General features: G+C 49.8%; 60 protein-coding genes and 1 riboswitch (2 of these 61 cut by a window edge). Of the genes, 56 read left to right on the forward strand and 4 right to left on the reverse strand.

All coding sequences use genetic code 11. From position 1 onward, the window contains the following. The 10 genes from KCG48_RS02655 to KCG48_RS02700 form a co-directional block, all read left to right on the forward strand. On the forward strand, nt 1-573 hold the final stretch of the coding sequence (locus KCG48_RS02655; RefSeq protein ID WP_211799744.1) for a sensor histidine kinase. 789 nt of this gene lie to the left of the window's left edge; only the last 573 of its 1362 coding nucleotides appear in the window; its start codon lies beyond the left edge, outside the window; it ends in the stop codon at nt 571-573. A gap of 143 nt (nt 574-716) precedes the next feature. Next, nucleotides 717-1403, forward strand: coding sequence for a polyphosphate polymerase domain-containing protein (locus KCG48_RS02660; RefSeq protein WP_211799745.1), 687 nt, complete (start codon nt 717-719; stop codon nt 1401-1403). Nucleotides 1404-1433: 30 nt separating this feature from the next. Next, the gene (locus KCG48_RS02665; protein ID WP_230976966.1) at nt 1434-2108 is read left to right on the forward strand and encodes a DUF4956 domain-containing protein; all 675 of its coding nucleotides are present in this window, start codon (nt 1434-1436) and stop codon (nt 2106-2108) included. Between the two features lie 25 nt (nt 2109-2133). Continuing rightward, a complete protein-coding gene (locus KCG48_RS02670) occupies nt 2134-4047 on the forward strand; it encodes a carbohydrate-binding domain-containing protein (RefSeq protein ID WP_211799746.1) in 1914 nt (637 codons plus the stop codon). 214 nt (nt 4048-4261) lie between these two features. Further along, a complete protein-coding gene (locus KCG48_RS02675) occupies nt 4262-4933 on the forward strand; it encodes a SatD family protein (protein ID WP_211799747.1) in 672 nt (223 codons plus the stop codon). After that, entirely contained in the window at nt 4930-6255 is a 1326-nt protein-coding gene (locus KCG48_RS02680; protein WP_211799748.1) for a metallophosphoesterase, read from the forward strand. The genes KCG48_RS02675 and KCG48_RS02680 overlap by 4 nt, the downstream gene beginning before the upstream one ends. Nucleotides 6256-6304: 49 nt before the next feature. Next, on the forward strand, nt 6305-7531 hold the full coding sequence (locus tag KCG48_RS02685) for an NAD(P)-dependent malic enzyme (RefSeq protein ID WP_211799749.1): 1227 nt from the start codon (nt 6305-6307) through the stop codon (nt 7529-7531). Between the two features lie 169 nt (nt 7532-7700). Next, nucleotides 7701-7883, forward strand: a riboswitch (Lysine riboswitch). Nucleotides 7884-8037: 154 nt separating this feature from the next. Further along, complete coding sequence (locus KCG48_RS02690; protein ID WP_211799750.1) at nt 8038-8865, forward strand: transporter substrate-binding domain-containing protein; 828 nt, start codon at nt 8038-8040, stop codon at nt 8863-8865. A gap of 69 nt (nt 8866-8934) precedes the next feature. After that, complete coding sequence (locus tag KCG48_RS02695; RefSeq protein ID WP_211799751.1) at nt 8935-9714, forward strand: amino acid ABC transporter permease; 780 nt, start codon at nt 8935-8937, stop codon at nt 9712-9714. Beyond that, nucleotides 9714-10454 carry an amino acid ABC transporter ATP-binding protein gene (locus KCG48_RS02700; protein ID WP_211799752.1) on the forward strand — a complete coding sequence of 247 codons (741 nt, stop codon included), beginning with the start codon at nt 9714-9716 and terminating at the stop codon, nt 10452-10454. Before KCG48_RS02695 ends, KCG48_RS02700 begins: the two co-directional genes overlap by 1 nt. A gap of 62 nt (nt 10455-10516) precedes the next feature. Here KCG48_RS02700 and KCG48_RS02705 read toward each other — a convergent pair whose 3' ends face one another. Together KCG48_RS02705 and KCG48_RS02710 are read right to left on the reverse strand one after the other, a co-directional pair. Further along, nucleotides 10517-10918, reverse strand: coding sequence for a type II toxin-antitoxin system HicB family antitoxin (locus KCG48_RS02705; RefSeq protein ID WP_230976967.1), 402 nt, complete (start codon nt 10916-10918; stop codon nt 10517-10519). Between the two features lie 33 nt (nt 10919-10951). After that, on the reverse strand, nt 10952-11137 hold the full coding sequence (locus KCG48_RS02710; RefSeq protein ID WP_211799753.1) for a type II toxin-antitoxin system HicA family toxin: 186 nt from the start codon (nt 11135-11137) through the stop codon (nt 10952-10954). Nucleotides 11138-11437: 300 nt separating this feature from the next. Here KCG48_RS02710 and KCG48_RS02715 point away from each other — a divergent pair, with 300 nt between their 5' ends. Both KCG48_RS02715 and KCG48_RS02720 read left to right on the forward strand, forming a co-directional pair. After that, nucleotides 11438-12274, forward strand: coding sequence for a PRD domain-containing protein (locus KCG48_RS02715; RefSeq protein ID WP_211799754.1), 837 nt, complete (start codon nt 11438-11440; stop codon nt 12272-12274). Between the two features lie 134 nt (nt 12275-12408). After that, the gene (locus KCG48_RS02720; protein WP_211799755.1) at nt 12409-14397 is read left to right on the forward strand and encodes a PTS transporter subunit IIABC; all 1989 of its coding nucleotides are present in this window, start codon (nt 12409-12411) and stop codon (nt 14395-14397) included. Between the two features lie 60 nt (nt 14398-14457). On the opposite strand, the gene KCG48_RS02725 is transcribed toward KCG48_RS02720, so the two are convergent. Then, the gene (locus tag KCG48_RS02725) at nt 14458-15408 is read right to left on the reverse strand and encodes an NADP-dependent oxidoreductase (RefSeq protein WP_211799756.1); all 951 of its coding nucleotides are present in this window, start codon (nt 15406-15408) and stop codon (nt 14458-14460) included. 165 nt (nt 15409-15573) lie between these two features. On the opposite strand from KCG48_RS02725, the gene KCG48_RS02730 reads away from it, so the two are divergent. The 6 genes from KCG48_RS02730 (at nt 15574) to KCG48_RS02755 (ending at nt 20983) form a co-directional block, all read left to right on the forward strand. Further along, nucleotides 15574-16227, forward strand: a complete 654-nt coding sequence (locus KCG48_RS02730) for a DarT1-associated NADAR antitoxin family protein (RefSeq protein ID WP_211799757.1) — start codon at nt 15574-15576, stop codon at nt 16225-16227. A gap of 171 nt (nt 16228-16398) precedes the next feature. Next, nucleotides 16399-17376: a magnesium/cobalt transporter CorA gene (gene corA / locus KCG48_RS02735; protein ID WP_211799758.1), complete on the forward strand. Its 978-nt coding sequence runs from the start codon at nt 16399-16401 to the stop codon at nt 17374-17376. 78 nt (nt 17377-17454) lie between these two features. Then, on the forward strand, nt 17455-19725 hold the full coding sequence (locus KCG48_RS02740; protein ID WP_211799759.1) for a heavy metal translocating P-type ATPase: 2271 nt from the start codon (nt 17455-17457) through the stop codon (nt 19723-19725). 59 nt (nt 19726-19784) lie between these two features. Beyond that, nucleotides 19785-20009, forward strand: a complete 225-nt coding sequence (locus tag KCG48_RS14970) for a heavy-metal-associated domain-containing protein (protein ID WP_211799760.1) — start codon at nt 19785-19787, stop codon at nt 20007-20009. A 14-nt stretch (nt 20010-20023) separates the two neighbouring features. Further along, entirely contained in the window at nt 20024-20287 is a 264-nt protein-coding gene (locus tag KCG48_RS02750; protein WP_211799761.1) for a metal-sensing transcriptional repressor, read from the forward strand. Between the two features lie 273 nt (nt 20288-20560). Further along, a complete protein-coding gene (locus KCG48_RS02755; protein WP_211799762.1) occupies nt 20561-20983 on the forward strand; it encodes a hypothetical protein in 423 nt (140 codons plus the stop codon). 44 nt (nt 20984-21027) lie between these two features. On the opposite strand, the gene KCG48_RS02760 is transcribed toward KCG48_RS02755, so the two are convergent. Next, nucleotides 21028-22260, reverse strand: a complete 1233-nt coding sequence (locus tag KCG48_RS02760) for an aminopeptidase (RefSeq protein ID WP_211799763.1) — start codon at nt 22258-22260, stop codon at nt 21028-21030. Between the two features lie 226 nt (nt 22261-22486). Between KCG48_RS02760 and KCG48_RS02765 the strand changes: the two genes are divergently transcribed. From KCG48_RS02765 to KCG48_RS02950, 38 genes are all read left to right on the forward strand, one after another. Beyond that, complete coding sequence (locus tag KCG48_RS02765) at nt 22487-23041, forward strand: HDIG domain-containing metalloprotein (protein WP_408004688.1); 555 nt, start codon at nt 22487-22489, stop codon at nt 23039-23041. A gap of 448 nt (nt 23042-23489) precedes the next feature. Continuing rightward, the gene (locus tag KCG48_RS02770) at nt 23490-23660 is read left to right on the forward strand and encodes a Flp family type IVb pilin (protein WP_211799764.1); all 171 of its coding nucleotides are present in this window, start codon (nt 23490-23492) and stop codon (nt 23658-23660) included. A 157-nt stretch (nt 23661-23817) separates the two neighbouring features. After that, nucleotides 23818-24387: an A24 family peptidase gene (locus KCG48_RS02775; RefSeq protein WP_211799765.1), complete on the forward strand. Its 570-nt coding sequence runs from the start codon at nt 23818-23820 to the stop codon at nt 24385-24387. 19 nt (nt 24388-24406) lie between these two features. Beyond that, nucleotides 24407-24832 (forward strand): TadE/TadG family type IV pilus assembly protein, encoded by a 426-nt coding sequence (locus tag KCG48_RS02780; RefSeq protein ID WP_211799766.1) that lies wholly within the window; start codon nt 24407-24409, stop codon nt 24830-24832. 10 nt (nt 24833-24842) lie between these two features. Further along, nucleotides 24843-25946, forward strand: coding sequence for a pilus assembly protein TadG-related protein (locus tag KCG48_RS02785; RefSeq protein ID WP_211799767.1), 1104 nt, complete (start codon nt 24843-24845; stop codon nt 25944-25946). Nucleotides 25947-25965: 19 nt separating this feature from the next. Further along, entirely contained in the window at nt 25966-26685 is a 720-nt protein-coding gene (cpaB, locus tag KCG48_RS02790) for a Flp pilus assembly protein CpaB (RefSeq protein WP_211799768.1), read from the forward strand. Nucleotides 26686-26688: 3 nt separating this feature from the next. Next, entirely contained in the window at nt 26689-27855 is a 1167-nt protein-coding gene (locus KCG48_RS02795; RefSeq protein ID WP_211799769.1) for an AAA family ATPase, read from the forward strand. Nucleotides 27856-27870: 15 nt separating this feature from the next. Beyond that, nucleotides 27871-29253, forward strand: a complete 1383-nt coding sequence (locus KCG48_RS02800; RefSeq protein ID WP_331000365.1) for a CpaF family protein — start codon at nt 27871-27873, stop codon at nt 29251-29253. Then, nucleotides 29250-30224, forward strand: a complete 975-nt coding sequence (locus tag KCG48_RS02805) for a type II secretion system F family protein (protein WP_211799770.1) — start codon at nt 29250-29252, stop codon at nt 30222-30224. Before KCG48_RS02800 ends, KCG48_RS02805 begins: the two co-directional genes overlap by 4 nt. Before the next feature lie 12 nt (nt 30225-30236). Beyond that, the gene (locus KCG48_RS02810; protein ID WP_211799771.1) at nt 30237-31151 is read left to right on the forward strand and encodes a type II secretion system F family protein; all 915 of its coding nucleotides are present in this window, start codon (nt 30237-30239) and stop codon (nt 31149-31151) included. A gap of 455 nt (nt 31152-31606) precedes the next feature. Continuing rightward, nucleotides 31607-31768, forward strand: a complete 162-nt coding sequence (locus KCG48_RS02815; protein ID WP_211799772.1) for a Flp family type IVb pilin — start codon at nt 31607-31609, stop codon at nt 31766-31768. A 65-nt stretch (nt 31769-31833) separates the two neighbouring features. After that, nucleotides 31834-32007: a Flp family type IVb pilin gene (locus KCG48_RS02820; protein WP_211799773.1), complete on the forward strand. Its 174-nt coding sequence runs from the start codon at nt 31834-31836 to the stop codon at nt 32005-32007. Then, the gene (locus KCG48_RS02825; protein ID WP_211799774.1) at nt 32004-32567 is read left to right on the forward strand and encodes an A24 family peptidase; all 564 of its coding nucleotides are present in this window, start codon (nt 32004-32006) and stop codon (nt 32565-32567) included. Before KCG48_RS02820 ends, KCG48_RS02825 begins: the two co-directional genes overlap by 4 nt. 23 nt (nt 32568-32590) lie before the next feature. Continuing rightward, nucleotides 32591-33016, forward strand: a complete 426-nt coding sequence (locus KCG48_RS02830) for a TadE family protein (protein WP_211799775.1) — start codon at nt 32591-32593, stop codon at nt 33014-33016. A 13-nt stretch (nt 33017-33029) separates the two neighbouring features. Then, entirely contained in the window at nt 33030-34193 is a 1164-nt protein-coding gene (locus KCG48_RS02835) for a pilus assembly protein TadG-related protein (RefSeq protein WP_211799776.1), read from the forward strand. Nucleotides 34194-34217: 24 nt separating this feature from the next. Next, on the forward strand, nt 34218-34943 hold the full coding sequence (cpaB, locus tag KCG48_RS02840; RefSeq protein ID WP_211799777.1) for a Flp pilus assembly protein CpaB: 726 nt from the start codon (nt 34218-34220) through the stop codon (nt 34941-34943). A 5-nt stretch (nt 34944-34948) separates the two neighbouring features. Then, complete coding sequence (locus KCG48_RS02845; RefSeq protein ID WP_211799778.1) at nt 34949-36127, forward strand: AAA family ATPase; 1179 nt, start codon at nt 34949-34951, stop codon at nt 36125-36127. Between the two features lie 15 nt (nt 36128-36142). Beyond that, nucleotides 36143-37528 carry a CpaF family protein gene (locus tag KCG48_RS02850; protein WP_211799779.1) on the forward strand — a complete coding sequence of 462 codons (1386 nt, stop codon included), beginning with the start codon at nt 36143-36145 and terminating at the stop codon, nt 37526-37528. Between the two features lie 3 nt (nt 37529-37531). After that, nucleotides 37532-38500, forward strand: coding sequence for a type II secretion system F family protein (locus KCG48_RS02855; protein WP_211799780.1), 969 nt, complete (start codon nt 37532-37534; stop codon nt 38498-38500). Nucleotides 38501-38512: 12 nt separating this feature from the next. Further along, nucleotides 38513-39433, forward strand: a complete 921-nt coding sequence (locus KCG48_RS02860; protein WP_211799781.1) for a type II secretion system F family protein — start codon at nt 38513-38515, stop codon at nt 39431-39433. A 102-nt stretch (nt 39434-39535) separates the two neighbouring features. Next, complete coding sequence (locus tag KCG48_RS02865; protein ID WP_269142392.1) at nt 39536-42040, forward strand: vWA domain-containing protein; 2505 nt, start codon at nt 39536-39538, stop codon at nt 42038-42040. 1 nt (nt 42041) lies between these two features. Continuing rightward, nucleotides 42042-42398, forward strand: a complete 357-nt coding sequence (locus KCG48_RS02870; RefSeq protein ID WP_211799783.1) for a DUF192 domain-containing protein — start codon at nt 42042-42044, stop codon at nt 42396-42398. A 3-nt stretch (nt 42399-42401) separates the two neighbouring features. After that, nucleotides 42402-42884, forward strand: coding sequence for a flavodoxin family protein (locus KCG48_RS02875; protein ID WP_211799784.1), 483 nt, complete (start codon nt 42402-42404; stop codon nt 42882-42884). Nucleotides 42885-42937: 53 nt separating this feature from the next. Further along, complete coding sequence (locus KCG48_RS02880) at nt 42938-44224, forward strand: O-antigen ligase family protein (protein ID WP_211799785.1); 1287 nt, start codon at nt 42938-42940, stop codon at nt 44222-44224. 137 nt (nt 44225-44361) lie between these two features. Then, nucleotides 44362-46011, forward strand: a complete 1650-nt coding sequence (gene hcp / locus KCG48_RS02885) for a hydroxylamine reductase (protein ID WP_230976969.1) — start codon at nt 44362-44364, stop codon at nt 46009-46011. A gap of 142 nt (nt 46012-46153) precedes the next feature. Next, nucleotides 46154-46429 (forward strand): DUF1905 domain-containing protein, encoded by a 276-nt coding sequence (locus tag KCG48_RS02890; protein ID WP_211799786.1) that lies wholly within the window; start codon nt 46154-46156, stop codon nt 46427-46429. Then, nucleotides 46422-47315, forward strand: a complete 894-nt coding sequence (locus tag KCG48_RS02895; RefSeq protein WP_211799787.1) for an aminoglycoside phosphotransferase family protein — start codon at nt 46422-46424, stop codon at nt 47313-47315. The genes KCG48_RS02890 and KCG48_RS02895 overlap by 8 nt, the downstream gene beginning before the upstream one ends. Before the next feature lie 48 nt (nt 47316-47363). Then, complete coding sequence (locus KCG48_RS02900; RefSeq protein WP_211799788.1) at nt 47364-49397, forward strand: penicillin-binding transpeptidase domain-containing protein; 2034 nt, start codon at nt 47364-47366, stop codon at nt 49395-49397. Nucleotides 49398-50227: 830 nt separating this feature from the next. Next, the gene (locus KCG48_RS02905) at nt 50228-51472 is read left to right on the forward strand and encodes a glycosyltransferase family 2 protein (RefSeq protein ID WP_211799789.1); all 1245 of its coding nucleotides are present in this window, start codon (nt 50228-50230) and stop codon (nt 51470-51472) included. A 136-nt stretch (nt 51473-51608) separates the two neighbouring features. Further along, nucleotides 51609-51953, forward strand: coding sequence for a PadR family transcriptional regulator (locus KCG48_RS02910; protein WP_211799790.1), 345 nt, complete (start codon nt 51609-51611; stop codon nt 51951-51953). Continuing rightward, on the forward strand, nt 51950-52990 hold the full coding sequence (locus KCG48_RS02915) for an HAAS signaling domain-containing protein (RefSeq protein WP_211799791.1): 1041 nt from the start codon (nt 51950-51952) through the stop codon (nt 52988-52990). Before KCG48_RS02910 ends, KCG48_RS02915 begins: the two co-directional genes overlap by 4 nt. A 138-nt stretch (nt 52991-53128) precedes the next feature. Further along, nucleotides 53129-53632, forward strand: coding sequence for a DUF4870 domain-containing protein (locus KCG48_RS14695; RefSeq protein WP_230976970.1), 504 nt, complete (start codon nt 53129-53131; stop codon nt 53630-53632). Between the two features lie 74 nt (nt 53633-53706). After that, on the forward strand, nt 53707-54456 hold the full coding sequence (locus KCG48_RS02925) for a CAP domain-containing protein (RefSeq protein WP_211799792.1): 750 nt from the start codon (nt 53707-53709) through the stop codon (nt 54454-54456). 12 nt (nt 54457-54468) lie between these two features. Next, nucleotides 54469-55344: a metallophosphoesterase gene (locus KCG48_RS02930; RefSeq protein ID WP_211799793.1), complete on the forward strand. Its 876-nt coding sequence runs from the start codon at nt 54469-54471 to the stop codon at nt 55342-55344. Nucleotides 55345-55437: 93 nt separating this feature from the next. Continuing rightward, on the forward strand, nt 55438-56136 hold the full coding sequence (locus KCG48_RS02935) for a hotdog family protein (protein ID WP_211799794.1): 699 nt from the start codon (nt 55438-55440) through the stop codon (nt 56134-56136). A gap of 104 nt (nt 56137-56240) precedes the next feature. Beyond that, complete coding sequence (locus KCG48_RS02940; protein WP_211799795.1) at nt 56241-56996, forward strand: MerR family transcriptional regulator; 756 nt, start codon at nt 56241-56243, stop codon at nt 56994-56996. A gap of 99 nt (nt 56997-57095) precedes the next feature. Next, the gene (locus tag KCG48_RS02945; protein ID WP_211799796.1) at nt 57096-57479 is read left to right on the forward strand and encodes a YbaN family protein; all 384 of its coding nucleotides are present in this window, start codon (nt 57096-57098) and stop codon (nt 57477-57479) included. Between the two features lie 168 nt (nt 57480-57647). Beyond that, nucleotides 57648-57671, forward strand: the 5' portion of a protein-coding gene (locus tag KCG48_RS02950; protein WP_211799797.1) for an O-antigen ligase family protein. Its footprint extends 1293 nt past the window's final position; the window shows 24 of its 1317 coding nt (coding positions 1-24); it begins with the start codon at nt 57648-57650; its stop codon lies off the right edge, out of view.

Here is a 57671-nt window from a genome sequence, read left to right on the forward strand (position 1 = left end):
GGATTAGAGTATGGGCTCCTGGATCAGGAGAAGGCCTTGGGCACCATGAAGAAGGAAGCGGACCATCTCCATCTCCTGGTGGAGGATATTCTTTTCCTCTCCCGCCTGGAATCCCGTAGCCCCGACATGGTGAGAACCACCAATGATTTGCGGGAAACCCTTTCCTACACCGTGGAGCGATGCTCACCGCTTCTCCACAGCCGGGGCATCGGCATCACCTATGACTTTGATCCGGATCCCGTGCTATTTGCCTACGATGAAAAATCCATGGAACGGGCCTTTCAGAATCTCGTCGCCAACGCCCTGCGCTATGCCCGGACCCAGGTGCAGGTTTCCTGCAAAATCCTGGAGAACCGGATCATGATCCAAGTGGCGGATGATGGAGAAGGCATCAAAAAAGAGGATCTTCCCCGGATCTTTGACCGGTTCTACAAGGGAGAAAAGGGCGGTCATGGCATTGGCCTTTCCATTGTCAAATCCGTGGTTTCCGCTTACGGAGGCCGCGTAGAGGTAAAATCGGGTCCTTTGGGAACGGTTTTCACCCTGTTCTTTCCCTTGGACCCCACCCCCTGATTTCACGCCATAAGCCTGCAAAGCATGACGCTTTGCAGGCTTTTTTGCGTGACTTTTGCACCAAAGCTGACGCCGTTTTTCGGGGAATCGCCTGAAGGGCATGGCGTACACTGAAGATGGACAATGAAAAGCAGGAGGAAAGAATGATGGAGAACACCTCATACCGCAATGAATTGAAATATCCCATATCCCGGACCACTCGGGAAGTGCTTTCCCGAAGACTGGGCCAGATTCTCGTCCGGGATCCCCATGTTCAGGGACAGAGCTACCGGATCAAGAGACTCTATTTTGATACCTTGGATGACGAGGCTCTGGCGGACAATCTCCTGGGAACAAACTGCCGGGAAAAATACCGAATTCGGATGTATAACGATGATGATCGTTTCATCCGACTGGAGAAAAAGGTGAAGCGCATGAACAAGGGGTTTAAACGATCAGCGCCCCTTTGCCGGGAAGAGGTGGTAAAGATCCTCGCCAGGGACTACGGGTTTCTCCGGGACAAGGAAGATCCTCTCCTTCAGCGGTTCTATGCGGATCTGACCCTGAAGCTCCTTCGGCCGAAAATCATCATTGTCTATGACCGGGAACCCTTTCTCTATGCCCCGGGCAATGTGCGGGTGACCCTGGATTTTGGGATCCGAAGCAGCCGGGAAGTGTGGAGGTTCTTCGAAGAGGACCTGGGCTATCTTTCGGGAGAGTCTCCGGGGAGTCTTTTGGAGGTAAAGTACGATGACTTTCTTCCCGATCTTATCCGGGATCTGGTCCAGGGGGGAGAGGCCATGCAGACGGCCCATTCCAAGTATGCCCGGGGGCGCCTGGCCCTGGGGTGATCAAAAAATGAATCCTAAGGAGCGATAGAAATGATAACCTTTGACGATATTCTGAAATCCAGCTATGTGGAGAAATTCTCATCCTTTTCCTTCCTCGATGCCTTCATTGCCCTCCTGGCCGCCTTCCTTCTGGGCCTATTCATCCATGCCATCTACAAGCGGACCTTTTCCGGGGTCATGTACTCCAAGGCCTTTAACACCTCTTTAGTGCTCCTCACCATGCTCACTACCTTCATCATCCTGGCAGTGACCTCCAATGTGGTGCTGTCCTTAGGGATGGTGGGGGCTCTCTCCATCGTCCGCTTCCGCACGGCCATCAAGGATCCATTGGATCTGGTGTTTCTTTTCTGGGCCATCGGCTGCGGTATTGTATTGGGAGCGGGAATGCTTCCCCTGGCTCTTGTGGGATCCCTCCTCATCGGGCTGGTGCTCCTGGGCTTTGTCCGCCAAAGGGACGGAGATCTTCCCTATGTTCTCATCCTCAGCCTGGATGGAGAAACGGCGGAGGTGCAGTCCCTGAGCTATCTCAAGAAGCACTTTGCCAAGCTGCAGGTCAAGTCCAAAACCGTCACCAGCGGTCATCTGGAGCTCATCTACGAGCTTCGTCTAAAAGACAATGATACCTCCTTCATCAATGAACTCCAGGGGATCAGCGGCGTAGTCAACGCCACCCTGGTCAGCTATAACGGCGAATACGCCGCCTAAGAAACCAAGAAAGGATCGATGAAACATGTTAAAAAATCGAAAGCAGATAAAAAAATTAGTGGCCGTGGGCCTGTTGGCTGCGCTCCTGGGGGGCTGCACCCCAGCGACTTCCCCCCAGGGCACGGGAGAAACCCCGGTGGAAACTCCAGGGGAAAGCCTCGTGGAAAGCCCGGGAGAAGCTGCTTTGGAGGCTTCGGCTTACCTGGTGGAATATACGGGAAAAGATCTGGAGGATCAGTATGACCCGGAAGAGGGAGTTCTCGTGACCTTCTCGGCGGATCAGGTCACCGCCCAAGGGGAAGGCATCACAGTGGAGGGCGCCACGGTGAATATCACCCAGGGCGGACTCTATGTCCTCACGGGCAGCTCTGCCACAGGTCATGTGGTGGTGGCCGCAGGAGAGGAGGACGATGTGGTGCTTCTTCTGCAAAACCTTACGCTGGAGAACACGGAAGGGGTGCCGGTGAATATTCAGAGCGCCGATAAAGTGATTCTCCATGTGCTGGACGGGACCTCAAACACCCTTAGCGATGGGGGAAGTACCGAAACGGCAGCGGAGGATAGCGACGCTCCCAATGCCGCCGTCTATTCCAAGGCAGACCTCACCATTAACGGCACAGGAAAACTCGTGGTGGAAGGCAGCAGTAGCCATGGGGTGTTCAGCAAGGATGATCTGAAGATCATCGGCACCGATCTTCAGGTCACCGCGGTCCATGACGGGATCAAGGGCAAGGATCTCGTAGGAATCAAGGAAGCAAAGCTCACGGTGAACGCTGGGGATGATGCCCTGGTCTCTTCCAATGAGGAAGACAGCACCAAGGGGTTTGTGGTGGTGGAGTCCGGCGTGCTGAATCTCACCGCCGGCGCGGACGGGATTCAGGCGGAAACGGGGTTGATCATCAAAAATGGGGAAATGACCATCACCTCGGGGGGAGGCAGCGCCAATGCCAGCACCCAGGCCGGATGGGGAGCCTGGGGAACCCCAGAGGCAACGGGGGAAACCTCCGACAGTGCTAAGGGACTGAAAGCCAAGGTACTTCTCCAGGTGGATGGAGGTACGCTGCATATCGACTCCTCCGATGATTCCCTCCACTCCAACGGGGATCTGGTGATCAACGGGGGTACGGTGACCATCGCCTCCGGCGATGACGGCATCCATGCGGACAAGAACCTCACGGTGAACGGCGGCGACATCACCATTGAAAAATCCTATGAAGGACTGGAGGGGGGAGTCGTGACGGTGAATGGCGGAAACCTCCACGTGGGGGCCTCCGATGACGGGGTCAACACTTCCGGCGGAAACGATGGGTCATCCCTGGGCGGTCGGCCCGGACAGAATATGTTCGCCTCCGACGGCAGCTCCTTTACCATGACGGACGGCTACCTCTATGTGGAAGCCGATGGGGATGGGGTGGACTCCAATGGTTCCATCGCCATGAGCGGCGGGACGCTCCTCGTCAGCGGTCCCACCAGCAACGGCAATGGCGCTCTGGATTACAATGGAGACTTCACCCTCACCGGCGGCACGCTGCTGGCCCTGGGAAGCTCCGGCATGGCCCAGTCTGCAGGAAGCAGCTCCACCCAAAACACGGTGATGGTGAATACGGAGGCTCTGAGCCCTGGCACGGTGGTAACCCTGATGAACTCCTCCGGGGAGGAGCTGGTGACCTTCACCTCGCCCAAGACGTTTTCTTCCCTGGTGTACTCCTCCAGTCTTTTAAAGCAGGGGGAAACCTATACCTTAAGTACGGGCGGGACTCCAGCGGGAACCCTTCAAGATCTTCTCTACCCCCAGGGAACCACTTCTCCTGGGACAGAGCTTCTCACCTTCACCCAGGATGAGGTTCTGGTCACCCAAGGGGAGGGCGGGATGACCGGCCCAGGAGGCGCCATGCCTGGCCCGGGCGGAGGCATGCCCAATCCGGGAAAACGAAACTAATGGACGCTCCATGACCCTTAAGCATCGGAAAGTGATTTAGGCAAAGCCCCTGATCGCTTCCCGGTGTTTTTTTCGTCCGAGAAATGCTAGGGGTAGAGCATGAGGAGATTTCACCGAGCCCTTTTTGGCCTGTGGACGAAAGGGGTCTGCCTTGTGGGGGGAGAAAAGCGTGGTATAATAAAATGAATGCGTTGAGAAAACGGAGGAAACAGCCGTGTATTTTGCAATGATGGGAGAAGTTATTTTACGAAAAGGGGATAGTCTCCAGGGAGAAAAAAGTCGCCAATTGAGCCACACCCTGGAGAAGATCAATACTCGCTACGCGGAAGAGCTGGCGGTAAACTTTAGCCCTTGGGGGGAAACCCGCTTTCAGGGGGTGTTTTTCCGCGCGGAAAAACTGCTGGAAGCTTTAGATCAGCTGCGGATATTCCTGGAACCCTGGACTTTCCGGTTTGGCATCGGCATTGGCGCCATGGACCTTCGATCCCATGCCGGGACCGAGATGAGGGCTGACGGACCAGCCCTCTGGAACGCCGAGGAAGCCCTCCGCGTATTGGAAAGCCGCAACGATTATGGGGTGTCCAAGGTCCTGATCAAAGCCGATGAGCATGAGGAGATTCTGCGAGCCCTCAATGAAAATGCTCGGCTTTGTGATTTCATCGAGAGCCGATGGCGGGGAACCCAGAAAACCACGGTGGATCAGGCCATCCTCCACCACGGTCATGATCTTTCGGTGAAGCAGACGGAGCTGGCGGAGCTTCTGGGCATCAGCAGCCAGGCCCTCAATCAGCGGATCAAGAGCAGCGGTTTCTACACCTATCTACGGGCGAAGAAAGAAATGGCCCGCCTCCTGGACGAAGTCTGGGGGGAAGGAGAAAGCCGATGAAGCGCCCAGTGATACTCGGATTCCTTCTCACGGGCCTCTTACTTCTGGGCTGCACCCCCTCGCCGGCGGTGCTGTTTCCAGCCCCAAAGCCTGAAGGCAGCCTTTCCATCCAGGTCGTATCGGATCTCCACTATTTGGCGGAAAGTCTCCGGGATGACGGCGGAAGCTTTCTTCGCTATGCCACGGGCGGGGATGGGAAGAATCTCCTGGAGATCTCTCTTCTTCTGGAAACCCTAACCCAGCGGGTGGAACGGGAAGTACCCCAGGTCCTCGTCATCAGCGGGGATCTCACCAACAACGGCGAAAAAGCCAGCCATGAGGAGCTCACCCAGTACCTCCAGCGCATGGAAAAGGCCGGGACCCAGGTGCTGGTCATTCCGGGAAATCATGATCTTTTGAATCCCCATGCCCGGGGATTTCAGGGAGAGAAGCAGTATCTTCCGGAGACCGTGACCCCGGAAGAGTTTGCGAAGATCTATGGGGCCTTTGGCTATGACGAGGCCGCTTCCCGGGATGAGGCTTCCTTAAGCTATGTGACGAAGGTTTCCGAGGGCCTGTGGTTCCTGATGCTGGACGACAACCGCTATGACCGGAACCTTTCTCTGGGTTATCCCGAGACCGGGGGCGTCCTGTCTTTAGCCACCATCAAATGGATGACGAAGGTCCTGGAGGAAGCCCAGGCAAAAGGGGTTCAGGTGATCACCGTATCCCACCACAATGGCCTCAGCCACAGTCCCGTGGCTAAGGAAGGGTACGTGCTGGACAATGACGAGGAGTTCCTCAACCGCATCCGGCAGTATGGTGTGCGACTGAATCTCACGGGGCATGTCCATGTCCAGGATATTCAGAAGAACCTGGAGAAGGGAACGTTCTACGAAATTGCCACGGGAGCTTTTTCTGTGTATCCTCACCTTTCCGGATACCTGGAGGTAAAAGAAAATGGGGAAATGGCCTACGAGGCAAAACCGTTGGATCTCACTGGGGTGAAGATCCGGAAAGGGTGGCGAAGGGTCTCCCTGGCCGAATCCTCCAAGGAACATTTTCAGCGGGCCTCGGTGTCGAGGATCCTGGCTAGGCTTACGGAGAGCGGATCCTTCTCCAAAGGGGAACTGCAGTCCATGGAGGAAGTGCTCGGGGCGCTGAATCTGGCATATTTTTCCGGAGGGACCCATCCCATCCCTGCGGATCTCCTTTCATCGGCTGGATATCAGCTGATTCTGGAGAAGGGCGACGAGAAGACGAAAGGGTATGCCCAGCGGATCCTGTCCACGGATGGGGAGGATGATGTCCGTCTGACACTGCCCCCTTTAAGCAAACCATGAAACTAAGATAAAGTACTGAACCAAAGAGGAACTTGAACAGGAGGAGAAGATGAAGAACTACAAAGAAGAAGCACTGAGCATGCACAGAAAATATCAGGGGAAACTGGCGGTGGTGTCCAAGGTGCCCCTGGAAACCAGCGAAGATCTCACCCTAGCGTACACGCCGGGAGTGGCGGAGCCCTGTCTGAAGATCAAGGAAAATCCTGACGATATCTATGAGTACACCTCCAAGGGAAATATGGTGGCCGTGGTCACCAATGGCACGGCGGTTCTGGGGCTGGGGGATATTGGCGCTGCGGCCGGACTCCCCGTCATGGAGGGCAAAGCCCTTCTTTTCAAGCGCTTTGCCGGAGTGGATGCCTTCCCCATTTGCCTGGAGACCAAGGATCCGGACAAAATTGTGGAGACAGTAAAGCTCATGGAAGGCAGCTTTGGCGGCATCAATTTGGAGGACATCCGTTCGCCGGAATGTGTGGAGATCGAGGAAAAGCTGAAGAAAATCTGCTCCATCCCCGTCTTCCATGATGATCAGCACGGCACGGCCATTGTGGTCACAGCGGGCATTCTCAATGCCCTGACCCTGGTGGGGAAAAAGGCGGCGGACATCACGGCGGTGGTTTCCGGTACCGGTGCGGCAGGAAGCTCCATCATCAAGATGATTACGAATCTGGGCATTGGCAGAATCTATGCCTTCAATGTCCACGGCATCCTGAGCCGGGAAAACAGCAGCGAATATAACCGGGTGGAGAAACAGGTGGCATTGCTGACCAACCCCATGAATGAAACGCTAACGCTTCGGGAAGCCATGGCCAAAGCGGACCTCTTCATCGGGGTCAGTGCGGCGGGGGTTCTGGATGAAGCCATGGTGGCGTCCATGAAGAAGGATGCCATTGTCTTTGCCATGGCCAATCCTGTGCCGGAGATCGACTATCCCGTGGCCAAAGCTGGCGGAGCCCGGGTGGTGGGAACCGGTCGCTCGGATTACCCGAACCAGGTGAACAATGTCCTGGCCTTTCCGGGGATCTTCCGCGGCGCTCTGGATGTCCGGGCCAGCGATATCAATGAGGAGATGAAGCTGGCTGCAGCCAGAGCCATCGCCGGACTCATCCCCCGGGAGGAGCTCACGGAGGAGAATATCCTACCCAAGGCCCTGGATAAGCGCATCGCCCCGGAAGTGGCCTATGCCGTGGCCCAGGCAGCCATCGAAACGGGGGTGGCCCGCAAAGCCATCACCCCGGAGGAAGTTCGGGAACACGCCCGACGGGTACTGGAGTAATAAAAATCCGCTGACAATCTGCCAACGGGAAGGGGACTGAAAAGATTTTCAATTTCAACAGATCCCAGGATTTCCCGTGAAACTCATAATTTCTCCACAATGGCATTGACAGAAAGGAGAACATGGGGTAGGATAGGTTCAACAATTTAATAGTGACCTCATCTTTCACAGGTGAGGTAGAGGCGCGGTGGCTAACAGTCTTTGGAGGAGCTTGAGGAAGTAGAGATCCCAGAGAGAAGGAGACATCGCCGAAATGTGAACCGGCCTCACCGGTGCATGTTGGGTCTGCAGCAAACAGCTGCAGGACTGTCCTTTTGACCAGCCCAGGTCAACAGGTTGCGCTATCTTATCAAGGGAAAGAAGGGGGATTATGGGAGTATTTTAGCGCTGCCTGAGTTCAACTCAGGCAGTTTTTATTTAGAAAAAGTTAACCCAAGTAGCGTTGAATTGTGGGGCAATATCGCGTATACGTAGAATATGCACCACTCAAAGAAGGAGTGTATGAAATGAGAAAGAAGATTGCATTATTACTGGTTGCTGTGCTGGGAGCCATGACGGTTCTGGGCGGTTGCGGCACTAAAATTGGCGAAAACAGCGAAAATGTGTTCAAGGTCGGTATGGAAGCGGGTTATGCTCCCTTTAACTGGACCCAGAGCGATGATTCCAACGGAGCCGTCCTCATCGAGGGTACCCAGGAATATGCCGGTGGCTATGACGTGGAGATCGCCAAGAAGATTGCCGAATCCATGGGCAAGGAACTGGTCATTGTCAAGACCATCTGGGACGGTCTGCAGCCTGCACTGGAATCCGGCACCATCGATGCTATCATCGCAGGCATGTCCCCCACCGCAGAACGGAAGGAGTCCATTGACTTCTCCGACAACTACTACAAGTCCGATCTGGTCCTGGTGGTGAAGAAGGGTGGAGCCTATGAAAATGCCAAGACGCTGGCGGATTTTTCCGGAGCCAAGGTCACAGCACAGCTGAACACCTTCCACTACGGCGTCATCGATCAGATTCCCGGAGTGAACAAGCTCACCGCCATGGATGACTTTGCCGCCATGCGTGTGGCCCTGCAATCCGGTGTCATCGATGCCTATGTCTCCGAGCGTCCGGAAGCCATCAGTGCTTCTGCCGCCAACGACAACTTCACCTTCGCGGAACTCACCGATGGTTTTGAAACTTCCGATGATGACACCGCCATTGCGGTAGGCATCAAGAAGGGCAACAAGGACCTGCTGGAAGCGGTGAACAAGGCCCTTTCCGGAATCACGGAAGAGGAGCGTCAGAACATTATGAACCAGGCGATCAAGAATCAGCCGGCAGCCAACTAACACATCCACAGAACCGGAAATCCTCCATTTTTGGAGGATCCGGTTTTTTGACGGAAAGAGGAGGATCCTATGAATTTTCAACTTATCCTAAAAATCGCGGCGGACAACTGGCCGATGTTTCTTCGGGGGATGCTGGTGACCCTCCAGGTCTCCATCCTCAGCACCATTTTGGGTACCCTGGTGGGACTTCTCATCGGGATTATCCGAACCATTCCCCTGCCCGAGAAAAAAGGACTGAAACGGCTGCTCCTCCGGGGGATCAGCGGGATCCTTTCCGTCTACATCGAAGTATTCCGGGGAACCCCGATGATTGTCCAGGCCATGATCATCTACTACGGGGTGGCGAACAACTATGGCATCGCCATGGACAAGACCTTTGCCGCCATTCTCATTGTGACCATCAACACCGGTGCCTATATGTCGGAGATTGTCCGAGGGGGAATTCTCTCCGTGGACAAGGGGCAGTATGAGGCCGCCCAGTCCATCGGCATGACCCATTTCCAGACCATGATCAACGTGGTTCTGCCCCAGGTGATGCGGAATATTCTTCCGGCCACCGGCAACGAGTTTGTCATTAACATCAAGGACACGTCGGTGCTCAATGTGATCTCTGTATCGGAGCTGTTCTTCGCCACGAAATCCGTGGCCGGCGTAAACTTTAAGTACATGGAAACCTACACCGTGGCTGCCCTGATCTACCTTGTTCTGACCTTCTCCGTCACCCGCATCCTGCGCTTCCTCGAGCGCAAGATGGAAGGCCCGGAGAACTACAATCTCACCGGGAACCAGATGCAGGTGCTGCCTGCAGATCGCCTGGCCAAGAAAAATGCCAAAGGAGGAACGCTGTAATGGAAAATGTCATTGAAGTCCGCCATTTGAAGAAATCCTTTGGTGACCGGGTGATCCTGAAGGATCTGAATTTCCAGGTGAATAAGGGGGAAGTGGTTTGTGTCATCGGAGCCTCGGGTTCCGGAAAGTCCACACTTCTTCGCTGCATCAACCTGCTGGAGACGCCCACAGACGGCGAAATCTGCTACAAAGGGGAGAACATCCTCGACGAGAAGCACAACATCGCCCAGTACCGGACGAAGCTCGGCATGGTGTTCCAGCAGTTTAACCTCTTTGAGAACCACAATGTTCTGTCCAACTGCGTGGTGGGCCAGATCAAAGTTCTGAAGCGCACCCGGGCCCAGGCCGAGGAAGTGGCACTGAAGTATCTGAAGATCGTGGGCATGGATCAGTATATCCATGCAAAACCCCGCCAGCTGTCCGGCGGACAGAAGCAGCGTGTGGCCATCGCCAGGGCTCTTTCCATGGAACCCGATGTCCTTCTCTTTGACGAACCCACCTCTGCCCTGGATCCAGAAATGGTGGGTGAGGTGCTGAAGGTCATGAAGGACTTGGCCGAAGCCGGCCTCACCATGATGGTGGTTACCCATGAAATGGCCTTTGCCCGGGAGGTATCTGACCGGGTGGTCTTCATGGATGACGGCTACATTGTGGAGGAAGGATCCCCGGAAGAGATTTTCAACGCGCCCAAGGAGGAACGCACCCAGGCTTTCCTCAAGCGTTATCTCCAGGTTTTGTAAAAAAAACATACGGAGCAGCTCTAAAAATAGAGCTGCTCCGTTTCCTTGTCCAAACAAATGCTTTATTCCCCCAGACCCAGCTGCTTTTTCAGCGCGGACTGCAAGGTGTGCGAAAAGTTGATCCTGTTCATCTCCGCAAGATCATTGAGCCATTTGGGAATGGTGAGGGTCTTTTTCACCGACCGGTTCGCTTCCTGATCCCGGACCAGGGGCATCCACGCATCCACGAGGACGAGGGCTTCCTGCTGTCCAATAGATAGATCACAAACTCTTGAAGGTGGAGGAATTTCTTCTTTATCCCGTTCCAGAAGATAAAGATAGCCTTCTAGTGCTTCCTTCGCATTATAGAGGGCTTCCTCTTCTGTGTCACCAAATGTGAAGCAACCTTCAAGATTGGGGTACGACACTAAGATTTGATTCTCTTCGTACTTTAATACAGCTGGATAAATGTACCTATCTTTCATGATAAATTCTCCTTTCTTGAGAAGGGAGCAGGTCTATAATAGACCTGCATGTTTTAAAATTGCTTTATACGTGCCTATGGCGAGATCTTTCCGTGGATGAGGAACCGTAACTGGCTGAAAGCCACTTTTACGATAATAATAATGGCTTCCTCTAACATGTGAAAGCGTCCAACCATTTTGCTCAAGCAACTTTATCACTTCCCTTGAGCTTTTCGTCATATCTCACCATCCTATAGGTTATTGGCGTAATGACCTTGACAATGATTATTGCTAAAGCTCATATTCATAGTACACGTATAATTTACACGTGTCAAGATGATTCTATGAAAAAGAATACAGTCTTACTTAGAGGATTAATGCTAACTGGTATTTAAATGTTTATTTCTTGTAATTATGCAAATGGGAGCTCAAGTGACCTAAACTTGACATAAATTGTCATTGAAAACGTTAGGATTTTTCGTTGACAAGGAAAGATCCTACGGCTAAAATCAGAGAAGTAAATCATGAGGGGGTGAGTCCATGGCCCAGTATCGGGTGAAGAAGTCTTTTAACAGCAACGCCGTGCTGGTGACCCGGGACGGAAAAGAATACATCCTCATGGGGAAAGGCCTGGGCTTTGGCAAGGTCAAGGGAGAAGTGATTCCGGAGTCGCAGTTCATTGAGAATGTCTTTATCCATGTGGATGACTCCAATAAATCTTCCTATGAGCATCTTCTCACCAGCGTGGATGAGCAGATTATCCAGGTGGTGGAGGAGATCATCGCTTTGGCGGAAGCAGAGCTCCAGGAAAAGCTCCATGTGGATCTTCATTTTGGCCTCATGGATCACGTGAACTTTGCGCTGAAGCGGATTCGGGAAGGCATTGCCATTGTGAATCCATTCCTTCTGGAAACCCGCATGCTGTATCCCAAGGAGTATGCTCTGGCGGAAAAAGCCGTGGCCCTCTTGTCCGACAGGCTGGGCGTTACCATTCCGGAGAGCGAAGTGGGCTTTATCACGTTCCATCTCCATGGCGGAAGGCTCTCCCATCGGGAGACCTCGTCTCTTCAGACGGTGAAAACCATCGCGAAAATTGTTCCCTACATCGAGGACAAGCTCAGCCTCAAGCTGGAGGAGAACAACTTTGACAGTATTCGCCTCATCGCCCACCTGCGGGGACTCATCGAGCGCTGCAGCCGAAAGGAAACGGTGGAGAACCTGCTCCTGGACCGTATGCGCACGGATTTTCCCTTTGAATATAAAATTTCCGAAAATATAGGCTTGATTTTAGAAAAAAACCTTGGTATAGTAGTTCCTGAAAACGAGATCGGCTACTTAGCCCTTCACTTATACAAACTGAACCATATTCGGTCATAAAGCGTGTAACTGATTCGATCAGGCATGAGTTTATACAGAAGGATTTCTTCCCTGAGGGGAAGGAACTCTGCTGTATGAATTCATGCCTTTTATTTTTCCCGTCGCTCTGTGCATCCATGAAGGAGGAAATTATTATGCGTTCATCCAAACCCGGATTTTTCGCCACCCTGCAAAAAGTCGGAAAATCCCTCATGCTTCCCGTCTCCGTCCTGCCTGCCGCCGGTCTCATGGTGGCCTTCTCCCGAATCCTGGAACAGTCTGTGGGGGCGGAGGCCCTTGCCCAGAATCCGGTCCTAGATGTCTTCGTCCGGGTGCTCTTCAGCGGCGGACTCATCGTCTTTGAAAATCTGCCTCTGATCTTCGCCATCGGCGTGGCCATCGGTTTCACCGGAGGAGAGGCTGTATCGGGCCTCGCCGCCACCGTAGGCTATGTGGTGCTCATCAAGGTCCTGGCCATCATGAGCGAGGTCCAGCTTCTTCAGGATCCCATCAACATGGGCGTCTTTAGCGGTATTCTCATCGGTATCGTTTCTGCCAAGATCTATACCCGATATTCCAAGACCCGACTCCACCCGGTTCTGGGCTTCTTCGAAGGCAAGCGTCTCGTGCCCATCCTCATGGTGCTGGTCTCCATCCTCCTGGGTGTGGTTCTGGGCTTCGTCTGGCCGCCCATTCAGAACGGCATCAATGCCCTGGGACAGATGGCCATCAATGCCAAAATCGGCAATGTCCGTCTCGGCGGTGCCATCTATGCCTTTGGTAACCGGGCGCTGATCCCCACAGGTCTTCATCATGTGTTCAAGACCCCCTTTACCACCCAGTTTGGTTCCTTCACCGCTCCGGACGGACAGGTCTATGTGGGCGAGATTGCCCGCTTCTTTGCCGGAGATCCCACCGCAGGGGCCATTACCGCAGCGGAGTATCCCCTGAAGATTTTTGGACTGCCTGCCGCAGCCCTGGCCATCTACCTGAAGGCGAAGCCGGGAAAGAAGAAGGCCATCGGAGGCGTCATGCTCACCGCAGCCCTCACTTCCATCATCACCGGAATTACGGAACCCATCGAGTTTGCCTTTATGTTTGTGGCCCCCATCCTCTATGTGGTCCATGTGGTCCTGGCCTTTGCCGGCGGACTCCTCATGAATCTGGCGGGGGTTCGTCTCACCGAAACCTTCACCTCCTCCCTCATCGACTATGCCGTGAGCATTTCCACGGGCAATGCGGGTAATCCTATCATGCTCTTGCCCATTGGCCTTATCATCGGCGCAGCGTACTTCCTGGCCTTCTACTATCTCATCGGGAAGCTTAACCTGGCCACACCGGGACGCGAAACCCAGGAAGAAGAGCAGGTCCAGATTCCCACCACCCAGAAGGCCAGAGAAGTGCTCATGGCCCTGGGCGGAAGCAAGAACATCCTGGCTCTTGACGCCTGCATCACCCGGCTTCGTCTGGAAGTGCAGGACAAGAAGCTGGTGAACAAAGAGCGGCTGAAGGCCCTGGGTTCCCCCGGAATCATGGAAGCAGGCGCCACGGGCGTGCAGGTTATCTTCGGAACGGAAGCTGAACGGCTGAAGGACGAGATTAAGGTGCTCATGACGTATCCCGACGCCATGGATGCCCCGGTCCTGGAAACCAAAGGGGAAGAAACCTCTGTGAAGGAAGCGAGAATCGCCGCCTCCACCGTCTTCTACACCCCCATCGCCGGAGAGCTGCTGACCTTAGAGCAAGTACCCGATCCGCTCTTTGCGGAAAAGATGATCGGTGAAGGTTTCGCCGTGGAGCCCACGGAGGGCCTGGTGGTTTCTCCCGTGGAAGGCACCATCGCCCACATCTTCGAGACCAACCATGCCTTTGCTCTCATCACCCCCACAAATCTGGAAGTGCTGGTCCACATCGGCATCGATACGGTGAAGATGGGTGGAAGAGGATTCCAGCGTCTGGCGGAAATCGGCGCCGAAGTCAAACCCGGTACCCCCATTATCCAGATGGATCTGGACATGGTGAAGAAGGAAGCGAAATCCGCCGCCACCGCCGTGGTAGTGACCAATATGGACGTGGTCCAGAAGATGGAGCTTCTGGCCAAAGGGACGCTGAAGATGAGTACTCCCGTGTTGAAAGTGAACTAAGAAAGCCATAAAAATGGAGGATCCTTTTGGGGATCCTCCATTTTTATACCTATGATTTTTTCAGTCCAGCAGAATGCAGACCTTGCCCTGGAGCCGATGCTCCTCATGGAGAGTGTGGATGAGCGGGATATCCTCCAGACGATATACGGCGCTGATCACCGGGCGAAGCTTTTTTTCCTCCAGGAGATTCTTGATGAGGGCCAGGCGCTCACCGCCCCGTTTGGCGTTTTCCGCAATGATTTCCAATCCCCGGGGATGATTCTCCGGAAGATCCGGGATCCCCGTGGTGCTGACAAACTTCCCCTCGTCCCGGAGCAGTCCCAGAAGGCGGGGGAGGGCGTCTTTGGTGAGGGGAGCCAGGTTGTAGATGAGATCCACCGGGCTTTCCACGGCGCTGACCAGATCCTCCTCATCATAGACTATGGTTTGGGATACGGGAAAATCCCCTAAACGGGGTTTTCCCCGCAAAGAGGTGGTGGCCAGGACCTCGGCCCCCTGGGCGAGAGCCAGTTGTACGGCATAAAGACCTACTCCCCCAGAAGCCCCATGGATCAGTACCCGCTGGCCGGACTGCAAGGAGCCCAGATCCAGGATTCCCTGATACGCGGTGAGTGCAGTTAAGGGGATGGTCCCCACATCTTCCAGGGGAAGGTTTCGGGGGGCTATACAGGCATCCTTGGCCTTTAAGGTTACATATTGGGCATAAGAGCCGTGACGTTTAATGTCCAGGGAGGCAAAGATGGCATCACCGACGCGAAACTGCGTGACACCGGAACCCACAGCCGCCACATATCCGGCTAAATCAAGCCCCAAAATCCGATAATCCTCCAGAGTGACCAGACGGCCGAATTTTCCAGCTCGAGCCAAGGCATCGGCAGGGTTAAAGCTGGTACTCACTGTCTGAACCAGAATTTCCTCCGGATCCGGTTGCGGAAGGGGCACTTTTTCCAGCGTAAAGACCTCCGGACCGCCAAAGCTTCGGATGACTTGGGCATACATGGTATCCTTCATGGGGATCGCTTCCTTTCACCACCAGTGGGTGTTATGTAGCCTCATTCTATCATCTGACGGCACCATCCTCACCCCTTGGAAGCAATGTTTACAGAACCTTCGCAGATTGTAAATATCTGCCCATTTTTCATTGCTATAATGAAAAGTACAGTGAGGTGAAGGCACATGGCAAAACGACTCTATTTTTTGGCAAAGTCCTCCTATCAGGGGCTGATTCTGGAAAAATCCATCGAATTTGAGTATTTCCGGGGTCAGAATCTTCAGCAGAAGCGAAAATCCATCGATTCCATGCATCATGCCATTTTGGCAGCGGAAAGCGGGGGACGGATCCTGGAAGTGTCCACGAAATCCTCCTCTTCTTTGGGACAGGCCCTATCGGCCTTCCATTTGACCTACACCGATGGGGGAGGAAATGCCCATCCGGTCTTCAATATTTTCCAGAGCTCCAAGGTTTTTGAAGAAGGGGGTCCCTACCGGGACATTCTGGCGCTGTCTCCCGTGGAAGCCAAGCGGGATGAGCGGATTCAAAGTTCCGGAAGGCTCCTGGGATTTAATTTTGAAGATCAGCCCTTTGGTCTGGTGCCCCGGAGCTACTTCTTTGACTGGATCTATCTCCAGGCCATGGTGCAGCATAGGGAGTTCCATGAAGAACTGTTGAAATATGATATTTTTACAGACATTGAGTATAACATGAACACCATGTTTGCCTGCCAGGCCCGCGCAGCGGCCTATTTTGTAGCCCTGAAGCGGCAGGGGATCCTGGAAGACGTCCTGACGGATCCGGAGAAGTTCCGATCCATGTATACCCTGACATTTTAATCATCTTTACCAAGCGTCCGAATAAACCCGGACGCTTTTTCCATGGGGTAGATCCTCTGCCTGTGGACAGGGTTTCCTGGACGCGATAAGATAAGCATGAAAGAGGTGATTCCCTTGGATGAGACAAGAATGGAGGAGTTTTCTGCCCCTCCCTTAAACTGGGCAGACAATATGAGTATTGCATTTTATGATGAGCAGAATCTTCTGGAGAAGAAGGTGACCCTGGAAGAACTGCCTGCCTTGAAGGCGAGGCTGGACAAAGAACCGGGAAGCCACCTGTGGCTGAACCTGGACGATGATTTTGAAGATCAGGCGGTGGAAGTCATCTGCCAGCTTTTTGGCGTGCATCCCCTGGTCCAGGAGGACATCGTGGTGAAGAATCAGCGGCCCAAGGTGGAAGACTACGAACACTACATCTTCACCGTGGCCAAAATGCTATATTATCGGGAGCAGGAGCTCATTCAGGAACAGGTGAGCTTCATCGTGGGAAAGAACTTCCTCATCACCTTTGGCGAACAGCGGGGAGATGTTTTTGATCCGGTCCGCGCCAGGCTCCGCAAAACCATAAGCCTGGCCCGGCGGGAGGGCTCGGACTATCTTTTCTACAGCCTCATGGATTCCATTGTGGAAGGGTACTTCCGCGTGCTGGAGCAGATGGGAGAGCGCATTGATCTCTTGGAGGACCGGGTCATGAAGAGCACCTCCAACGAAGAGCACAAGGAGATCCGAAATACCAAGAAAGACCTTCTCTATATCCACAAGCATTCCTGGCCCCTGCGGGAAGTGACGGCCTGGCTAAGCAAGGAGGAAGGGGGGATCATCGGCTCCACCGCCCAGCTCTATTTCCGGGACATCAACAGTCAGCTGGTCCAGGTCATCGATACCACCGAGACTTATCGGGAGGTTCTTTCCGGACTCATCGACATTAATCTCTCCAACATCAGCTATCGGCTCAATGAGGTCATGAAGGTCCTCACCATCATTTCCACCATTTTCATCCCGCTGACCTTCATCGCCGGGGTGTACGGCATGAACTTCAAGTACATGCCGGAGCTCTACAAAGAATGGGGATATCCGGTGGTGTGGGTGATTATGCTGGCCATTGCTGCAGGCATGGTGTATTTTTTCAAGAAAAAGAAATGGTTCTGATCCCTTGACAACCCCACCCCCTGAGGGGTATTATGATCTTGTAAAGACACCCCCCAGGGGGTGGGGTAGGAGGTACTTATGGAACAGAAATACGATATCACGGGCATGACCTGTTCGGCTTGCACCGCGGCGGTGGAAAAATCCGTCCGGAAGCTGGAAGGCATTGGAAATGTCAGTGTCAACTTATTAACCAACTCCATGACTGTGGCTTATGACGGGGAAGTCCTGGAGCCATCGGCGGTCATTGGCGCGGTGAAAAGCGCCGGTTATGGGGCATCCCTTCATGTGAAGGCTGGAAGCAAGGTGCAGGTGGAACAAGCCAATCCCATGGAGGAAGAACTGAAAGAAATGAAGTTCCGCCTCGTGGTTTCCTTTATCTTCCTGATTCCGCTTCTCTATGTGGCCATGAGCCATATGTTTGGCTATGCGCTGCCATCCTGGCTCTCCGGCATGGAAAACGCCATGAGCTATGCTTTCCTGCAGATGCTCCTGTCCATGCCCATCGCCTATGTGAACCGCAAATACTTCATCGTGGGCTTCAAGACCCTGTGGAAGCGGTCCCCCAACATGGACTCCCTCATTGCCATTGGTTCATCAGCCGCCTTCCTTTATGGCATCTTCGCCATCTTCAAGATTGGGTACGGTTTAGGTCATATGGATATGGACATGGTACACCGTTTTTCCGGGGACCTTTACTTTGAGGCCGGAGGAACCATTTTGGCCCTCATTACTCTCGGCAAGTTCCTGGAAACCCGGTCCAAGGGAAAAACCTCGGAAGCCATCAGCAAGCTCATGGACCTGGCCCCGAAAACCGCTTTGGTTCTCCGCAATGGGGAAGAGCAGGAAATCGCTTTGGATGATGTGGTCATCGGGGATACGGTCATCGTGAAACCCGGTCAGAGCATTCCGGTGGACGGGGTGATCTTGGAGGGAGCTTCCTCCGTGGATCAGAGTGCCCTCACGGGAGAAAGCATTCCCGTGGAGAAAACCGTGGGTGACAAGGTCATTGGCGCCACCATCAACAAGAACGGCTACTTCAAGTTCCGGGCAGACAAGGTGGGAGATGATACGACCTTGGCCCAGATCATTCAGCTGGTGCAGGATGCCAGTGCCACCAAGGCGCCCATTGCGAAGTTGGCCGATAAGATCAGCGGAGTCTTTGTTCCTGTGGTCATCCTTATTGCTCTTATCGCCGCAGGCACCTGGCTGGCCCTGGGTTACTCCTTTGAGTTTGCCCTCTCCATGGGTATCACCGTACTGGTGATTTCCTGCCCCTGCGCGTTAGGTCTGGCCACCCCGGTGGCCATCATGGTGGGCACGGGAAAAGGAGCCCAGAACGGCATCCTGGTGAAGTCTGCGGAGGCCCTGGAAACCCTACACTCCATCCATACGGTGGTGCTGGACAAGACTGGAACCATTACGGAAGGAAAACCCGTGGTGACGGATATTCTCACCGATGGCACCCTTAGTGAAGATGCGCTTCTCCAGATCGGGGCATCCATTGAAAAGCCTTCGGAACATCCCTTGGCGGAAGCCATTGTGGAGAAAGCAAAAACGGCTGGTCTTCCCTTAAAGGAAATCACCAACTTCAACTCGGTCTCCGGTATGGGCATCGCCGCCTTTGTGGACGGAGAAGGATATATGGCGGGAAACCTGGCCCTCATGGAAGAGGAAGAAGTGGATCTGGGAATCTTCCAGGAAGAAGCCGATCGGCTGGCCAATGAAGGAAAAACCCCCATGTATTTTGCCAATCAGGAAAAGGTATTGGGAATCATCGCCGTGGCCGATGTGGTGAAGAAAAACAGTCAAAAGGCCATCGACCTCTTTAAGAGTATGGGCATTGACGTCGTTATGCTCACGGGGGACAACAAACGTACAGCCGAAGCCATTCGTCGGGAACTGAACATCGACCGTGTGGTGGCGGAAGTATTGCCCCAGGATAAGGAACAGGAGATCCGGCAGATTCAGGAATCCGGCAAGAAAGTCGCCATGATCGGCGACGGCATCAATGATGCCCCGGCACTGACCCGGGCAGATGTGGGCATCGCCATTGGCGCAGGCACAGACATCGCCATCGAGTCGGCGGACATCGTCCTCATCAAGAATGATCTCTTGGATGCGGTCACCGCGATCCAGTTATCCCGAGCCACCATCCGGAACATCAAGGAGAACCTCTTCTGGGCCTTCTTCTATAATATTCTGGGGATTCCTGTGGCCGCCGGCGTATTCTATCTGGCCTTCAGCCTGAAACTGAATCCCATGATCGCCGCCGCTGCCATGAGTCTGAGCTCGGTGTTCGTGGTATCCAATGCTCTGCGGCTGAAGTTTTTCAAGCCGATTCACGCGTAATCATTACGGTCCTTTTAGGATCAATGAGAATATATACTAAAATCGAAGGAGAGAATGAAATGAAAAAAGTACTGGAAATAGAAGGAATGCACTGCATGGGCTGTGTGGGAAGAGCCACCCGCGCGCTGGAAGGTCTGGGGGTAAAAGCCAAGGTTGACCTGGCCAAAAAGAATGCGGTGGTGGAAATGGACAGCGACATTGCCGATGAAGTCTTTAAGAAAGCCTTGGAGAACGCGAATCTGGAACTGGTATCCGTCTCCGAGAAAAAGAGCATTTTTGGCTAAAAGGAGGAATTGGCTTGCAGGCAGATAAGGAAAAGGTGGCCAAGCTTCTTCGGACAGCCCGGGGACAGCTGGATGGCATCTTGAAAATGGTGGAAGAGGATCGGTACTGTATCGACATTTCCAACCAGCTCATGGCTACCCAGGCCATTCTGAAAAAAGTAAACAGTGAGATCCTCCATGAGCATATTCAGCACTGTGTGCATGATGCGTTCAATTCCGAGGATCAGGGACAGAAAATCAGCGAAATCATGATGATCATGGATAAGCTGACCAAGTAAAAACAAGCAAGAAGAAGAGGCGGATTTCTTATTCGGAAATCCGCCTCTTCTTCTGCACAACAAGGGAAGTTGCTCGTTGGTGATATCATAAAGATTTATATCTATCGATATTTTATACTTAAATACGTACAATTTCCGAACATATATTTATATATTGTTCACAATTTGCAGTACACGATGGCAGAAAATTATGATAAAGTTATTCTACAAGCCCACGTTAGAAGACAAGGTCCAAGTCCGGCGGGTGAGGCGGACTAGCGGAGGTAACCGGTTATGATTCACGTGTTTTTTCCGAAACCAGGGAAAATCAATATCACCGAGTTTATTGTGGGGAAGCGGCGTATCCTGATTCAGTTTTCCATCACAGAAGCCGGACCCAGCAGTGAGGTATCGGTGGGAGACACCATCTACATCGTGGACGATGGTAAAGCTTCCCGGCAGGCTGACCGATGTCAGGTTACTCGGGTCTTTCAGACTGGGCGCATAACCCGTCGGCAGATTCAAAAAATCTTGGCGGACTACAAGGACACCCACGTGGTGCTGGAAGACGCCATTTTGTCCTTTCCGTTTTCAAAGTATCTCATTCTGATCGAGATCGACCAACCCGTTCTCCTTCGGGACTACTTCAACTGGAAGCTCCCGCAGTCTCGGAAGTCGAACTTCATGTCTGTGACCACTCTAGAGGACTTTCGCTAACATTTTTGTATGAAAAAACGCCCCGAAATGGGGCGTTTTGTTGTTTAAATTACCCAGTTTCCTTTCTGGAAGAGTACCACTTCGGATCCGTCTTTACGATAGCCGGTGATTTCCAGTTCTGGACCGCCCACCATGAAGTCCACATGGATGAGGCTGAAGTTGGCACCCTTGGCGGCAAGCTCTTCCTGGGTCATGGCATTGCCATCCTTGATGGCGTAGCCGTAGGCACGTCCCAGGGCAAAGTGGCAGGAGGCGTTCTCATCAAAGAGGGTGTTGTTGAAGAGAATGCCGGTGTTGGAGATGGGGGAGTCATCCTGCACCAGGGCGATTTCCCCGAGACGGACGGCACCTTCATCATTCAGGAGGAGATTCTCCAGGGTCTCATAGCCCTTCTCCGCGTAGAAGTTCACGACCTTTCCCTCTTCAAAGGTGAAGCCGAAGTTCTCCACCAGATTTCCGTTCACGCTGAGGGGTTTGGTGGAACGGAGCGTTCCCTTGACCTTGTAGGCGTGGGGGGTTGTGAACACTTCTTCCGTGGGGATGTTTGCCATATAGGGAACCCCTTTGTTGCTGTCATTGGATCCGCCGATCCAGAGATGGTCTTCTGCCAGGTACACTTCCAGATCCGTTCCGGGACCTTTGAGATGCATCTTTTCGAAGTTTTCCCCATTGAGGTAATCCTGGTACTTCTTGAGGTTTCGATCATGCTCTTCCCAGGCCTTTACGGGATCTTCCGCATCCAGACGGCTGGCTTTAATGATATACTGCCAAAGCTTCTCCACGGCCACCTCGTCGGTGTCGTCTTTGAAAATGGACTTGGCCCAGCCCACAGAGGGCACGGCCACGATGACCCATTTGGTGATGCCGGTCATTCGGTACTTCATAACGGGAGCCATGGCCAGGCTGGCGGTTTTCTGGCTGGTCTTCACTCTCTCCGGATTCACATTCTTCAGCAGTTCCGGATCGGGAGAGATGACGAAGCAGTGATGGTAGTTGTCTTCATAGATTTCCTTCAGCTGGTTCACCTTCCAGGTGGGGTACTCTTCAAAGATATAGTCTTGGCCGTAGTTGAATCGTGTAAGTCCAAACTCATCATCATTGACCATGAGTTCCACATGCTTGGCGCCTGCCGCATAGGCTTCCTGGGCGATGAGTCGGGAAAGGGGAAGTCCCTCGGTGGAGGTGGTGATGACGAGTCCTTCCTTCTCCTCCAGGTTGATACCCACTTGCACCGCCAGTTTGGCGTATTTTTCCAGATAGGGTTTTAAATCGATCATAGAATCCTCCTTGGATCATAATAGTAAAATTCTATCATAAAAACCCTTTCTTTTGAATGACTGGAGCAAAATGACCTTGTCGCGAAGGGCCGGCAGGACAGAAGGAGACCCAGAGAGGACGAACATGGGGATCAACACTAAAAAGTCGCTCATTTTCATCAGAGCATTGTCAAGGCGGGGATCCGAGCATATAATAGATGAAAATGTGAAGATGGAGGTTCCCAAGATGAAACGTGAAGAAGCATTAGCTTTGCTCCTGGAGTACAATTCCAATGATTCCCTCATCCGCCATGCCTATGCTGTGGAAGCGGTGATGCGCCATTTTGCCCGAAGCTTTGGCGAAGATGAGGAGTATTGGGGAAATATCGGTCTGCTCCATGACCTGGATTACGAGAAATATCCGGATCAGCACTGCAGCATGACCAAGGTGATCCTGGAGGAGAGACGGTTCGACGAGAAGATGATCCGAGCAATCCTTTCCCATGGCTACGGTCTATGCACAGACATCAAACCCGAACTTCCTTTGGAAAAGGTGCTCTATACCATTGATGAACTGACGGGACTCATCATGGCCACCGTCTATATGCGGCCGGATAAAAGTATTCGGGAACTGGAGATGAAATCCGTGCTGAAGAAGTTCAAAACTCCCAAGTTCGCAGCAGGGGTAAACCGGGAGGTAATCCTCTCTGGATGCACCATGCTGGATCGTTCAGTGGAGGAGATTATCCAGGAATGCATCAACGGTATGCGTGAACGCGCGGATATTCTCGGTATTACATAGGAATAAAGAACGCAAGGAAAGCATAAATATAGAGCTTTCCTTTTATTTTGCCCAAAATTTCGTATAAAATACGCATATTCGGGGTAAAGTCGAAAAGTTTTCAGAATTTAAGTAATTATTGACAATTTTCCGGATTGAAAGGGCAGTAACTTCAGGTAGTTCTCGAAATCCTGTCGAATGGAGGGGGGATGTGTTGAAGGAGAGAGAAATGCAGAGGGGGTGGTTTAGCCTTTGTTTAAAAATCAAATATTTTGACGGGGAAAACATCAGGAAATATTCGAGCAATAATGTCGAAAATTCGCACAATATTTATAATTATAGTGTTCACTATAATTTTCGAAGAATTTTTACGTTGACTTCTAAAATATTGAAACTTAAAATAAAAGTAGAAAGAAATATATGAATTTAATTAATATATTTCTCAATATTATTATTTAGGGGGTTCATCATGGAAATGTTAAAAAGATTCTGGAATGACGAAGAAGGCCAGGGAATGGTTGAGTACGGACTGATTATCGCGCTCATCGCTGTGGTGGTTGTCGTAGCATTAGGACCTTTGGGCGAGCAGATCGCAACACTCTTCACCGGAGTGAAGGATGACCTGGTGCAGACCCCATAATTTTAACGGACACTAAAATGCCCCCTGTGCAGGGGGCGTTTTGATTCTTAGAATTAATGATAGTGAAGTTAAATTACTTACATTGACTATAGTGGATAATAACTATTGATTATGAGAATCTAGATTTCACCTAAATGTTGATGTGGAGTGTGACGTTATGACCCTGCAGAATCTCATCTTAATTTTACTCTTGGCCGCAGCGGTCTTCTGGGACCTGAAGCTTCGAAAGATCCCCAACAAAATCACAGTACCTGCAGCTTTACTGGGGTTTCTTCTCTTTCTCTTCGCTGAAGGAGGAAAAGGTGCAAGTCAAAGTGCTCTGGGATTCCTTCTGGGGCTGGTTATTTTTCTCATTCTCTATGGATTTGGCGGCATGGGTGCTGGAGATGTGAAGCTCATGGCGGCAGTGGGGGCTTTAAAGGGGCCAGAGTTTGTTCTTCGTGCAGCATTAGCCACAGCCCTGGCTGGAGGGCTCATGGCCCTGGTGGTGCAGATCTGGAAAGGGCGATTTCGTCAGACGATGATCAATTTACTGGGTATTCTTCTTCTCCCGCTGCTGAAAGGGATATATCGTCTCACGGCCTGGCCGAAAGCTTTGGAAGCACAAAAGTGGTTTGTCACAAAGAAGCTGGAAGCGGGAAACGAGTATCTTCCCTACGCTGTGGCCATTGCCCTGGGGACGGTTGCCGTCCTTCTAGGAGTATTTTCCGGACTTTTTCCCCAATAGAACAACCGAGGTGGTTGGAATGGATGTTATCCGAAAACTGAAAAAGAGTGAGAGAGGGCAAGCCGTCATTGAATTTGTTTTGGTGTTGCCTATTTTGCTTATGCTGATTTTGGGTGTTCTGGAGTTCGGATGGCTCTACAGCGCCAAGATCGTAGCCACCTCAGCCGTTCGGGAGGGGGCCAGGACCCGGGCGGTGCTGGGATTCACCGCTGATCCGGTGAAAGCTGCACAGTTTGATCTTCAGGGCGCTCAGGCGGCGAAAAATGCCGCTGCGCGAACCTTGTCACCTGAAGACATCGTCGTGACCTTCGTTCCCGTGGTGGACATCGCCCAGGGAGTTTACGATATTCGGGCGGAAATGGTCTGTACCGTGGAGCCTTTAGTGGGCCTCTTTTTGCGGGAGGATCAGATTATCACTGCCGTAGCCACATTCCGCATGGAGTAGGAGGGAGAAGATGAAGAGATTCCGATCACGTTTTTACCGCAGGGAAGATGGATCCGTCACGTTAGTGGCCGCCATCCTCATCTCCACGGTGTTTGCAGGCGTGGCTGCCCTCATTATCGACGCCGGCTCCCTCTTTGTGGAGCGCAGAGCCCTGGTTACGGCAGCGGATGCCGCTGCTCTGGCAGGAGCCATGGTGCTGGAGGATAGCCGAGGGCTGAATACAGCGGGGGCCATTGCGGCCGCCAAGGACATGGTGGTAAAAAACGGCGTAGCCCTGGAAGATGCCACCGTGACGGTGACGAACCGGGCGGTGGTCATCAAGGGAACAGCAGACATCCGGCAGGTCATTGATGTGGATGTCCGGGCGGAAAAATCGCTGTTTTTTGCCCGGCTCTTTCAGCAGTCGTCCTCCATGGTCACGGCCCATGCGGCGGGAACCTGGGGGTACACCCAGAAAGTGGCTGGCGGAGATATTTTACCTCTCTTTGTCTTTGAGAATATCTTTTTAGGGTCCTCCAATGCCTCCATCCTGGATGGAAAGCTTATGCTGCATTCGGAGTACCTCAATGGAAACTGGGGCTACAATGACATCTTCGATGTCAGTCAGATGAAGGAAGCCATCATGGGCGACTCGGTGGATATGGCCATGGAGGTGAACCTCACCATTGGAAATATCACAGGTAAGAAGATAGGTTTTTCGTCTGAGTTTAATACGCGATTTGAAAATGCCGCCGCCTTGGTTTCCCCGGCGGAGCGGAAAACCTATATGACGGGACTGGTGCCCATCATCGACGAGGAGCATGTGCAGCAGAAGGGGAGCACTTTGGTTCTTCCCATCAAGTACTTCGGCATCTATGAGATTCTGGACTACATGGTGGAGGAAAACGTCGGAACCCCCAAAGCTTTCAATCCGGATTACCTAAGCCAGCGGGAAGACCAGGGGAAAGCGGGCATCAACTATCAGCAGACCTATGGCATGACCTTTGAAAAAGGCTCGGTCATCGGTCGCTTTGTGGGGGAACCGGTGCCCTATATTGCCGTGGCCTCCGCGGGAGATCAGGCAGAACCGGACACGAATAAGCCCATCGCCACTTACCATAAGCTGGTGGATTAATGTAGAGGAAGGGAACAACATGAAAATTAAGAAACGGGTCATCATCTTAGCCCTATTTTTCGCCGTGGTCACGGCGGGGCTCTTCTACAGTTATCTGACGCAGCTGGAAGAGCCGGAAACCGTGGCTTTTCAAAAAACCGAGGTGCTGGTGGCTGCCGCCACCATTCCGGAAAATACCCTCATCACGCAGGATCTGGTGATGCTGAAATCCGTCCCTCTGGAGTCCGTTCATGGAGAAGCGCTGAAAAGCATGGAGGCGGCTGTGGGTTACCTAGCCAAGAGCGATATCGTCGCCGGAGAGCAGGTGCTCTCCAGCCGCGTGGCCTCTGATCTGACGTCCTCTTCGCTCTCCTACCGCATTCCTGACGGAATGCGCGCCACAGCTCTGTCCTCCACGGAAGTGTCTGCCGTGGCGGGGTTCATCGCCGTGGGCGACCGGGTGGATATACTCGTCACCTATACGGATATAGAGGGAAGTGGATTAACTACGCTTACCCAGTTCCAGAATCTCGAAGTATTAGCCAAAGGGGCCAGTACATCGGGAGAGACCGGAGCACAAACGGACACAGGGGTTTCGTCTACGCTCACCCTTCTCGTAACGCCAGCCCAGGCGGAAGTGCTCGCCTATGCCATGCAAAGCGGAAATCTGCATCTGACGCTAAGGAATCCGTCAGATACGGAAAAGGTCCTGGTGGACAAGTTCAACCGAAGTGTTTTTGATTCCTGGAAGACGAGGTAGCCCATGGAACGTATCAGTGTGATGATCCTGGCGGGAAATCCCGAAGAAAAATCAGAGCTGGAGAGTATGCTCTCCAATATTGAATACATCAACGTCGCCCGGGAACCGAAGAATCTGCAGATCGCCCTTTCCATCATCGAGGCGGAAGGGGTCAATGTCATCCTGGTCAGCGAAGACTTTGATGGGGATGGCTATGCCATCTGTGAAGGGCTGGCCCATGAATATCCGGAAAAAGGCGTCATTATCCTCACCCGGGAACTCCATGAGGATACGGTGCATCGGGCCATGTTCTCGGGAGCCCGGGATGTGGTGGTCCTTCCCGTGGAGCCGGGGAAGCTTCTGGATTCCATCTACAAGGTGAATACCTTCGCTGTGCGTCAGGGAAAAGGGAAAAAAGAGGCGAAGACCTCCTCAGTCAATGCCAAACTCGGGCGAGTGTTCACGTTCTTCAGCACCAAAGGCGGAGTGGGAAAATCCTTTATGGCCTTGAACTTTGCCGCTGCGCTCCAGGAAGAGACGAAAAAACGAGTGGTCCTGGTGGACTTTGATCTGGAATTTGGAACCTTAGCACTCTCCATGAATCTCCAACCCCGATTTTCCATCAATGATGTGGTGAATGACATCCGGAATATCGACGCGGAATTCATTGAGAGTTACCTGACTCCCCACCAGAGCGGAATCCGTCTTCTGTCTTCGACTTTGGATCCTCGCAACGAGAACTACATCAATGCAGAGCATATCCAGTTGATTATTAAGACCCTTCAGGGATCCTATGATTTTATCGTGGTGGACATGCCGGCTAGGTTCAGTGATACTGTGTCTCCCGGAATCCAGTATGCAGATAAGCTCTTCCTGGTGGCAACTCCGGAGATCACGGCCATCCGCAATGTGAAGGCCTCCATGGGAGTTTTGGAGAGTCTAAACTATCCCAAGTCCAAGATCCAGGTGGTGCTGAACCGTCAGCACCGGCGAAATGACATTAAGGTCAAGGACATCGAGAAGACCCTGGATCAGACCATAAATCTGGTGGTGGAGGAAGATCACCTGAAAGTGCCCTATTCCCTTAATCAGGGAGTACCCTACGTGTTGAAGTACACCCGCAGCGGCATCAGCCGCTCGCTGCGCAAGTATATCCAGAAAAATATCACCGTTTCACCGAAGAAGTCGTAAGAAGGAGGGTGTCACATGAGTTTTGGAAGTTTTGCCATGAAAGAAATCCCGGGAAGAGAGCAGGAAGAGGCTTTAAACCGGGAACTGAAAATGAAGAAAAAACGAGGGCAGGATGAAGTGGTCATCGAAGTGCTCAACAAGGTCATCGAGGAAATGGCGCTCTCCGGGATTTCCGCGGAAGAGGGAAGAAAGAAGGATGTGGCTGTCCTGGTGGGGAATCAGGTCAATGAGGTGGTGAATCTCTCCAAGAAGCACATCGCCTATGGCGAACGGCAGGCTGTGGTCCAGGCAGTGCTGGATGAAATCTTCGGATTTGGCCCCATCACGCCGCTCTTGGAGGATGATACCGTATCGGAAGTCATGGTCAACGGACCGGACAAAGTCTATGTGGAGCGGAAGGGAAAGCTCACCCGGACGGAAGTAACTTTCCGGGATGATCAGCACTGCATGCACATCATCGACAAAATCATCGCCCCCATCGGCCGTCGGGTGGATGAAAGCTCCCCCATGGTGGATGCGCGCCTTCCCGATGGTTCCCGTGTGAACATCATCATTCCGCCCCTGGCGCTGAAAGGTCCCACCATCACCATCCGTAAGTTTGCGGCAGATCCTTTCACCCTGGAAGACCTGGTGTCCTTTGGTACCTTGACCATGGATATGGCGAGGTTCTTAAAGGCCAGCGTCAAAGGGAGAATCAACATCATCGTGTCCGGCGGAACCGGTTCCGGTAAAACCACCTTCCTGAACATTATGTCCAGCTTTATTCCGGAGGATGAGCGCATTGTGACCATCGAGGATGCAGCGGAGCTTCAGCTTCAGCAGGATCATGTCATCACCCTGGAAACCCGCCCGGCCAATGTGGAGGGAAAGGGGAAGGTTGCCATTCGTGATCTGGTGGTCAACTCTCTGCGTATGCGTCCAGACCGTATCGTGGTAGGTGAGGTGCGTAGCGCTGAGGCGCTGGATATGCTCCAGGCCATGAATACCGGCCATGACGGTTCCCTGACGACGGTCCATGCCAACACTCCCCGGGACAGTCTGTCCCGTTTGGAGACCATGGTCATGATGTCGGGGATGGAGCTTCCATCCCGGGCCATTCGAGAGCAGATCGCTTCGGCGGTGCAGCTCATCGTTCAGGTTTCCCGTTTCTCCGATGGTTCCCGTAAGGTGCTCAAGATCACGGAAGTATTAGGGATGGAAGGGGACACCATTACACTCCAGGATATTTTCGAATTCCGTCAGGATGGGTTTGATGAGATGGGAAGAGTCCGCGGCAAGCATGTGGCCACGGGAATTGTGCCGGGCTACATCGACAAGCTGAAGACCCATGGGGAGATTTTACCGCCGTCTCTCTTTAAGCTGCCTCCCCAGGTGGCGGATCTGGGGTTTAGACGATGAAGCCCTTAATCCTGCTGGGAATTTTTGCAGGCTCCTTCTTCCTTTTCCTGTCCCTCTACATGGTCGTCTTTTCCCGATCCCTTCACTTGAAAGAACGGTTAGCTTCGCTGAAAACCTTGCCTGGTGCGGAGCGAGAAGAGGATGAGGAGATTTTGCCGGAGGAAAAGGTGAGTGTTGGGGAAAAGTCACTGGGGGAGCGTTTTCGAAGTGCCACGGGGCTGGAGAAGTATTTGGCCAAACGGCGAAAGCAGCTGATCCAGGCTTCGATTCTCATGAAGGCTGAAGAGTTCCTGCTCTTCACCATCCTGGCTTCGGTGTTTCTTTTCTTTCTTCTCTATGCGCTAACTAAAAATGTCCTGCTGGGAATACCGGGCCTGTTTCTGGGCTTCCGGCTTCCGGATCTTTTTATCCTTTCGGTGAAGAAGAAGAAAAACCAGAAGGTGAATGAACAGCTTCCTGACGCCCTCAATGCCATTGCCAACAGTCTGCGTTCTGGCCTTAGCTTTACCCAGTCCATGGCCATTGCCGTGAAGGAAATGGAACAGCCCATTGCGGAGGAATTTTCCCGGGTCATTAAGGATAATGCCCTAGGGAAACCCTTGGATGAAGCGCTCATGGATCTGTCCCTTCGGAATGATGACGAAGATATGGATATGCTGGTGACGGCGGTGATGATTCAGCGCCAGGTGGGAGGCAATCTTGCGGAGGTGCTGGATGTCATCACGGGGACCATCCGGGAGCGTATGCGCATCAAGGGTGAGGTTCGTACCCTGACTTCCCAGGGAAAGATGTCCGCCCTGGTGGTGGGGCTTCTTCCAGTGGGGATCGCCTTCATGATCTACTCCATGAATCCGGAGTATATGACGGTGCTTTTCACGGAGTCCATGGGTAAGCTCATGATCGGCCTTGCGGTCACCATGGAGCTCATTGGTGCCTATCTCTTGTCAAAAATCATCAAAATTCAAGTCTAGGAGGATCTTTCCATGGCGTATCTGTTAACCGCAGCATTTTTTCTCAGTGCTTTTTTGGCCGTCATGGCGGGATATGAGATTTTCCTTAAAGATGCGGATCATCTCCAGGGGAGGCTCCTGCAGCTGGGACAGAGCCAGCAGGAGGAAGAGCTGGACGAGATGAAGAAGCCCTTTGCGGAGCGTGTGCTCACGCCCGGCTATGAGCGGTTCATCGCCACCATCACCAAAGCTACGCCCAAATCCATTCGCATGAAATATGAAAAGCTCATTCAGCAGTCAGGCTATCTGGGGAAGATGACGCCCAGTAATATCATCAGCATGCAGGTCATGATGGCGCTGATTGTGGTGGGGGTTTCGGTTCTCCTTGCTTCGGGGATGGGGAAACCCTTAAGTCCCATGCTCTATCCCCTCATCATCCTCATCGCCTTCATGGTACCCTACAGCTTCTTCAATACAAAAGCTCAGAAGAGGCGGCTGGTGGTTCAGAATCAGCTGCCGGATATGCTGGATCTTCTCTACATCAGTGTGGAAGCGGGGCTTGGCTTTGACATGGCGCTGAAGAAGTCCACTGACAAGATGAAGGGGCCTTTAAGTGAGGAAATAAAGCGGGGGCTCTCGGAGATCTCCAAGGGGAAAGGCCGCCAGGAAGCCTTTCGGGGGATTATCCAGCGCACGGGCGTGGATGATGTGAACACCTTTATCACCGCAGTAATCCAAAGTGAGATGCTGGGAACAAACATCGCCAATATGCTGAGGGTTCAATCCCATGAGATGCGCCAGCGAAGACGACAGCGGGCAGAAGAGAAAGCCCAAAAGATCCCGATCAAGATGCTGTTCCCGCTGATTTTCTTTATGCTTCCGGCGCTGTTCATTGTGATTCTGGGTCCTGCAGGGATCAATATGATTAAAACCCTGACGAAAATGTAGAAAAATCCTTGATTATTCCAAGAAAAATTCAATATTTCTCCATGGAAAATGTAAACCTTATGTGAATCAAAGTGATGAGCATAAGGTTTTTTGTATTATCTGTGAAACATCGTTTTTAATATTCCATTATTCTTTTTTTCGAAAAATCAGCAGATTTGGTGAATGCTGTGGATAGAATTGCGTGAAAAAACAAAAATCAAAGCATTGCTTTAATCAAAGATTAAAGAGAACAAGAATTAAGGGAAGATTAAATTTGATCCAAGATATGATATGATAAAAAATGTCGAAATTAGACGCAAATTGCGAGGTGATATCACGTAAAAGTGAAGTTTAACTCAAAAAAATCATGTTGACTTTTAACCTTGCTCAATATAAACTACAAATAACAGGAAATATACAGGATATTGTCGAATGTTTATTTCAGGTATTAAACCAAAAACGAAAGGAGATTTATCATGGAATTTCTGAGAAAACTGTGGACGGATGAAGAAGGACAGGGCTTGGTTGAGTACGGACTGATTATTGCGCTTGTTTCATTAGCTGTTATTGTCGCACTTACTTTAGTGGGAACAAATCTCAACAGCTTGTTTAAGAAGGTTACTGACAAACTCTCTTAGGACGAGTTGATATTCTAAAGCCCCCTTGGAAGAGGGGGCTTTTTTCTAAAAAGGAAGTGTTACAGATGATGAACAACTTTCTCAAATCTGAAGATGGGCAATCATTGGTAGAATATTCCCTAATCATATCCCTTGTTGTTTTAGCAGCGGTCGGTGCGGTATTTCTTTTTGGACAACAGCTAGGTTCTCTTTATGAAAAAAATAAAAATGAGATCCTAGGCGGCTTAGGTGCGCCATGAATGTAATTGCTTTAGTCATTTTACTTGTTGTTTGTGTATATTTCGATTTAAAGTATAGAAAAATCCCTAATAAGATCACAATACCAATTTTGCTTTTCGGCGTGATTTATTGGACTGTTGTAAATAAACTAGACGGTCTTACATTTGGTCTAGTTGGAGTCTTAGTGGGATTTCTTGTTTTTCTAGCTCCATATATTGCTGGAGGTATGGGTGCAGGTGATGTTAAGCTCATGATGGCGGTAGGGGCACTACTTGGGTGGAAGCTCACCATTTTATCTGCCTTGTTTGCGGCAATTGCTGGTGGGTTAATTGCTCTAGGCTATATAATCTTAACTAAAAGTGGTAAAGATGCTCGTGTAGGCCTTTTCCAGATCATTATTGTACCAATCTTAAAGTTCCTTTATCGGTTTACAGGGGTGCGGAAATTTTTAACCTGGCAAACAAAATACGATAATGCGAAAGAAGGTACTACCAAAAAGTACATCCCCTATGCCATCCCCATAACGATTGGAACCTTGTTAGCTGTATCAGGATTGTTCCAGGGGATCATCAACTTTTGAATGAAGAACCAGAGGTGGTTTTTATGAATAAAACAAAGAAACTGTTCAAGCGGGAACAAGGGCAAAGTCTAGTGGAGTTTGCTCTTGTTCTTCCTGTTCTAATGCTGATTTTATTAGGGATCATTGAGTTTGGGTGGATGTTTAATGCAAAGATTACCTTGACTAGTGCGGCTCGAGAAGCAGCGAGAGTTTATGCCATCCATGGCAATGATACAACGTTGATCAATAAAGCCGTAACTGATGCAACAAAAGATCTCATTATTGAAGGTTCCCTGACTATTACACCTAAAGCATTAACAACAATGCCCACATCTGACGGGAAAAACAGTATTAAGATGGCTAAAGTTGAAATCTCTGGCAACATAAAACCTTTAGTTGGTTTTATCATTACCAGTAATGTGAACATGAAAGCTGAAGCTAGCATGCGAGTGGAATATGTGGTCCCCTAAGGAGGGAAGAACGATGAAAAGAGTAAAACTGATCCGGGAAGAAAAGGGCGCGGTTCTTCCCATAGTAGCAGTGTTTATTATGGTCGTAGCTTTTGGATTAGCTGCCCTTGTCATTGATGCAGGGATTCTTTTCTTTCAGCGTCGAAATATGGTGGCTGCAGCCGATGCAGGTGCTTTAGCTGGAGCTCGTGAATTGTATACCGGAATGTCTACAGATGAAATCAAGCAAATTGCCATAGATGTTGCAGTAACGAATGGCGCTGATGTAGGCAGAGTTACGGTGACGGTGAATAAAAGTGCCACGGCAATGTATCCATACCCCCATGTAATCGTTGAGAGTGTAAATAATTCCGACTTGATTTTTGCCAATGTTTTTGGAGTTGGAAATTCTGATGTCTATGCAAAAGCTGTGGCAAGAGCAGACAAAGCGCTTAATCCAGGTTTAATACCCTTGTTTATGTTGGATACCGATTATGAGGCTCTTGCAACTGGTGGAGTAGATATTGTTCACGAAAAAACCGTAACAATTACTGATAAAGATGATGGGAGTACTACAACTCTTAACTGGTCATCTGGGTTGATGTACTTTAATGACAATATATCTGGAATTCCAGGTGTAACAGAGTATCTTGGAAATCGTGGAATCGCTATGCCACAGTCCCTCATAGACTATCTCAATAATTTCAAACATATTCCAGGAAAGACAGGTTTAGGGCAAATAAACAATGATCCAGATGTGAAAAATGTCTTTTACCAGTGGTTTGATAATGCATATAAGCATTCGACAAATCCAGGAGAGCGTAAAGCTTACATGACGGGATTCATTCCAGTCATGGACACACAAAGATATTTGGATAGTTACGCGGGTAACAGCAATACAAAGCAGATCTTTCCTATTGCATATTTTGCAGAAGTTGTGGTAATCGACTATGTTGATCATCAAAAGGGTGACGGAGAGTCCAATGCATTTATCTACACGGGTGCAAATGCGTATGTAAACAAAGTTTCGACACCATATAACTGGAAATCTTTATATGGCCCTAAAGAAGATACAAAAAAGACCATAGTTCTAATGAAAACCGGCAAAACACTGACCATTGATCAAATGCTCGCAGGAGACTGGACCGGAACAATTTACGAAAATCAGAGCATTCGAAAAGCTACATTAGTTGATTAATCGTTGAAAGAGGAGTGAGAGCAGTTGAAGGTTAAAAAGAGTATCATCATCTTGGCTATAATTCTCGGATTATTGACCATGGGGACCCTTTATTATTACATCGAGACCTTGAATCAGGCACCAGTCGTCGAAGACGATTTAACTGATGTGGTAGTGGCTGTCAGTTCTATCCCTGCACATGTTAAGGTTACAGCGGAAATGGTTATTCTTAAATCACTTCCAACAGAAGCTGTGCATCCAGACGCTGCCACAAAACTTGAAGATATTGTAGGTTACACCACCAAAACTGAGATCTATAGTGAAGAACAAGTATTGAAGAGTAAAATTGCTACAGATATCACGCAAGCTGCATTGGCATACAGAATACCCGAGAATATGCGGGCGATTACAATCCCTTCCAATGAGATAAGCGGAGTCGGTGGATATCTCAATAAGGGAGACCGTGTGGACATTATCGTAACCTACAACGATGAAGCTATTAGTCCTGGTCTTCTTACGGTGACTCAGTTCCAAAACATTGAGATCTTAGAAATTGGTCCCTTAACTTTTACAGAGACAGGGGAGACAGCACTGAACAAAGGAGTAACATCTTCAATTACGTTATTGGTGACTCCTTCTCAAGCTGAAGTGATGGCTTTTGCTAACATTAACGGTGCAGTTCAGATGATCCTTAGAAACCCTGTAGACAACACAATCAACAACTTAACTCAGTTTAGTACACCAGAGTTTCCGACATGGAGAGGGAGGTAGACGATATGGATAAAATTAAAGTTATGATTCTGGAGAATGATGAAGTTCGACGATTAGAAATCGAAAATATTTTGTCCAATATTGAGTATCTTCTTTTTACGCAGGACGCGGAGACCTTTGAAGATGCGACTAGAGTCCTCGATATTGAGGATGTTGGTGTGGTTATCATTGGAAGTAAGTTTCTCCAAGATGGATACAAAGTTGCTGAGAGTATTACCACCGAACACCTCAATGTGGCAGTTATCATCGTGGAAGATGAAATTAAGGAAGAGACCATGCATAAAGCTCTCTTTTCCGGAGCTAAAGATGTGGTACTTCGACCAATTGTTCCCAATCGCTTAGTCGATTCGATTTATAAAGCCTATGAACTGAACAAAAAGCGAAATGAGATTCATCGGGATGGGCCTGTAAGGATAAAGCGAAAAGCGGAATTAGGGCAAGTTATCACGGTGTTCAGCACAAAGGGTGGAGTAGGTAAGACATTTGTGTCCGTGAACTTGGCGGTTACCTTAGCAAAAGAAACCAAGAAGAGAGTAGTTCTCGTTGATTTGGATCTCGATTTTGGAAGTGCTGCATTGGCGTTAAACATTCAACCCAAATATACAATTTCAGATGTGGTTAATGACATAAGAAACATCGATCCAGACCTAATCGAAAGTTACCTCCTCAATCATGAATCTGGAGTGAAGATTCTTCCGGCAAATATTGAACCATCAATGAATGAGTTTATCAATGCCGAACATATTCAGATTATTCTTCGAAACCTTCAGAACTCCTATGACTACATCATTGTGGATATGCCTGGAAGGTTTTATGATCCGATTAATCCTGCATTTGTTTTTGCAGATAAGCTCCTAATGATCACAACGCCTGAGGTATCCACAGTCCGGAATATTAAAGCCTCACTCGTAACGCTTAATGATTTAAATTATCCTAAGTCCAAAATTAAGCTCCTTCTAAATAAGGCGGATAATCGAGGAGAAATTCGGGCTCATGATGTGGAGAAGACACTAAATCAAAGTTTGTTCTCCGTCATCGATGCAGACTACAAAGGCGTTATTTCTTCTTTGAATCAGGGAGTTCCCTATGTCATGAAAAATCCAAGAAGTTCCATTACAAAGGGCTTCAGAAACCTAGCGAACAAAATGCAGGAGGTTGCACCAGAACCTACAGCAAAACGATAAGGCGAGGTGACAGAAATGAATTTCAGCAATTTTAACCTCAATGACCCAGATGTGCGTCAAGTCATCAACAAAGAAAATGATGAAATGAGCATACGTCGACAGAAGGATATTGAAGATCTGTCACAAGAGGTTTTAGGAAAAATTATTGATGAAGTGAGTATCTCACTGGATAAAAATGATGCATCACAACGCAAGATGATCATGGATCTGATTAATGAGAAACTCAATGAAATTTTAAATCAAAACCGAAAGCATCTTTCCCAAATGGACAAGCAGAAGGTCCAAAAGATGGTCTTGGATGAAATTTTTGGATATGGACCCATAACTTCCCTTTTGGAAGACCCTACAGTGACTGAAGTCATGGTTAATGGTCCGGATTTGATCTATATTGAGCGCTTTGGCAAGATCGAACCCACAGACAAGAAGTTTAGAGATGACCGACATGTGCTCCATACCATTGACAAAATCATTTCTCCTTTGGGAAGAAGAGTAGATGAAAGCTCACCAATGGTGGATGCACGACTTCCTGATGGATCTCGTGTTAATATCATAATCCCGCCACTTTCAATCAAAGGACCAGCGATAACAATTCGTAAGTTTGCTGTTGATCCTTATACGCTGGAAGATCTGATCACCTTTGGTACTTTAACGATGGATATGGCGAAAGTCCTCAGAGCTTGTGTCCGTGGAAGGATCAATATTGTGGTATCTGGTGGAACCGGTAGTGGTAAAACCACATTCCTGAATGTGGTTTCTGGATTTATTCCTGAAAATGAACGTATCGTAACCGTAGAGGATGCAGCAGAGCTTCAGCTCCAGCAAAGGCATGTACTTCCATTGGAAAGCCGACCAGCGAATATTGAAGGCAAAGGAAAAGTAACCATCAGAGATCTTGTGGTTAATACGCTTCGTATGAGACCTGACCGGATTGTCGTTGGAGAAGTTCGAAGCGGAGAAGCCCTTGACATGCTCCAGGCCATGAATACCGGCCATGATGGCTCTTTGACGACAATCCATGCGAATACCCCTCGAGATACCTTGGCTCGTTTAGAGACAATGGTCATGATGAGTGGAATGGAGCTCCCCTCAAAAGCAATTCGGGAACAAGTTGCTTCAGCAATCAATCTGATCGTTCAGGTCGCTAGATTTACAGATGGTACACGTAAAGTGACGAAAGTAACGGAAATTGTGGGCATGGAAGGGGATACAATCACCTTGCAGGATATATTCATTTTCCGTCAAGATGGATTTGATGAACGCGGCGGTGTTGTAGGGAAACATGTTGCCACAGGAATAGTACCCAACTTCATGGAAAAGTTAAGAACACACGGTGAAACACTACCTGCTAGCATTTTTAAACCGAATGAATCTACAGCAGAGTTCCCCACTGGAAGGAGGTAAGCCATGAAGTATTTAGCATACGGCACCTTTTTCCTTTTTGTGACCTTAGTTTTTGCGTTGCTGTTTTTGCTGATTACACAAAATAAGTCTCGTACAAAGTCTAGACTCCAGGAAATCCAGAAAACTGGTGGAGATCTCGTGGAAAAGACTTTCGATGATTTGGGCAAGGACCCAAATTCGAAGGGTCTTTCTTATGTTCGACCTCCGAAGAAAAGCTTGTTTCAGGATATCTTCGATAAAAAGAAAAAAAAGCTAGCCCAAGCATACGTTTTAATGAAGCCTCAAGAGTTCTATCTGATTTCTTTATTATCCGGGTTAGGTGTATTTCTGCTATTCTATTTGCTGACAAGACTTGTTCCCATCGCCTTATTAGCAGCGGTACTGGGTTATATCTATCCGGAAATCTACATCAGCGGGTTAAAAAGAAAACGAGGGCAAAAATTAAATGACCAGCTTCCTGAAGCGTTAAACATAATCTCCAATGGTCTTCGTGCGGGGTTAAGTTTTTCCCAGGCTGTTAGTGTTGCAGGCAAGGATTTGGAAAGTCCAATTCGCGAAGAATTTCAGAAGATCATCCGAGACAATACTCTTGGAAAATCCATGGATGACGCATTAGTTGATTTTAGTAAACGTACTGACGATGAAGATGTAGATATGTTTGTAACAGCCATGATCATCCAGCGGCAGGTTGGCGGAAATCTTGCAGAGATCTTAGATACAATCTCGACTACGATTCGTGAACGAGTTCGCATTAAAGGTGAAGTACGAACGCTGACTGCTCAGAGCAAGTTATCAGCTGTCATTATCAGTATGCTTCCAATCGCAATTGCTCTAATTCTTTCGCTATTGAACCCGGCCTACATTTCGAAGCTCTTTACCACAGCATTAGGTTTAGTTATGTTGGTTTTAGCAAGTATACTGATGTTTATCGGTATCCTATTACTGTCAAAACTTGTTAAACTAGAAGTATAAGGAGGCGAGAAGATGGAACTAATAGTATACGCTTTAATGTTTATCTTTTTCGCTTTAGTCTTTGGGATTATAGGTTTGGTTGTATCCAGTAAAAAGCAAATGGTCGTGCAGCGGCTGGACTCCATTAAGAGTTCCTACAATTATCCGGAAGAAGAAGACGAAATGAAAAAACCTTTTCGCGAACGGGTAATTGATCCAGCGTATCAGAAAGTTGTTACCGCACTGGGGAGTATTACTCCTTCCAGAATCAAAAAGAGATATGAGAGTCTGATTGTGGAATCTGGAAAGAGTCGGACAATGACAGTGAATAGCATTCTCGCAATACAGGTCATGTTATCTCTAGTTGTTAGTGGAGGCATATACCTATTGTTTAAACTGGTCAATGCCAAGATTCCTTTTATTTTAATTTTCCTGTTTGGCGTTTTGGTATTCTTCATTCCCTATGCATTATTGCATACAAGTGCCATGCAACGGCAGGTGAAAATAAGGAAGGCACTACCCGATCTTCTTGATCTGTTGTACATCAGTGTTGAGGCCGGGTTAGGGTTTGATATGGCGCTGAAGAAGTCCACAGAGAAGATGCCTGGACCCTTAAGCGAGGAAATCCTTAAGGCACTGGATGATATCAATAAGGGAAGAGATAGGCAAGAGGCGTTAAGAGGTATTGTTCATCGAACTGGTGTAGAGGACCTTAATACTTTTATTACCGCTGTGATTCAATCTGAAATGTTGGGAACTAATATCGCCTCGATGTTAAGAACACAAAGTACTGTGATGCGGCAGAAGAGAAGGCAGCGTGCAGAAGAAGCGGCAATGAAAATACCGATAAAAATGCTTTTTCCGTTAGTGTTTTTCATGATGCCGGCTCTCTTTGTTGTAATTCTGGGACCTGCAGTGATTAGTATTATTGAAAATCTTAGTAAAGTTTTGTAGAAAATGCTATATAATAGAATTAAACTAAGTAATTTCATGAGATATCATACTTGAGGTGAGGAGAGTGCAATGATGAGGCAAAGAAAAGTTTTTTCTTCGTTGATGTTGTTATTCTTCCTTGCCTCTTGTTTTGTTTTTCAAGGGGCGAAGCCAGTGAAGGGCGACACTGTCGATACCTTAGAGAATTTGGCTGTATCCCTAATCATCGATAAGTCAGGAAGTATGAATAATACCGATCCTGCCAAGATGAGAGAAACAGCAGCCAATATCTTCATCGACCTGTTAAGCCCGGAGGATAATCTGGGCATTATTTCTTTCAGCACCGATGTGGTGGAAGTCCAGCCCATGATCAATGTGGGCCAGGCCACGAAGGCTGCGATCAAAGGAAATTTGACCGGACAGCTCGAAGGCGGAGGAGATACGGATTATCTCAAAGCTTTCCAAAAAGCCAATGAGCAGCTAAGCTCCATCACGGATCCTAATATCAAGAAAGTCATCGTCTTTGTGACGGATGGAAGTCCGGATCCCGATCCTGCAAGAACCGCAGAGCCTGGGTTCATGGATACTTATATGAACAGCTTCTGGGACACCATTCGGAGCATTGGAAATAACGGTTACCCCGTTTACTCTGTGGCATTCGGATCCATTGACATGAGTGTCTTGGATCGTATCGCAGTGGAAACCCAGGGACAGTCCAAGGTGTTTTCTTCACCTGCGGATGTGGCGATGGAGTTTTTCACCATCATCAATCAGTTGAAAAATCGCAACGTATTTTTGAATGAGAACACTTCCTTGGTAGGTGCGCGAGACCTGGATTTTATTATGGACAAGTATGTCTCCCAGGCAACCTTTGTTCTTGCCAACACCACCGGCCCCATTGATCTGAGTCTTATTCCGCCGGATGGTGTTCAGGACAATGGAAAAGTGATCGTGGAGCGAAGTGCCAATTATACCTTGGTTACCCTGAATCAGGAAGAAACCGAACTTAGTGGAGCCTGGAAGATCCGCGTCAGCGGAACTACGGAGCTTGCCCTCTTGGGAGCCAAGGACATGTTTCTGAAAATCTGGATCGATACCCCCATTACTAATATTCAGCATCCCATCAATGATCCCCTTGTGGTGAAGGCCACGCTAACGGGAGCCTTGTCTGATAACATGCAGGTGGAGGGAATCGTCCTTGTTAATGGTGTGCAAGCCTTGAAGCCTTTGACCATGACCAAGGAAGGGGAAAATACATACATTGGAGAATTTTTGGATACAGGAACAGAAGGAAACTACCAGGTGGTTATTCAAGTGGTGGATGAGGAGCAAATCATTGCCAACACATCCTCTACGGTTCATGTGAAAGTTCTTCCTACTTTAACTTCAGATATCTCCTTCGTCAATGAGGGATTCCGTTTAGGCGAAAGTCGAATCGTCACCAGCACCCTCCAGATGGGAACAGTAAACTTAAAAGAGTCTGCAGACTTAAAGCTGGAGTTCTTTAATCTAGTTGCTTCGTATAGCGGTGGAGTGGAGAAAGTATTTTCGCTCTTCGATAATGGGCTCCCAGAGAATAGTGATGTGAAGGCGCAAGATGGACGATTCTCCACAAATATTACCTTTGACACGGAAGGTGCTATTAAACTGGCGCTCAAGGCCCGTGGTTTATACAAGAATGAAATCTTTATCCTGGAAAAGGAAGTCGGAACATCCTCCGTCTTCCCTCCGGGAAAGGTGGATGTCTCTATTTCCTCGGATCGGATTCTTGCGTTGAAGAACCAGAAGATTCCCCTGGATTTGACCCTAAAGAGTTCATCCAACTTTCCCGAGGTTATTCAGCTGATCATTCCCGAGACCTATGGACTACTTGATGTGTCGAAAATTCTCATCAACGCCATGGAAACCAAAACAGTAAGGGTGAACTTTACCCCTGCAGCAGATTTCAGCCTTTCGGATTTTGAAATCCCTGTGAGCTTTAAAGCGGAAAGTAGCTATACCACAGTGCTCAGCAATGCTTCAGCCTACCCGGTGAAGATCACCACGAACTTCATGCGGTTTATCTCCAGCGTCGTAAGAAGGCTGCCAGTCGTTGTCCAGCTCCTCAGTGTGTTGGTAATTCTGGCATCGGGGGTCATCGCCTTGGGATTGGTATTCTACAACTCCCGCTTCAGACCGGCGACTTACGTCACCGGAAAACTCATGTTCACCGTTCATAAGGATAATCCCGAAGACTACTTAGTTAGCGGAAAAGTGGATCTCAAACTGAAAGATTTCAAGAAAGACCACATTGTCATTACCCTGAATCCTGCCAAGGAAAGCGTCGCCGATGTTTATATCAAAGGAAGCAAGTACTCCTATGATATAATCTTGGAAAAACGCTATGAGAAGAGTCGGTTCAAGTTCATCGACGGCTACAAGAGTGTAAAAAAGAGACCTGGCGAAGCCGTCTATATTCGCACCACGGAGCCTGGAATTCTTCTGGTCAATCAAAGCATCTACACCAATATGGAACTGGTGGGCGATGTGATTTTCAACTCGGCGGAGTATCTCTTTAAGTATGAAAGTGCAGGCACTCATCCTGCGAAAGATCCCGATGCAAAAGATATACTGGAAGGCAGGATGTAGCATGAAGATTATCCATAAAGCCACGGGTGAGGTTCTCATCGAACACGTGGAGGAGGCAGATACCTTCTATAAACGGTTTAAAGGCCTCATGGGCAGAAAGTCTCTGAAAGAGCATACTGCGATGAAAATTGAGCCCTGCAGCAGTATTCACTGCTTCTTCATGAAGATTCCCATCGATGTGGTTTTTCTTTCGAAGGAGCATCAGGTGCTGAAAATCATCCCAGCTATGAAGCCTTGGACGGTTAGCCCTGTGGTTCGGGGAGCTCGCTATGTTTTAGAAGCCAATGGCCACGCGTTTTACGGAAAACTAAAAGAAGGGGACTTCATTCAATACACAGAGGGAAGTCAGGGTGCATAAGAGATGAACACTGTCATTGTCTACTATTCCCATTCCAACAATACTCGCACCGCAGCGGAGCTTCTGGGAAGCAATCTCAACGTGAAAGTCGTCGAGCTGAAAGAAGTAAAAAAGGGAAATGTAATCCAAGCGCTCCTTCGCCGCTGCTCCAAGCTTCAGGATGATCCCTGGAAAGAGATTGAAGAGGCGAAGCTGGTTTATCTCATGTATCCCATTTGGGCTGGCCATAGCGTCCCGGCCATGAATGCCTTTGTCAGCAGTCCCAAGGCTAAATTTCAGGGGAAAGAAGTGATCATCGTCACCTTTATGGCTTCACCGGAGGAGTCCAGTAGTTCCAAAGCCCAGGACCACATCAGTAACTTCGTTCGAAAATCCGGAGGCGTGGTACGCAGTACCTACGCCATCCAGGGAGGAAGCATGAATGTGTTCATTGGGGATGAAAAAATTAAAGAGCGGATGGATAAAGTCCGCTGGGATGAACTATAGACATAAATCAAAGGTCAGCATTTGCTGACCTTTATTTCTAGAATGGAGGCATTATGAAGACACTGGAGAACAACATCAGCAGACTTATTTTCATCATTTTAGTATTCTCCCCAATATTAATCAGTCCTGGCATTTTTGATGACACCTATTTTATTAAAGCCTCATTCATCATCGTAATTACAATGCTGATTAGTATAAAACATCTACTATATGCTAAAGATAAAAGTAAAAGGATTTACAATTACTTCAAAGAAGTTCGGTGGTTTTTGGGATATTTCTTTTTTATCGCAGTCTCGACTATTTTTAGCGTGGATCCATTAAACTCAATCTTAGGGTATGAAAATCGTTGGGAAGGTCTAATAGTAGTTTTCTGTTATATTTTGCTACTCTTTTTTTCAGCAAAGTATTTTGAATTGACAGAGAAACGAATGGATTTTCTGCTTGTGTTGGCATCAGTCCTATCTTTAATTAGTATTTTTCAATTTTTGGGTAAAATGAATTTAAATGACCTTTACTATCCGATAAATGATTCGTTTCTACGCCCTTATTCGACATTAGGTAACCCCAATTATTTAGGGAACCTTATGACGATATTTATTTGCATTTCTGTATATCTCTATCTAAAGTCAAGTCATATTTTCTATCTTGTAGGCAGCGGATTCTTTTATCTTGTTCAGCTCATGACGCTTACTCGAGGCGCTTGGGTTGGCACTGTGACTGGGCTTGTTGTTTTATTCAGTTTTTTTATGCGTAAAAAAGCATGGAAGCAGATCGGCTCGATTATCATAACATTTATCTTCATTACAATAGGATTGGATTTGATTCTAGGCGGTGTGATAGTACTTCGTTTTTTCTCTATCCTAATGGAGTTCTTTAATCTTACGACATCAAATAATCCAGATCCAGAGGGGGGATCGTACCGAATCTTACTTTGGAGTACGGCGATCAAAGAGTTTCCAAGACGTCCTTTCCTAGGAGTAGGGATTAGCAACATTGGGTATATCTTCGAGAACTATCATCCCCAGGTAAAAGCAATTCTTGATTCGGTAGGGGTATCAACAGAGCGGGTTCATAACGAATTATTACAGATTGCAGTAACCACAGGGATTTTTTCCCTTATTTGCTATCTTGCAGGTTTTGGTAGTATTATTCGTAGAATTTTCAAGAATGTTAGCGCAAATAACGATTTCGTACTATATCTGGCAATTTTAATTGGCTATTTTACTCAATCACTTTTCTCTTCAAGTGTGATTTCATTCTCTTATTATTTTTGGATTATGTTAGGTTCTGCACTTTATAAAGTCCGAAAACACGAATTATTTCTAGAAAATATCCGATAACATTTGAATGTAATTCAAATTGGAAATTCGAAAGGCATTGTTATAATTTTATGAATATTTGGGTGTTCTTGTTTTAATGATGCCAATTTTTGCTATGATGGAGTTGTTCCAAGCACTAAAAAACGGGAGGAAGAGTTATGGAAGAGAAGAACAAAATGTTTTGTTTCCAATGCGAGCAAACCGCTCACGGCACAGGTTGCACCATCCAGGGCGTATGCGGGAAAACGGCGGATGTGGCCAACATGCAGGATCTTCTGATTTATCAGCTCAAGGGAATCTCCAACTACATGGCAAAACTCATGGAGAAAGGGGAAGAGCCTGAAGAGTCGTTAGTGGAATTCATGGAAGACTCCTTATTCATGACCCTCACCAACGTGAATTTCAATCCTGAGGATCATGTGCGTCAGCTTAAAGAATCCGCGAAAGTCAAAGCAATGCTGAAGGAAAAACTCGGCTACGCACTAGAAAACGGCGAAGCCGCCTATGAACTTCGGGAAACCAAGGAAGAAATTCTGGAAGATGCAGTGCGCGCGGGGATTTTCGCCGATGCTACCCTGGATCCCGATATCCGCAGCGTCCGGGAGACTATCAAGTATGGACTGAAAGGAATCTCGGCCTATGCCCATCAGGCGCGATTCATTAACTACGTCAATCCTAACGTGAGCCGCTTCTTCTTCAAGGCATTGGACAAGCTCACGGATAACAATCTGAATCTTGGAGAGAACATCCAGTTGCTGCTGGAGACCGGTAAACATGCTTATCTGGTCATGGAGACCCTGGATAAGGCAAATAATGAAACCTACGAGGCACCCACTCCCCACAAGGTCAACGTCAACGTGAAGAAAGGACCGTTCATCGTCATCTCCGGCCATGATCTTCGGGATCTGGAAATGCTCCTGCAGCAGACCGAAGGAAAGGGCGTCAATATCTACACCCATGGCGAAATGATTCCTACCCACGGGTATGAGGGGCTGAAGAAGTATCCTCACCTTGTCGGAAACTACGGCGGAGCCTGGCAGAATCAGCAGAAAGAGTTCAGCGATCTGCCCGGATGCGTCCTCATGACCACCAATTGTCTCATGAGACCCGCCAAGAGCTATGCAGACCGAATCTACACCACCAACGTGGTGGGCTTTGAGGGTATCAAGCATATCCCTAAGAAACCCGATGGCACCAAGGACTTCAGTGAAATCATCGAGCAGGCTTTATCTTTAGGTGGCTTCCCTGAGGATGAACCCGTCAAGGAAATCCTTGTGGGCTTTGGCCATAAAACCACCCTCAGTTATGCCGGAAAGATCCTGGAAGCGGTGAAAAATGGCGAGATCAAACACTTCTTCGTCATCGGTGGTTGCGACGGAGCAAAACCCGGTCGTGACTACTATACCCAGTTTGCCCTGGCTACTCCCAAGGATTCCATTATCCTGACTCTCGCCTGCGGAAAGTATCGCTTCAACAAGCTGGACTTCGGCGAAGTGGCGGGCCTACCAAGACTTTTGGATGTGGGACAGTGTAACGACGTCTATTCGGCCATCCGCATCGCAGCAGCCCTGGCTGAAGCCTTAGGCGTGACAGTCAACGATCTGCCCTTATCCCTCATCGTCACCTGGTATGAGCAAAAGGCCGTGGCTGATCTTCTCGCCCTCCTCTGGGTGGACGTGAAGGGCATTAGATTGGGACCCACACTGCCAGCCTTTGTCACCCCCAATGTCCTGAACTTCCTGGTGGAGAACTATGGGATCAAGCCCATCACCACCCCGGAGAAGGACCTGGCAGAGATCTTTGCCTAACCCATAACTGTTTAATCCGTCCGGATCTTCCTTTTGGGAGGTCCGGATTTTGTCTTCTGCTTACATAACGTTAAAAATCATCCTTTCATAAAAATGGTATAATGAGAATATGAAACCCATGCTGAGTAAGGAGAACCGCGTTATGGATAAAATAGAGTTTGAAGCTGAAATGATGAAGGTGCCGGATATTGACGGAGCCTATATTATAATACCCTTCGATGTGAAGGAAACCTACGGCAAAGGAAGGGTAGCCGTTCACGCCACCTTTGACGGTGAACCCTACGAGGGAAGTCTGGTCCGCATGAAAACCCCATATCATATTCTGGGGTTACGAAAAGAAATCCGGGCGAAAATTGGAAAGCAGCCGGGAGATAAGGTGAAAGTTACCCTGATGGAAAGAGTCAAGACTCATGAATAGGGATGTCATGATTGAAGAAGTTCTCCACCGCTTTCCAGGATGTCGGGTGGAGATACTGGACAAAGGCTGGTCAGAAGATCGGAAATACATCCTTCATTCGGAGACTTCACGGACACTTCTCCGCGTCTCGGGAAAACCCTTGGAGGTTCAGCAGGAAGAATTGGACTTGGTCGGCGCCTTAGCTTCGGTGGAGGGGATGATCCATCCCCTGGAGGTGGGCAGTCTTTCGGAGGAATGGACCTTCATCCGCTACACCTACTTACCTGGAGAAGATCTGCGGGAAGCGCTTCCCCAGCTCACTGAAAATCTCCAGGAGGAGCTGGGGATTCAGGCAGGAAGGCTTCTTCAACGAATCCATGAAGTCCCCGCAAAGCGTGAGGGATCCTTTGGTACCTTCTTCTCCAAAAAGTTGGATCGGAAGATCCAGGCCTATCATGACAGCCAAGTGGTCATTCCGGAACTGGAACAGCATCTGCCCTATATCGCGGATCATCGGCATCTTCTGGAGCATCGCCCCACCAGGCTTCAGCACGGAGACTTTCATCCGGGCAATATGCTCCTTCATGAAAAATCTGTAGGGATCATCGACTTTAACCGTTGGGACAAGGGGGATCCCTATGAGGAATTCAATCGGCTTCCCGCCTGCAGTCAGGTGAGTTTGCCCTTTGCCCAGGGACTCTTAAGGGGTTATTTTCCAGAGAATCCTCCAGAGGAATTCTTTTTGCTGCTGAAGCTCTATGTTCTCTCCAATGCCTTAGGATCCGTCCGCTGGGCACAGCTCCATTCCCCGGAAAGCCTTGATTATGTGTTGAATGTAACCCGGGAAACCTGTTCCTGGTACCCGTTATCCGAAGATTTTATTCCCCATTGGTACAAATCACACTGAACTTCGTTGCTCCACCTGTAGGCTTCACTGCAACAAGGAGGGAGTTCCATGAAGAAAGTTATCATGATTCTATTCAGTACACTATTTCTCCTTCTTTTCACCGCCTGTGACGAGAAGCCGGAGCATGACCCCCTGGGAACCTTCAGCGCTTACCAGGAGGCCTTTACCGCGATGGATTTTGGTGCCATGTATGACCTCTTGGCGAAGGAGAGCCAAGGTGCCCAGACCCGGGAAGACTATGTGAAGCTCTACATGGAGCTCTATACGGGGATTCCCATTACAGCAGCCCGCATGGAAAGCCGCATGGCTGATCTGGATCTTCGGCAGAAAGTCTATGGGAAGGATTCGGTGAAAGTGCCGGTGAACCTGATTTTGACGGTGCAGGGCCAAGAACTGACCTACAGCACCGACGTGAAGCTCATCCGGGAAAAGGATGAGGAAGGGAACACGAATTACCATGTGGCCTTTGCGCCGGATCTGGTTTTTCAGGACTATAAAAAGGGCGATAAGATCCTGGATCGGGAAGCCGGACCCATACGAGGAAGGATTCTGGATCGTAATGGAAAGGTCCTCGCCGGAAACACGGACGTCCTGTGGGTGGGCATGATCCCCGAATTTCTCGGGAAAGACAAAGCCGCTGCGGTGAAAGATCTGGCTCAGGCTTTAGGAATCAGTGAGGTGTACATTCAGGGACGACTCAATCTCAGCTGGGCCAAAGGGAATGTCTTCGTCGATGTCATGAAGGTCCCTTTGGAGGAGCAAAGCAAACTGGATGATCTCACCCGCCGGCATCGGGGGATCACCTACCGAAAGGTCCAGGACAGAGTCTATCCCTATGGCTCCTCCGCTGCCCATCTCACCGGTTATGTGGGTCTGGTGACAAAAGAAGAGTATGCCAAACTTCAGCCCCTGGGCTTTGGGCTGGATGCCAAAGTGGGCAGAGCGGGTCTGGAGCTTCTCTATGACGAAGTGCTCCGAGGTCAAAAGGGCGTAGAGAAGGTCCTGGTAGACCAAAACGGCGTAGAAAAACGCATACTCACGGGATTTCAGACGAACCGGGGACAGGACCTGATTCTCACCATCGATGCCGACAAGCAGCTTAGTCTGTATCAGGCCATGGCCGGTTCTGCTGGGACCGGGTCCGTGGTGAACTACAAGACTGGGGAAATTGAAGCCTGGGTGAGCGTGCCAGCCTACGACCCCAATGGCATGATCCTGGGAATCCCCTCCATTTATTACGAAGTCCAGTCCAAGGATCCGGGAAAGCCACTCCTTAACCGCTTTACCCGGCGCTATGCCCCGGGTTCCACCATAAAGCCCCTGACGGCAGCCATCGCCCTGGACATGGGAGGCTTTGATCCGGAGTTCACCCTGGAACTTGCCGGCACGAAATGGCAGAAGGAAGCCGCCTGGGGAAACTACTTCATCACGCGAAAGATTGACCCCTTAGGCCCCGTGGATCTGGAAAAAGCCATGATTCTATCGGACAACATTTATTTTGCCCAGATGACCCTGGAAATGGGGGAGGCGACCTTCCGCCAAGGGCTACAGCGTCTAGGTGTCGGGGAGGATGCCCAACCTGGATACCCCCTGGAAATTTCCCAAGTGGCCAATACAGACACCATGAACAGTGAAATCCTCCTGGCAGACAGCGGCTATGGTCAAGGACAGGTTTTATTTAACAGCCTGACGCTGCCCCGGGCGCTCACGGCCATTGCTGATGGCGGAAAACTCAAGTCTCTGCGGCTGCTGTTTACGAAGAACCCTGTTGAACAGAAGGAGGTTCTCTCCGAGGCTACCGCCCAGAAGATCCTCGGCTATATGGAAAAGGTTGTGGCCGATCCCCAAGGCACAGGATATGTTGCCCGGATGGAAGGATACACCTTCGCCGGAAAAACCGGCACCAGCGAAGTGGGCAGCGGAAGCTCCGCCCAGGAAAACTCCTGGCTCACCCTGATCAATCGCGATCCTCAGCATCCTTCCATCGTCACCATGATGGTGGAAAACACCAAGGATCTGGATGGTACGGGACTTATGGCAGGAAAGATGAAAACCTATTGGACAAGCCTTCCTCAACCTTAAACAACGAGAAGGAGCCAAGTCGCTGGACTTGGCTCCTTTTAACGATAATTCTAAAATAATTCCGGACAGCGCTAGGATGGCATTCGAATCAATCCACTAAATAAAACATGAAGCGATTGATTATTGAAGAGGCCATCCTAGCTGAGTCTGGGTTGTTGGTGTACTTATGATTGTACACTCCTTTCTGTTTTGGTATAGCGTGATGTTTCTTGTCTATCTTCCAAGGCTTTTAGGGATGGGCTTATAGACTCGAGACTCTGCATCAGGCTACCCCACGAACCGAGCTTGAACCACTCCATTACGCTTCGCATGACACAGAAGGGGGAGAAGCTGATTCTCGAAGCTGAGCATAATCATCGGATTGTCACTGGATTCTCCGGTGAAGGTATTCCTCTTCGTACTATAATGATACGGGACTTGAAGGGATTTCGCAAGGCTCCTGGCAGGGGCTCAGGGGGAGTCCGGGACAATCACCATGAAGTTATTGGAATATTTGAACGTTATCTCCCTCAGGCTTGCGTTTTTGAAAAATAATCCTGAATCCCCCCTCATATCCTCGGGATGCCGCTATAGCCCTGCAAAGTTTACCCCAAGATCACCAGAACTTAACCGGAGAAAGCCTGGGGCCCATGGACACTGTTCATCCCATGGACTATACTTAAATCAAACCCATGACTGGAGATGGTGTTTCACTATCATTCTTTTTCATCCAGCTATGGAAGATCTTGTGAAATCTTCATAAATCAACCATGGAAATTTAAGGAATCCCCCGTATACTTAAGATTACAGAATACTAGGTCCGGCGAGACCGGATCATCGAGGAGATCACAATGGCCATTATGGAAACTCTGAAAACCTTAGTTTGGATCCTGAGCAGTCTGCTCACGATTTACGGCATCTATTATGCCTTTATGCTGATATTCACGTTTCTTCCCCTGAAGGAGCGCGTCGCCCATGGACCGAAAACCAAGTTTGCGGTGGTGGTGGCTGCGCGGAATGAAGAAGCCGTCATCGGGAATCTTGTGGACAGCCTATTTCAGCAGAATTATCCCCGGGAGCTCTATGATGTCATTGTGGCGCCCAATAACTGTCGGGATAACACCAAAGGCGTGGCAGAGGAACATGGGGCCATGATCTTCGAACCCAAATCCGTCATTCGATCCAAGGGAGATGTGCTGAAAGAACTGTTTGCCTCGCTGCTTCGGGAACGGCCCGACTATGAAGCCTTTGTGGTGTTTGATGCAGACAATGTAGCGGATCCGGATTTTCTTCGAAACATGAACAGCGCCCTGGTGGAAGGGGCGGAAGTGGCCCAGGGTTACCGGGACAGCAAGAATCCCTATACGACCTACATGGCCAGCTGCTCCACCATCTACTACTACATGGTCAACCGGTTCCTGAACCGTCCCCGCAATGCCATTGGACTGTCGGGAATGATCAATGGTACAGGTTTTGCGGTGAAAGCCGATGTGCTCCGGGCCTTAGGCGGGTACAATACCAGGACCCTCACGGAAGACATCGAGTTTTCCACCCAAGTGATTCTTTCCGGCCGAAAGGTGGAGTGGGTCCCCAATGCCATCACCTATGATGAGCAGCCAGAAGATTTTCTCACTTCCTGGAAACAGCGAAAGCGCTGGACGCTGGGCCTTATCCAGTGCGGACGGGAGTACCTGGGTGAACTTCTTCGAAATCTCACCAAAGGAAACTTCCTCCAGGTCTTTGACTTCACCATGTTCCACCTGGGACCCCTGGTGCAGATCCTTTCCATCTTCTCCGGTTTGGCCATCACATCGCTCAGCATTGTCCAGGTGTATTACGATCAGATGACGACCACCACGCTGGTTCTTCTGGCGGTGGGCTCGACGGTCCTCTCCTATGTTGGCATGACCGTGGTCCCCATGGTTCTGGTTGCCCTGGAAAAGAGAAGTCTCAAGAAGGCCTGGAAGGGCATTCTCACCTTTGGATTCTTCCTCATGACCTGGCTGCCCATCAACGTCCTCTGCTTCATCAAGCCCGACACCACCTGGCATGAAATTAAGCACAAGCAAAAGGTTTCCCTGAATCGGAAAGCCTAATCACGAAAAGTACGCCGTCCTCAGCCAAAATGCTGGGGGCGGCTTTTTCGATGGAAAGAGTAATTTTAATGAATTATTAATATTAGGTACTTGACTATATTGTGCGCCGTACAGTATTATGAAGTTGGGTGATATTATGGAAAACAAAACAGACTTTATGAATGCCTTTCTCATTGAGCTGAAGCGTGGAACGCTGACGCTGGCGGTACTCAGTCAGCTGAAGAATCCGGAATACGGGTACTCGCTTCTGGAAAAATTGCTGCAGCAAAATCTGCCTATGGAATCAAGTACCCTGTATCCGCTGCTTCGGCGGTTGGAAAAACAGGGGATCCTGGACAGCGAGTGGGACACCACGGAAACTAGACCCCGAAAGTACTACAAACGAAGCGCCTTTGGAGACGAAATCTACCACGCCCTGGTCAAGGAGTGGATGCAGACGGTTCAGATCATGGATGAGATCATCGAGGAGGAAAAGCGATGAACAGCACAATTGAAAAATACATTTATGCCGTCACCAAGTATTTGCCGGAAAAAGACCGGGAAGATGTGGCCCGGGAACTTTCCGCCAACATTGAGGACATGCTGGAGGGAGACCGAAGCGAAGACAACATCCGCCGGGTTCTGGAAGAAATGGGCAGTCCCTATGAACTGGCCATCGAGTACAGCGGCAAGGACCGCTACCTCATTGGGCCCGTTCTCTATCCCATCTACCTGGAAGTGCTGAAAATCATCGCCATCGTGGCGGTGGTCATTGGGGCCATCACCTTTGCCGTGGACATGATCTTTAAATCGAATAACCTGGACAGACTCTGGGATCTGCCCCATATTCTCGGAACCGGGATCGGAAACACCATTTCCATCCTCATGGGCTTTTTCTTCTGGGTCACGGTGATCTTCGCCATTGTGGAGCGTAACCGGTTCGATGAGGCAATTCTCAAGGAGTCTAAGGAGAAGTTTAAGGTTAGTGATTTGAAGGACATTCCCCAGACCACCACGAAAAAAATATCTAAAGTGGAGATGGGCTTTGCACTCTTTTTTACGATCCTCTTTCTCTGGATCTTTGTCTTCCGTTCGGATCTCTTGGCCATCTATATCAATGGAAACCGGGCTTACCCGATTTTCAACAGCGACACCATCCGAAGCTTCCGGGTGCTGATTCTCCTGGCTGGCGGATTCTCCCTGGTTCTGACTTCCCTGAAGATGATTTTTGGCCGCTGGAATCCGTTCCTGGGCATTCTGGCTTCCATCTATGCCATGGTCAACTTGGCCGTATTTATTATCGTGGCCACCAGTGACAAGCTCTTCAACGCCGAGTTTTTGAAATTTGTTGATGAGCATGCCCGGACAGAAGGATTCAACATTTACGCCAATCTGGACCGAATCATCCTGGGAATCCTTATCTTTTCCGCAGTGGCCACCCTCATCGAAATTGGAACCTCCCTCTATAATGGGTTCCGACCTGATAAGTCCCTGAAAGGGATCACGGGTGGAAAGTCGAAAAAAACAGGGGAATCGTAAATCTTCCGTGAACCTTCAGCCCTGGAGCCAGGGTATCCCGTTGTGCTTTTTCTGGTTTAGCCTATAATAAAACTAAGAAATATCGGATGAATCAGAAAATAAAGTTGATTTTCTCGATTAGCGTAAAGGAGGATTACCATGGATGAAAACAAGTACGGCAGTAATCTGACCCCCGAAGAGCTGGAAGCGAAAATGAAAGCGGAGAATGAAGAAAGAGCCGCCCAAAGCGCTCCCCCTTCGGAAGAGCAAGCTTCCGGACACCAGGAAAATCAGCAGCGCACCGCCAAGGGATTTGATTTCAGCGATTACGAAGGGGAGGATGTCACCGGACACTATACCAAAGAGGACATCGAAAAGAACAAAGTGGTGGCGGCCATCGCCTATCTCATTTTCTTTCTTCCGCTCATCGCCGCTCCGGATTCCAAGTTCGGACGCTTTCACGCCAATCAGGGCCTGGTGCTCCTCATCGTGGGCATGGTGGGAAACCTCGTCTTAGGAATGATCCCCATTCTGGGGTGGATTCTTCTTCCGCTCTATTCCCTGGCCATATTTGTCCTGGCCGTCCTGGGGCTGGTGAACACCTTGAATGGAAAAGCCAAAAAGCTCCCCATCATTGGAAAGATCAACCTGATCAACAAGTAGTTACTGGGAGGGCAGCGGCCTGGCCGCTGTCCTCATTGACTTTTATCCTGAGATTCCCCCAAGGAGGGATGGCCATGAAGAATTGGAAAAAGCAAGCTACCGCAGGACTTCTTCTCCTGACGATGCTCCTTAGCGGATGCGGGAATCGTGTCGAAAAAACCCTGAACCGGGCGGAGAAGGAAATCAATGCCCTGGAAGAACGGCTGAACACCTTTTTTGAAGAAACCGGCAATGCCCTGGAAGACTGGCTGACGAACTGGAAAGTTCCGGGGCTCCTCCCCACCGAAGAGACCAAAGGATCTTCGGAAAATCTCCCTTCCGCCTATGTGAGCCAAGCCATGGAGACGGCGTTTTCGGAGCTTCCTCTGAACTATGGTTTTGCTTTTGATGCCGAAGGCGAAACGCAAATTTTGAACCTTCTCAACGCCTATCGAAAGGAAAATGGCCTGCAGCCCCTGACTCTTCGGGAAGATCTGAGTCAGTCTGCCCGATACAAGTCCCTGGCCATGCTCCAGTATGACTACTTCAGCCATGATAACCCCAATCTTCAGGGAAAACCCTTCGACGTGCTGCTCTGGAACAAACTGAATCTCAAATACAGCTCCATTGGGGAGAATCTGGCCTTCATCTCCACCTCCGGCCGTGTGAACACCATCAGCGCGGAAGAGCTCTTTACCCAGTGGAAAAATTCACCGGCACATAATGAGCAGATGCTGAATCCCTACTATACTGCCGTGGGCATCGGAGTGGTCCGATCCACCTCCTCCGGACCCTACTACAAGAACTACAAGGTCCTTCTGGGGACCCAGCATTTTGGCAACTGAGAAGGAGGCATTATGGCACAGCAAATCGTCCAGCGAAGGACCGTTGGAGCAGGCCTCGGAGAGACCTTTCAGGAGGTTCTCCTGGAACTGCCCTTTCCCCAGCTTCCGGGAGCCTTTGATGGCTTCCGGATTCTTCATCTCTCGGATCTCCACAACCGGAGTTTTGGAAAAGGAAACCGTGAACTGATCCGCTGGGCCAGGGCCCAGGAACCTCACCTCATCGTCTATACGGGGGACATGGCAGATCGGACCTTTCCCCGCAGGAAGGGCTGGCATCAGCTCATGGAAGGCCTGGCGGGGATTGCCCCGGCGTACTACATCCTGGGAAACCATGAGGATGATCTGTCCCCGAATCTTAAGGAGAAGCTGCAAAGGGATGCCCAGCACTTCGGGATCCGCATATTGGATAATGATCGGGTCATTCTCAAGGAGCAGGAGGAGAGTCTCTATCTCACGGGATTTCATGCGCCCATGCAGTATCTCCGGAATACGAAAGGGAAAGAGAAGGGGAGTCTTCAGCTTCAACCCAAGGAATTGGCTAAGCTTCTGGGTCCTTCACCCAAAGCCTTTGAAATCCTATTGGCCCACAATCCCCTGTATTTTGAGACCTATGTGGCCTATGGCGCAGATCTGATCCTCTCCGGCCATGTCCATGGGGGCTTAGTGCGGCTTCCAGGAATTGGAGGGATTTTCTCCCCGGATCGGACCTTTTTTCCCCCTTACTCCAAGGGAGTTTACCGACAGGGCGATGCCGTCATGGTGGTGAGTCCGGGGCTCGGCGGGCTGCCATTTCGACTCTTCAACCCGCCCCAGGCCTATGTGCTGACCCTTCGATCAAAGGAGAACATAGAAGGGGACATAGCCTCTTCCTTGATGAGATCAGAGTAAAAGGCATCAATTCCTGCGCTCTAATATCCATTCTTTCAGACTTCTAAAAATTGTGATATAATTAGCAGGTTATTAAGATGTGAGGAAGACGATATGGATATGCCGCAGAAGCCCACCCGAAATAAAAAGAGAATAACCCAAGGCCTCATGGTGCTGATGCTTCTGGCCGTTATCGCCACCTATCTGGGGCTTTTTCTTCAGAAGGGCATGGATTTCTATGGTCATTTTCTTCGCGTGGCTCCAACGGAGTCCGGCACTACGGTGACCAGGTATGAGGGCCAAGGCGAAAAGGGTCTCGTGACCGTAGCGGTGACGCTCCTCAATCAGCAGGATACACTCGTGGAGTTCACCAGTCGAGGCGAGACCATGGAATACGTCCAGGAAACGGGCGGAGAAGGCAAGGAAGTCCGCCTTTATGACGGCAGCAATGCTCTGGTGTTCAGCGGAGTTCTGGATCTGGAAAAAAGGATCCTGACCCCCATCTCTGGAGAACCCATTCTCATCGATCGTTATCACCCGCAGGTCACGGAAGAACACAGCGATGTGCATCCAGACCCGGTACTGGTAGTCCTCACCGCAGAAGGGCTCAATGGCCGCATACGGGGAGACTGGAGTTACTTTATCCTGGCCACGGTGCTCCTGGGTCTCTACGGCGCCATTCGGGGAATCCCGAGGCTTCATCTAAAAATGGGCTATGCAGGGAAGCCCCAAGACCATCCGCATCCTGTCATGCGAGGCTTTCTGCTCTTGGCCCCCTGGGTGATCCTCTATCTGTATTTTCGGGCACTGTGAACGACGCCTCCCTTTTTCGGGAGGTTTTTTATATATTTTTAAAAGGGCCTTGACCTTCACGTTACGTCAAGGTTTATGCTAAGAGAGGAAGAGGAGGGGAGAAGTTGGAATACACAATACAGGAAGTGGGAAAGATGGCGGGAATCAGTACCCGGACCCTGCGGTTTTATGACGAAATCGGCTTGCTCTTGCCTAAGCGGATCAGCACCAGCGGTTACCGGATTTATGGAAAGGAGGAGCTTAACCGGCTCCAGCAGATTTTGTTTTACCGGGAGTTTGGACTGAAGCTGGAAGAGATCCAGGCCATTCTTACGCAAAAAAACTTTGACCGGACCCGAGCTCTGGAGGAACACCGGGCAAGGCTACTGGAAAAACGGTACCGCATCGATGCGATGCTCAGCAATCTGGATGAAAGTCTGGAGGAAATGAAAGGAAAGGTAACCATGAAGGACAAGGACAAATTTCGAGGACTGAAGGAAGAAGCGCTGAAGAAAAATGAAGAGATATACGGCAAGGAGATTCGTGAAAAGTACGGCGAGATGACGGTGGAGGAATCCAACCGAAAGTTCATGAGCCAGAGTCCCGAAGAAATGGCCTATGCCGAAGCTCTGTCCAAGCGCATTCTTGATGAACTCTATGCCGCCATGGACAAGAAGGATCCGGCATCCCCGGAAGCTCAGCAGGTGGCCAAGCTCCATCAGGAGTGGCTCATGCTCTACTGGCCCAGTTACTCCAAGGAAGCCCATCGGGGACTGTCCGAGATGTATGTGGCCGATGAGCGGTTTAAGGCTTTCTACGACAAGGGTCGGGAAGGGGCTGCGGAGTTTCTCCGAGAGATCATTGCCATTTATACGGCATAACCCCCAAGGGGAGCTGCTTTTTTCGCAGCTCATCTTTATTGACAGATATTCTCATTTATGGGATACTTTGAGGGAAATTCAATGAAAGGGAGGAGCCCGATGAAAGGAATTTATCTGACCCTGGGGGTTATCTTTTTTGGACTGGGCGCCCTGGGCGCTGTATTGCCCGTGCTCCCCACCACCCCATTTCTTCTTCTGGCTTCCGCCTGTTTTGCCCGGGGGTCCTCCAGGTTTCACCGCTGGTTCACGGGAACCCGGCTCTATGAGGAGCATCTGGCAAGCTTTGCCGAAGACCGGGCCATGACGCGTAAAACGAAGATTTCCCTGCTTACGCTGTCCACGTCCATGATGCTTTTGGCCCTGTTTACTTTACCCCACTGGAGTGCAAAACTGGTAATTCTGGCCTCTTTCGTTTTCCTCTATTACTATTTTTTGGTGAAGATCCGGACCCTCAGCCCGGAAGAGGAAGAGGAGAAAGCCTAAATACAGCACCGCAAAGACATGGCGCGCCATGTCTTTTTTCAGCATCAGATCCAAGCCGCTAAGGAGAGGAGAGAAGGCATGACAGGCCCCGTTTCTATGGTATAATAGGAACAGCGTATTGTAGAAACCCAAGGAGAAATCCCGGGGACAGAAATGGAGAGTCACGTTATGGCAAACCGGAAAACCGTTCAA

Source organism: Proteiniclasticum sediminis, assembly GCF_018128025.1.
Lineage (GTDB): Bacteria > Bacillota > Clostridia > Clostridiales > Clostridiaceae > Proteiniclasticum > Proteiniclasticum sediminis.

Bases quoted from the DNA above. Each gene is read 5' to 3' on its own strand.
- KCG48_RS02660 (WP_211799745.1), top strand. From the start codon at position 717: ATGATGGAGAACACCTCATACCGCAATGAATTGAAATATCCCATATCC.
- KCG48_RS02665 (WP_230976966.1), top strand. From the start codon at position 1,434: ATGATAACCTTTGACGATATTCTGAAATCCAGCTATGTGGAGAAATTC.
- KCG48_RS02670 (WP_211799746.1), top strand. From the start codon at position 2,134: ATGTTAAAAAATCGAAAGCAGATAAAAAAATTAGTGGCCGTGGGCCTG.
- KCG48_RS02680 (WP_211799748.1), top strand. From the start codon at position 4,930: ATGAAGCGCCCAGTGATACTCGGATTCCTTCTCACGGGCCTCTTACTT.
- KCG48_RS02685 (WP_211799749.1), top strand. From the start codon at position 6,305: ATGAAGAACTACAAAGAAGAAGCACTGAGCATGCACAGAAAATATCAG.
- KCG48_RS02690 (WP_211799750.1), top strand. From the start codon at position 8,038: ATGAGAAAGAAGATTGCATTATTACTGGTTGCTGTGCTGGGAGCCATG.
- KCG48_RS02695 (WP_211799751.1), top strand. From the start codon at position 8,935: ATGAATTTTCAACTTATCCTAAAAATCGCGGCGGACAACTGGCCGATG.
- KCG48_RS02700 (WP_211799752.1), top strand. From the start codon at position 9,714: ATGGAAAATGTCATTGAAGTCCGCCATTTGAAGAAATCCTTTGGTGAC.
- KCG48_RS02705 (WP_230976967.1), bottom strand. From the start codon at position 10,918: ATGAAAGATAGGTACATTTATCCAGCTGTATTAAAGTACGAAGAGAAT.
- KCG48_RS02710 (WP_211799753.1), bottom strand. From the start codon at position 11,137: ATGACGAAAAGCTCAAGGGAAGTGATAAAGTTGCTTGAGCAAAATGGT.
- KCG48_RS02715 (WP_211799754.1), top strand. From the start codon at position 11,438: ATGGCCCAGTATCGGGTGAAGAAGTCTTTTAACAGCAACGCCGTGCTG.
- KCG48_RS02720 (WP_211799755.1), top strand. From the start codon at position 12,409: ATGCGTTCATCCAAACCCGGATTTTTCGCCACCCTGCAAAAAGTCGGA.
- KCG48_RS02725 (WP_211799756.1), bottom strand. From the start codon at position 15,408: ATGAAGGATACCATGTATGCCCAAGTCATCCGAAGCTTTGGCGGTCCG.
- KCG48_RS02730 (WP_211799757.1), top strand. From the start codon at position 15,574: ATGGCAAAACGACTCTATTTTTTGGCAAAGTCCTCCTATCAGGGGCTG.
- corA (WP_211799758.1), top strand. From the start codon at position 16,399: ATGAGTATTGCATTTTATGATGAGCAGAATCTTCTGGAGAAGAAGGTG.
- KCG48_RS02740 (WP_211799759.1), top strand. From the start codon at position 17,455: ATGGAACAGAAATACGATATCACGGGCATGACCTGTTCGGCTTGCACC.
- KCG48_RS14970 (WP_211799760.1), top strand. From the start codon at position 19,785: ATGAAAAAAGTACTGGAAATAGAAGGAATGCACTGCATGGGCTGTGTG.
- KCG48_RS02755 (WP_211799762.1), top strand. From the start codon at position 20,561: ATGATTCACGTGTTTTTTCCGAAACCAGGGAAAATCAATATCACCGAG.
- KCG48_RS02760 (WP_211799763.1), bottom strand. From the start codon at position 22,260: ATGATCGATTTAAAACCCTATCTGGAAAAATACGCCAAACTGGCGGTG.
- KCG48_RS02765 (WP_408004688.1), top strand. From the start codon at position 22,487: ATGAAACGTGAAGAAGCATTAGCTTTGCTCCTGGAGTACAATTCCAAT.
- KCG48_RS02770 (WP_211799764.1), top strand. From the start codon at position 23,490: ATGGAAATGTTAAAAAGATTCTGGAATGACGAAGAAGGCCAGGGAATG.
- KCG48_RS02775 (WP_211799765.1), top strand. From the start codon at position 23,818: ATGACCCTGCAGAATCTCATCTTAATTTTACTCTTGGCCGCAGCGGTC.
- KCG48_RS02780 (WP_211799766.1), top strand. From the start codon at position 24,407: ATGGATGTTATCCGAAAACTGAAAAAGAGTGAGAGAGGGCAAGCCGTC.
- KCG48_RS02785 (WP_211799767.1), top strand. From the start codon at position 24,843: ATGAAGAGATTCCGATCACGTTTTTACCGCAGGGAAGATGGATCCGTC.
- cpaB (WP_211799768.1), top strand. From the start codon at position 25,966: ATGAAAATTAAGAAACGGGTCATCATCTTAGCCCTATTTTTCGCCGTG.
- KCG48_RS02795 (WP_211799769.1), top strand. From the start codon at position 26,689: ATGGAACGTATCAGTGTGATGATCCTGGCGGGAAATCCCGAAGAAAAA.
- KCG48_RS02800 (WP_331000365.1), top strand. From the start codon at position 27,871: ATGAGTTTTGGAAGTTTTGCCATGAAAGAAATCCCGGGAAGAGAGCAG.
- KCG48_RS02805 (WP_211799770.1), top strand. From the start codon at position 29,250: ATGAAGCCCTTAATCCTGCTGGGAATTTTTGCAGGCTCCTTCTTCCTT.
- KCG48_RS02810 (WP_211799771.1), top strand. From the start codon at position 30,237: ATGGCGTATCTGTTAACCGCAGCATTTTTTCTCAGTGCTTTTTTGGCC.
- KCG48_RS02815 (WP_211799772.1), top strand. From the start codon at position 31,607: ATGGAATTTCTGAGAAAACTGTGGACGGATGAAGAAGGACAGGGCTTG.
- KCG48_RS02820 (WP_211799773.1), top strand. From the start codon at position 31,834: ATGATGAACAACTTTCTCAAATCTGAAGATGGGCAATCATTGGTAGAA.
- KCG48_RS02825 (WP_211799774.1), top strand. From the start codon at position 32,004: ATGAATGTAATTGCTTTAGTCATTTTACTTGTTGTTTGTGTATATTTC.
- KCG48_RS02830 (WP_211799775.1), top strand. From the start codon at position 32,591: ATGAATAAAACAAAGAAACTGTTCAAGCGGGAACAAGGGCAAAGTCTA.
- KCG48_RS02835 (WP_211799776.1), top strand. From the start codon at position 33,030: ATGAAAAGAGTAAAACTGATCCGGGAAGAAAAGGGCGCGGTTCTTCCC.
- KCG48_RS02845 (WP_211799778.1), top strand. From the start codon at position 34,949: ATGGATAAAATTAAAGTTATGATTCTGGAGAATGATGAAGTTCGACGA.
- KCG48_RS02850 (WP_211799779.1), top strand. From the start codon at position 36,143: ATGAATTTCAGCAATTTTAACCTCAATGACCCAGATGTGCGTCAAGTC.
- KCG48_RS02855 (WP_211799780.1), top strand. From the start codon at position 37,532: ATGAAGTATTTAGCATACGGCACCTTTTTCCTTTTTGTGACCTTAGTT.
- KCG48_RS02860 (WP_211799781.1), top strand. From the start codon at position 38,513: ATGGAACTAATAGTATACGCTTTAATGTTTATCTTTTTCGCTTTAGTC.
- KCG48_RS02865 (WP_269142392.1), top strand. From the start codon at position 39,536: ATGTTGTTATTCTTCCTTGCCTCTTGTTTTGTTTTTCAAGGGGCGAAG.
- KCG48_RS02870 (WP_211799783.1), top strand. From the start codon at position 42,042: ATGAAGATTATCCATAAAGCCACGGGTGAGGTTCTCATCGAACACGTG.
- KCG48_RS02875 (WP_211799784.1), top strand. From the start codon at position 42,402: ATGAACACTGTCATTGTCTACTATTCCCATTCCAACAATACTCGCACC.
- KCG48_RS02880 (WP_211799785.1), top strand. From the start codon at position 42,938: ATGAAGACACTGGAGAACAACATCAGCAGACTTATTTTCATCATTTTA.
- hcp (WP_230976969.1), top strand. From the start codon at position 44,362: ATGGAAGAGAAGAACAAAATGTTTTGTTTCCAATGCGAGCAAACCGCT.
- KCG48_RS02890 (WP_211799786.1), top strand. From the start codon at position 46,154: ATGGATAAAATAGAGTTTGAAGCTGAAATGATGAAGGTGCCGGATATT.
- KCG48_RS02895 (WP_211799787.1), top strand. From the start codon at position 46,422: ATGAATAGGGATGTCATGATTGAAGAAGTTCTCCACCGCTTTCCAGGA.
- KCG48_RS02900 (WP_211799788.1), top strand. From the start codon at position 47,364: ATGAAGAAAGTTATCATGATTCTATTCAGTACACTATTTCTCCTTCTT.
- KCG48_RS02905 (WP_211799789.1), top strand. From the start codon at position 50,228: ATGGCCATTATGGAAACTCTGAAAACCTTAGTTTGGATCCTGAGCAGT.
- KCG48_RS02910 (WP_211799790.1), top strand. From the start codon at position 51,609: ATGGAAAACAAAACAGACTTTATGAATGCCTTTCTCATTGAGCTGAAG.
- KCG48_RS02915 (WP_211799791.1), top strand. From the start codon at position 51,950: ATGAACAGCACAATTGAAAAATACATTTATGCCGTCACCAAGTATTTG.
- KCG48_RS14695 (WP_230976970.1), top strand. From the start codon at position 53,129: ATGGATGAAAACAAGTACGGCAGTAATCTGACCCCCGAAGAGCTGGAA.
- KCG48_RS02925 (WP_211799792.1), top strand. From the start codon at position 53,707: ATGAAGAATTGGAAAAAGCAAGCTACCGCAGGACTTCTTCTCCTGACG.
- KCG48_RS02930 (WP_211799793.1), top strand. From the start codon at position 54,469: ATGGCACAGCAAATCGTCCAGCGAAGGACCGTTGGAGCAGGCCTCGGA.
- KCG48_RS02935 (WP_211799794.1), top strand. From the start codon at position 55,438: ATGGATATGCCGCAGAAGCCCACCCGAAATAAAAAGAGAATAACCCAA.
- KCG48_RS02945 (WP_211799796.1), top strand. From the start codon at position 57,096: ATGAAAGGAATTTATCTGACCCTGGGGGTTATCTTTTTTGGACTGGGC.